General features: G+C 71.8%; 50 protein-coding genes. 29 read left to right on the top strand and 21 right to left on the bottom strand.

Annotated elements, in window-relative coordinates; genetic code table 11:
• Positions 1–22: 22 nt before the first annotated feature.
• The 3 genes from K7G60_RS25540 to K7G60_RS25530 form a co-directional block, all read right to left on the bottom strand.
• Positions 23–826 carry an enoyl-CoA hydratase/isomerase family protein gene (locus K7G60_RS25540; RefSeq protein ID WP_374115682.1) on the bottom strand — a complete coding sequence of 268 codons (804 nt, stop codon included), beginning with the start codon at positions 824–826 and terminating at the stop codon, positions 23–25.
• Entirely contained in the window at positions 817–3,039 is a 2,223-nt protein-coding gene (locus K7G60_RS25535) for an acetate--CoA ligase family protein (protein ID WP_225803283.1), read from the bottom strand. The genes K7G60_RS25540 and K7G60_RS25535 overlap by 10 nt, the downstream gene beginning before the upstream one ends.
• Before the next feature lie 105 nt (positions 3,040–3,144).
• Positions 3,145–4,335 carry an NAD(P)/FAD-dependent oxidoreductase gene (locus K7G60_RS25530; protein ID WP_225803282.1) on the bottom strand — a complete coding sequence of 397 codons (1,191 nt, stop codon included), beginning with the start codon at positions 4,333–4,335 and terminating at the stop codon, positions 3,145–3,147.
• A 154-nt stretch (positions 4,336–4,489) separates the two neighbouring features.
• Between K7G60_RS25530 and K7G60_RS25525 the strand changes: the two genes are divergently transcribed.
• Together K7G60_RS25525 and K7G60_RS25520 are read left to right on the top strand one after the other, a co-directional pair.
• Complete coding sequence (locus K7G60_RS25525) at positions 4,490–4,939, top strand: DoxX family membrane protein (RefSeq protein WP_225803281.1); 450 nt, start codon at positions 4,490–4,492, stop codon at positions 4,937–4,939.
• A complete protein-coding gene (locus K7G60_RS25520) occupies positions 4,939–5,361 on the top strand; it encodes a Zn-ribbon domain-containing OB-fold protein (protein ID WP_225803280.1) in 423 nt (140 codons plus the stop codon). Before K7G60_RS25525 ends, K7G60_RS25520 begins: the two co-directional genes overlap by 1 nt.
• Here K7G60_RS25520 and K7G60_RS25515 read toward each other — a convergent pair.
• The 3 genes from K7G60_RS25515 to K7G60_RS25505 form a co-directional block, all read right to left on the bottom strand.
• Entirely contained in the window at positions 5,350–7,347 is a 1,998-nt protein-coding gene (locus K7G60_RS25515) for a serine/threonine-protein kinase (protein ID WP_225803279.1), read from the bottom strand. The genes K7G60_RS25520 and K7G60_RS25515 overlap by 12 nt on opposite strands.
• A 228-nt stretch (positions 7,348–7,575) precedes the next feature.
• Positions 7,576–8,139 carry a hypothetical protein gene (locus tag K7G60_RS25510; RefSeq protein WP_225803278.1) on the bottom strand — a complete coding sequence of 188 codons (564 nt, stop codon included), beginning with the start codon at positions 8,137–8,139 and terminating at the stop codon, positions 7,576–7,578.
• A gap of 240 nt (positions 8,140–8,379) precedes the next feature.
• The gene (locus K7G60_RS25505) at positions 8,380–8,937 is read right to left on the bottom strand and encodes a nitroreductase family protein (protein ID WP_225803277.1); all 558 of its coding nucleotides are present in this window, start codon (positions 8,935–8,937) and stop codon (positions 8,380–8,382) included.
• A 159-nt stretch (positions 8,938–9,096) separates the two neighbouring features.
• Between K7G60_RS25505 and K7G60_RS25500 the strand changes: the two genes are divergently transcribed.
• Positions 9,097–9,510: a hypothetical protein gene (locus tag K7G60_RS25500; protein WP_225803276.1), complete on the top strand. Its 414-nt coding sequence runs from the start codon at positions 9,097–9,099 to the stop codon at positions 9,508–9,510.
• Here K7G60_RS25500 and K7G60_RS25495 read toward each other — a convergent pair.
• The 7 genes from K7G60_RS25495 to K7G60_RS25465 form a co-directional block, all read right to left on the bottom strand.
• Positions 9,492–10,121 carry an HAD family phosphatase gene (locus tag K7G60_RS25495; protein WP_225803285.1) on the bottom strand — a complete coding sequence of 210 codons (630 nt, stop codon included), beginning with the start codon at positions 10,119–10,121 and terminating at the stop codon, positions 9,492–9,494. The genes K7G60_RS25500 and K7G60_RS25495 overlap by 19 nt on opposite strands.
• A 5-nt stretch (positions 10,122–10,126) precedes the next feature.
• Positions 10,127–10,372 (bottom strand): DUF397 domain-containing protein, encoded by a 246-nt coding sequence (locus K7G60_RS25490; protein WP_225803275.1) that lies wholly within the window; start codon positions 10,370–10,372, stop codon positions 10,127–10,129.
• Positions 10,369–10,545 (bottom strand): Scr1 family TA system antitoxin-like transcriptional regulator, encoded by a 177-nt coding sequence (locus K7G60_RS25485; protein ID WP_225803284.1) that lies wholly within the window; start codon positions 10,543–10,545, stop codon positions 10,369–10,371. The genes K7G60_RS25490 and K7G60_RS25485 overlap by 4 nt, the downstream gene beginning before the upstream one ends.
• Before the next feature lie 25 nt (positions 10,546–10,570).
• Positions 10,571–12,886: an FG-GAP-like repeat-containing protein gene (locus K7G60_RS25480; RefSeq protein ID WP_225803274.1), complete on the bottom strand. Its 2,316-nt coding sequence runs from the start codon at positions 12,884–12,886 to the stop codon at positions 10,571–10,573.
• Between the two features lie 126 nt (positions 12,887–13,012).
• The gene (locus K7G60_RS25475; RefSeq protein ID WP_225803273.1) at positions 13,013–15,256 is read right to left on the bottom strand and encodes a VCBS repeat-containing protein; all 2,244 of its coding nucleotides are present in this window, start codon (positions 15,254–15,256) and stop codon (positions 13,013–13,015) included.
• A gap of 103 nt (positions 15,257–15,359) precedes the next feature.
• Positions 15,360–15,866 carry a DUF664 domain-containing protein gene (locus K7G60_RS25470; RefSeq protein ID WP_225803272.1) on the bottom strand — a complete coding sequence of 169 codons (507 nt, stop codon included), beginning with the start codon at positions 15,864–15,866 and terminating at the stop codon, positions 15,360–15,362.
• Positions 15,863–16,300, bottom strand: a complete 438-nt coding sequence (locus K7G60_RS25465; RefSeq protein ID WP_225803271.1) for a DUF1992 domain-containing protein — start codon at positions 16,298–16,300, stop codon at positions 15,863–15,865. The genes K7G60_RS25470 and K7G60_RS25465 overlap by 4 nt, the downstream gene beginning before the upstream one ends.
• A 130-nt stretch (positions 16,301–16,430) precedes the next feature.
• On the opposite strand from K7G60_RS25465, the gene K7G60_RS25460 reads away from it, so the two are divergent.
• The gene (locus K7G60_RS25460; protein WP_225803270.1) at positions 16,431–17,267 is read left to right on the top strand and encodes a M23 family metallopeptidase; all 837 of its coding nucleotides are present in this window, start codon (positions 16,431–16,433) and stop codon (positions 17,265–17,267) included.
• A gap of 90 nt (positions 17,268–17,357) precedes the next feature.
• Here the strand turns inward: K7G60_RS25460 and K7G60_RS25455 are convergent, their stop codons facing one another.
• Complete coding sequence (locus K7G60_RS25455) at positions 17,358–17,561, bottom strand: cold-shock protein (protein WP_015035453.1); 204 nt, start codon at positions 17,559–17,561, stop codon at positions 17,358–17,360.
• 261 nt (positions 17,562–17,822) lie between these two features.
• On the opposite strand from K7G60_RS25455, the gene K7G60_RS25450 reads away from it, so the two are divergent.
• From K7G60_RS25450 to K7G60_RS25440, 3 genes are all read left to right on the top strand, one after another.
• Positions 17,823–18,695, top strand: a complete 873-nt coding sequence (locus K7G60_RS25450; RefSeq protein ID WP_225803269.1) for a menaquinone biosynthetic enzyme MqnA/MqnD family protein — start codon at positions 17,823–17,825, stop codon at positions 18,693–18,695.
• A gap of 461 nt (positions 18,696–19,156) precedes the next feature.
• Positions 19,157–20,356, top strand: coding sequence for a cyclic dehypoxanthinyl futalosine synthase (mqnC, locus tag K7G60_RS25445; protein WP_225803268.1), 1,200 nt, complete (start codon positions 19,157–19,159; stop codon positions 20,354–20,356).
• 7 nt (positions 20,357–20,363) lie between these two features.
• Positions 20,364–20,963, top strand: coding sequence for a hypothetical protein (locus K7G60_RS25440; protein ID WP_225803267.1), 600 nt, complete (start codon positions 20,364–20,366; stop codon positions 20,961–20,963).
• Here K7G60_RS25440 and K7G60_RS25435 read toward each other — a convergent pair.
• From K7G60_RS25435 to K7G60_RS39480, 3 genes are all read right to left on the bottom strand, one after another.
• The gene (locus K7G60_RS25435; protein ID WP_225803266.1) at positions 20,929–21,312 is read right to left on the bottom strand and encodes a hypothetical protein; all 384 of its coding nucleotides are present in this window, start codon (positions 21,310–21,312) and stop codon (positions 20,929–20,931) included. The two genes, K7G60_RS25440 and K7G60_RS25435, sit on opposite strands and share 35 nt — an antisense overlap.
• Positions 21,313–21,413: 101 nt before the next feature.
• Positions 21,414–21,617: a sigma factor-like helix-turn-helix DNA-binding protein gene (locus tag K7G60_RS39485; protein WP_374115681.1), complete on the bottom strand. Its 204-nt coding sequence runs from the start codon at positions 21,615–21,617 to the stop codon at positions 21,414–21,416.
• Positions 21,614–21,781: a hypothetical protein gene (locus K7G60_RS39480; RefSeq protein WP_374115680.1), complete on the bottom strand. Its 168-nt coding sequence runs from the start codon at positions 21,779–21,781 to the stop codon at positions 21,614–21,616. The genes K7G60_RS39485 and K7G60_RS39480 overlap by 4 nt, the downstream gene beginning before the upstream one ends.
• 230 nt (positions 21,782–22,011) lie before the next feature.
• On the opposite strand from K7G60_RS39480, the gene K7G60_RS25425 reads away from it, so the two are divergent.
• Together K7G60_RS25425 and K7G60_RS25420 are read left to right on the top strand one after the other, a co-directional pair.
• Positions 22,012–22,707 (top strand): demethylmenaquinone methyltransferase, encoded by a 696-nt coding sequence (locus K7G60_RS25425; RefSeq protein ID WP_225803265.1) that lies wholly within the window; start codon positions 22,012–22,014, stop codon positions 22,705–22,707.
• Between the two features lie 294 nt (positions 22,708–23,001).
• Positions 23,002–24,288 carry a geranylgeranyl reductase family protein gene (locus K7G60_RS25420; protein ID WP_225803264.1) on the top strand — a complete coding sequence of 429 codons (1,287 nt, stop codon included), beginning with the start codon at positions 23,002–23,004 and terminating at the stop codon, positions 24,286–24,288.
• Here K7G60_RS25420 and K7G60_RS25415 read toward each other — a convergent pair.
• Positions 24,254–25,228, bottom strand: coding sequence for a GlxA family transcriptional regulator (locus K7G60_RS25415; RefSeq protein ID WP_225803263.1), 975 nt, complete (start codon positions 25,226–25,228; stop codon positions 24,254–24,256). The two genes, K7G60_RS25420 and K7G60_RS25415, sit on opposite strands and share 35 nt — an antisense overlap.
• A gap of 103 nt (positions 25,229–25,331) precedes the next feature.
• Here K7G60_RS25415 and K7G60_RS25410 point away from each other — a divergent pair, with 103 nt between their 5' ends.
• On the top strand, positions 25,332–26,201 hold the full coding sequence (locus K7G60_RS25410) for an NAD(P)-dependent oxidoreductase (protein WP_225803262.1): 870 nt from the start codon (positions 25,332–25,334) through the stop codon (positions 26,199–26,201).
• 74 nt (positions 26,202–26,275) lie between these two features.
• On the opposite strand, the gene K7G60_RS25405 is transcribed toward K7G60_RS25410, so the two are convergent.
• Positions 26,276–27,148, bottom strand: a complete 873-nt coding sequence (locus K7G60_RS25405; protein WP_225803261.1) for a C40 family peptidase — start codon at positions 27,146–27,148, stop codon at positions 26,276–26,278.
• Positions 27,149–27,806: 658 nt separating this feature from the next.
• On the opposite strand from K7G60_RS25405, the gene K7G60_RS25400 reads away from it, so the two are divergent.
• From K7G60_RS25400 to K7G60_RS25325, 16 genes are all read left to right on the top strand, one after another.
• Complete coding sequence (locus K7G60_RS25400) at positions 27,807–28,166, top strand: NADH-quinone oxidoreductase subunit A (protein WP_019888619.1); 360 nt, start codon at positions 27,807–27,809, stop codon at positions 28,164–28,166.
• Between the two features lie 17 nt (positions 28,167–28,183).
• Entirely contained in the window at positions 28,184–28,738 is a 555-nt protein-coding gene (locus tag K7G60_RS25395; RefSeq protein WP_030318842.1) for an NADH-quinone oxidoreductase subunit B family protein, read from the top strand.
• The gene (locus K7G60_RS25390; RefSeq protein WP_225803260.1) at positions 28,735–29,466 is read left to right on the top strand and encodes an NADH-quinone oxidoreductase subunit C; all 732 of its coding nucleotides are present in this window, start codon (positions 28,735–28,737) and stop codon (positions 29,464–29,466) included. Before K7G60_RS25395 ends, K7G60_RS25390 begins: the two co-directional genes overlap by 4 nt.
• The gene (locus tag K7G60_RS25385) at positions 29,466–30,788 is read left to right on the top strand and encodes an NADH-quinone oxidoreductase subunit D (protein WP_225803259.1); all 1,323 of its coding nucleotides are present in this window, start codon (positions 29,466–29,468) and stop codon (positions 30,786–30,788) included. The genes K7G60_RS25390 and K7G60_RS25385 overlap by 1 nt, the downstream gene beginning before the upstream one ends.
• Positions 30,785–31,528, top strand: coding sequence for an NADH-quinone oxidoreductase subunit NuoE (gene nuoE / locus K7G60_RS25380; protein ID WP_225803258.1), 744 nt, complete (start codon positions 30,785–30,787; stop codon positions 31,526–31,528). Before K7G60_RS25385 ends, nuoE begins: the two co-directional genes overlap by 4 nt.
• The gene (nuoF, locus tag K7G60_RS25375) at positions 31,525–32,874 is read left to right on the top strand and encodes an NADH-quinone oxidoreductase subunit NuoF (RefSeq protein WP_225803257.1); all 1,350 of its coding nucleotides are present in this window, start codon (positions 31,525–31,527) and stop codon (positions 32,872–32,874) included. Before nuoE ends, nuoF begins: the two co-directional genes overlap by 4 nt.
• Positions 32,871–35,351 carry an NADH-quinone oxidoreductase subunit G gene (locus K7G60_RS25370; RefSeq protein ID WP_225803256.1) on the top strand — a complete coding sequence of 827 codons (2,481 nt, stop codon included), beginning with the start codon at positions 32,871–32,873 and terminating at the stop codon, positions 35,349–35,351. The genes nuoF and K7G60_RS25370 overlap by 4 nt, the downstream gene beginning before the upstream one ends.
• On the top strand, positions 35,348–36,712 hold the full coding sequence (gene nuoH / locus K7G60_RS25365) for an NADH-quinone oxidoreductase subunit NuoH (RefSeq protein WP_225803255.1): 1,365 nt from the start codon (positions 35,348–35,350) through the stop codon (positions 36,710–36,712). Before K7G60_RS25370 ends, nuoH begins: the two co-directional genes overlap by 4 nt.
• On the top strand, positions 36,687–37,283 hold the full coding sequence (gene nuoI / locus K7G60_RS25360) for an NADH-quinone oxidoreductase subunit NuoI (protein WP_225803254.1): 597 nt from the start codon (positions 36,687–36,689) through the stop codon (positions 37,281–37,283). Before nuoH ends, nuoI begins: the two co-directional genes overlap by 26 nt.
• Positions 37,280–38,122: an NADH-quinone oxidoreductase subunit J gene (locus K7G60_RS25355; protein WP_225803253.1), complete on the top strand. Its 843-nt coding sequence runs from the start codon at positions 37,280–37,282 to the stop codon at positions 38,120–38,122. Before nuoI ends, K7G60_RS25355 begins: the two co-directional genes overlap by 4 nt.
• Entirely contained in the window at positions 38,119–38,418 is a 300-nt protein-coding gene (nuoK, locus tag K7G60_RS25350) for an NADH-quinone oxidoreductase subunit NuoK (RefSeq protein ID WP_017239464.1), read from the top strand. Before K7G60_RS25355 ends, nuoK begins: the two co-directional genes overlap by 4 nt.
• A gap of 12 nt (positions 38,419–38,430) precedes the next feature.
• On the top strand, positions 38,431–40,368 hold the full coding sequence (nuoL, locus tag K7G60_RS25345; RefSeq protein ID WP_225803252.1) for an NADH-quinone oxidoreductase subunit L: 1,938 nt from the start codon (positions 38,431–38,433) through the stop codon (positions 40,366–40,368).
• A 5-nt stretch (positions 40,369–40,373) separates the two neighbouring features.
• Complete coding sequence (locus K7G60_RS25340) at positions 40,374–41,972, top strand: NADH-quinone oxidoreductase subunit M (RefSeq protein WP_225803251.1); 1,599 nt, start codon at positions 40,374–40,376, stop codon at positions 41,970–41,972.
• Positions 41,969–43,618, top strand: coding sequence for an NADH-quinone oxidoreductase subunit NuoN (nuoN, locus tag K7G60_RS25335; RefSeq protein WP_225803250.1), 1,650 nt, complete (start codon positions 41,969–41,971; stop codon positions 43,616–43,618). The genes K7G60_RS25340 and nuoN overlap by 4 nt, the downstream gene beginning before the upstream one ends.
• Positions 43,619–43,743: 125 nt before the next feature.
• Positions 43,744–44,664 (top strand): AraC family transcriptional regulator, encoded by a 921-nt coding sequence (locus tag K7G60_RS25330; RefSeq protein WP_225803249.1) that lies wholly within the window; start codon positions 43,744–43,746, stop codon positions 44,662–44,664.
• A gap of 41 nt (positions 44,665–44,705) precedes the next feature.
• Entirely contained in the window at positions 44,706–45,533 is an 828-nt protein-coding gene (locus K7G60_RS25325; protein ID WP_225803248.1) for a carbohydrate-binding protein, read from the top strand.
• Here the strand turns inward: K7G60_RS25325 and fahA are convergent.
• Complete coding sequence (gene fahA, locus K7G60_RS25320) at positions 45,530–46,756, bottom strand: fumarylacetoacetase (RefSeq protein WP_225803247.1); 1,227 nt, start codon at positions 46,754–46,756, stop codon at positions 45,530–45,532. The two genes, K7G60_RS25325 and fahA, sit on opposite strands and share 4 nt — an antisense overlap.
• A gap of 295 nt (positions 46,757–47,051) precedes the next feature.
• On the opposite strand from fahA, the gene K7G60_RS25315 reads away from it, so the two are divergent.
• The 3 genes from K7G60_RS25315 to K7G60_RS25305 all read left to right on the top strand — a co-directional run bounded on the left by K7G60_RS25315 (position 47,052) and on the right by K7G60_RS25305 (position 51,014).
• On the top strand, positions 47,052–48,383 hold the full coding sequence (locus K7G60_RS25315; RefSeq protein ID WP_225803246.1) for a peptidase: 1,332 nt from the start codon (positions 47,052–47,054) through the stop codon (positions 48,381–48,383).
• A 294-nt stretch (positions 48,384–48,677) separates the two neighbouring features.
• Positions 48,678–49,688 carry a polyprenyl synthetase family protein gene (locus K7G60_RS25310; protein WP_225803245.1) on the top strand — a complete coding sequence of 337 codons (1,011 nt, stop codon included), beginning with the start codon at positions 48,678–48,680 and terminating at the stop codon, positions 49,686–49,688.
• A gap of 132 nt (positions 49,689–49,820) precedes the next feature.
• Positions 49,821–51,014, top strand: coding sequence for a sigma-E factor regulatory protein RseB domain-containing protein (locus tag K7G60_RS25305; protein ID WP_225803244.1), 1,194 nt, complete (start codon positions 49,821–49,823; stop codon positions 51,012–51,014).
• A gap of 73 nt (positions 51,015–51,087) precedes the next feature.
• Here K7G60_RS25305 and K7G60_RS25300 read toward each other — a convergent pair.
• Positions 51,088–51,273 (bottom strand): proprotein convertase P-domain-containing protein (locus K7G60_RS25300; RefSeq protein WP_225803243.1); only part of this gene is annotated, 186 nt, incomplete at its 5' end.

Below are 51,273 nucleotides of genomic sequence, written 5' to 3'. Positions count from 1 at the left end.
GGCCCCGGTACGACAGCCTCCGCTACCGCCCCTCGTACCGCGCCTCCCGCCGCTCCACGAAGCTCGCCACGCCTTCCTGGGCGTCCCGGGTGGTCATGTTCAGTTCCTGGGCGGTCGCCTCCGCCGCGAAGGCGGCCGAACGGTCCACGTCCAGCGACGCGTTCACCAGCTGCTTCGTGAGGGTCAGGGCCCGCGTCGGGCCCTGGGCCAGGCGTTCGGCCCATTCCCGCGCCGTCTTCTCCAGCTCGTCCGCGGGGACCACCCGGTTCACCAGGCCCATGCCGAGCGCCTCCGCCGCCGGCACCGCGTCGCCGAAGAACATCAGCTCCTTCGCCCGCCGCGGCCCGATCAGCCGGGGCAGGAGGTACGCCCCGCCCCCGTCCGGGACCAGCCCCCGCCGTACGAACACCTCGACGAACCGCGCCGAGTCCGCCGCGAGCACCAGGTCGCAGGCGAACGCGAGGTGCGCCCCGATCCCGGCCGCCGTGCCGTTCACCGCCGCGATCACCGGTTTCTCGCAGTCCATGACCGCGCCGATGAACCGCTGGGCGCCCTGCCGGATCATCCGCGCCACGTCCCCCGCGACCTTCTCGCCGACCGGCGGCGCGCCCCGCAGGTCCGCGCCCGCGCAGAAGCCGCGCCCGGTGGCCGTCACCACCACGCAGCGCACGTCCGGGGCGGCGGAGGCCTCGGCCAGCAGGGCGATGATCCGCTCCCGCTGGTCCCGGGTGACCGCGTTCATCGCCTCGGGGCGGTTGAGCGTGATCCAGGAGACGCCGTTCTCGACGGTGTGCAGCAGATCCGGCACGGGGGCTCCTATCGGCAGGCCGCCAGCGCGTCCAGGGCCACCGCCCCCTGCCCGCGCGGCAGCACCATCAGCGGGTTGATGTCCAGTTCGGCGAGGTCGCCGTCGAGTTCGAGGGCCATCCGCTGGACGCGGAGCACGACCTCGACGAGGGCGTCGACGTCGGCGGGCGGTGCGCCCCGTACGCCGTCGAGCAGGGCCCGGCCGCGCAGTTCGCCGAGCATCGAGCGGGCCTCGCGCTCCCCGAAGGGCGGGACGCGGACGGCGGTGTCGTTCAGGACCTCCACCAGCACCCCGCCGATGCCCACGGTGACCGTCGGGCCGAAGAGTTCGTCGTGGGTCACGCCCACCACCATCTCGACCCCGCGCCCGACCATCTGGCAGACGAGGATGCCGTCGAGGTCCACCGACTCGTACCGGGCGATGTCGGTGAGTTCGCGGTACGTGTCCCTGACCTGGCTGGCCGAGGTCAGGCCCACCTTCACCAGGCCCAGCTCCGTCTTGTGGGCGAGCTGCGCGCCCGAGGCCTTCATCACGACCGGGTAGCCGACGAGCCCGGCGGCCCGGACGGCCGCCGCCGCGCTGGTGACGAGCTGCTCGCGCGGCACCCGTATCCCGTAAGCCCGGAGCAGCTGCTTCGCCGCGTGCTCGCTGAGCCGCCGGCCGGGCCGCAGGAGGGCCTGGGCCTTGCGGAGGGACGGGGAGGGGGTGCGGGGGGCCTCGTCGAAGGGGGAGCGGTAGGCGGCGGTGAAGCGGTGGTGGTCGAGGTAGGCCTTCACGGCCCCGATGCAGTTGGCGAAGGTGCGGAAGGTGGCGACGCGCGAGGAGCCGAGGAGGGTCTCGCGGTAGGCCGCCTCCGTGCCGACGGGGGAGCCCCAGACCACGCACACCAGCTTGTCCGTGGCCTCGGCCGCGTCGACGAGGTCCTGGGCGAGCTTGTCGCTCATCGGGGGGAAGGGGCCGGTGATGGGACAGATGAGGACGCCGACCGAGGGGTCGGCGAGGATCGCGTCGATGATCTTCCGGCCGCGCCAGTCGCCCACGGGGTGACCGCCGTTGTCGACGGGGTTGGCGACGTTCAGGTACTCAGGGATCCACTGGTGCAGTTCGTCCTGCTTGGCCCGGCCGAGCGTGGGGAGTTCGAGCCCCGCCGCCGTGGCCAGGTCGGCGAAGTGGGCGCCCGTGCCGCCGGAGATGGAGTAGACGACGACGCCCTCGGCGAGCGGCCGGCGCGCGCGGGCGAGGAGGGCGGAGGTGTCCTGGAGCTGGTCGAGGCCGTCGACGCGGATCACCCCGTACTGCCGCATGGCCGCGTCGACGACCCGGTCGGCGCCGGTGAGCTTGCCGGTGTGGGAGGCGGCGGTGCGGGCGCCGGTCTCGGTGCGGCCGACCTTCACGGCGACGACCGGGACGCCCTGGCGGGCGGCCCGGTCGGCGGCGAGGAGGAAGGAGCGGCCGTCCTTGAGCCCCTCGACGTAGCAGGCGATGGCCCCGACCTCGGGGCGTCCGGCGAAGTACGAGAGGAAGTCGGCGGTCTCCAGGTCGGCCTCGTTGCCGGTGGGCGCCCAGTGGGAGAGGCGGACGCCGAGCTCCTGGAGGGTGAAGACGGGCCGCCCCTGGTGGCCGGACTGGGTGATGAGGGCGACGGCGGGGCCTTCGAGGTCGTCGCGGAAGCGCTCGAAGGCATTGAGGTTGGTGTTGGGGCCGAGGAGGCGGAGCCCGGAGCGGCGCACGGCGGCGGCGAGGCGTTCCTGCGCGGCGGCCCCGGCCTCCCCGGTCTCGGCGAAGCCGGAGGCGAAGGCGACCGCGAACCTCACCTTGGCCCCGGCGAGCTCCTCGATCACCGGGAGCGGGTCGGCGACGAGGAGGACGGCGAGGTCGACGGGTTCGGCGAGCGCGCCGACGGAGGGCACGCAGTCGATTCCGAACACGCTCGTACGGGTCGGGTGCACGGGCACGAGCCGGGCGCCGACCCGCTCGGCCCAGGCGAGCAGCTGCCGGGTGATGCCGGTGTTGGGCCGGCCCTCGGCGTCGGAGGCGCCGACGACCGCGACGGACTCGGGCCGGAAGAACCGGTCCAGGTCGGGGACGGGCGCGTACAGCGGCCTCCCGCTGACGTCCAGGTCGCCGGCGACGGCGGTGACGCCGTGCACGGTGTCCCTGGGCGTCTCCCCGCAGGCGACCACGCGGGCGCGGAGATCGGTGGTGAAGGTGCCGTGAGTCGATCCGAGCATCGTTCCGCTCCACCCTTCCGTCCCTGACAAGAGAGCTGACGTCCAGTCAGATTACAGAACTGACGGTCAGTCAGGAATGGGTGTACGTGGATCGGATCCTCTCCGTCAGCCCTTCGAGGGCGTTCGCCCGTCCGTCCGCCTGTCCGTCCGTGCGATCCGCCGCGCGATCCTCTCCGCGTCCCTCGCCAGCTCCCGGAACATCCCGCTGATCGGGTTCGTGAACCCCGTGAAGTACAGCCCGGGCGCCTCGCGCGGGCTGCGCGCCCCGTGCGCCACCGGCAGCCCGCGCCCGTCGAGCACGTCCAGGTGCCCGAGGAGCGGCTCCAGGGCGCGCCGGTAGCCGGTCGCCGCGATCACCGCGTCCGGGGCGATCCGGCTGCCGTCCGCGAGGAGCACCTCGCCGTCCTCGAAGCCCTCCACGGCGGCGACGATCTCGACCTTCCCGGCCCGCACGGCGTCGACCAGGCCGACGTCCTGCACCGGGATCGCGCCCTCCCGCTGCCGGGTGGCGAGGCCCTTGTCCGGCCGGGGCAGTCCGTGCGCCGTGAGGTCCGGCGCGGCGAACCGGGCGAGCAGCGCGCCCATCCGGTCGACCAGCGCCACCGGCAGCCGCCGCACCAGGATGCCGGAGCGCTGGGCGGGCCAGCCGAGGGTCGTGCGGCGCACGATGTGCGGGACGGTCCGCACCGCGAGCCGTACCCGGGCCGCCCCGCCCCCGGCGAGGTCGGCGGCTATCTCGGCACCGGTGTTGCCGGCGCCCACGACGAGGACGTCCTTCCCCTCGTACGGCCCCGGGGCGCGGTACGCACGCGCGTGCACGAGCCGGCCGCCGTACTCGTGGAGGCCGGGCCACTCCGGCAGGTGCGGGGTGTGGTTGTACCCGGTGGCCACCACGACCGCGCTTCCGGTGAGGAGGCGCCCGCCGGTGGCGTGCAGGACCCAGTCGGCGCCGGACCGCTCGACGCGGTGGACCTCGACCCCGGTCACGACCTCCAGCTCGTGCTTCTCCGCGTACGTCTCCAGATAGCGGACGACGTCGGCGCGGGCGACCCAGCGGCCGAAGGAACGGGGCATCTTCAGGCCGGGGAGGGCGGAGAGCCGCCGGGTGGTGTGCAGCCGCAGCCGGTCGTAGTGCGCGCGCCAGGAGGCGCCGACGGCGTCGGACTTCTCCAGGACGACGGCCCGGACGCCCCGCGCGCGCAGGGCGGCGGCGACGGCGAGCCCGCCGGGCCCGCCGCCGATGACGTACACGGGATGAACGGCCCGCGGAGACGGTGCTTGGGGGGTGGTGAACATGAATGCTGAGCGTAATGACGTGTACACGCAGTGGGTCTCGGTCAAGAGGGGATTTCGGTTGCGAATCGGTCACGCGCGCCGACCCCTTGCGGCGGGGTGCCGGTCTGCGCTGAACTGACGTACCGTCAGATTCAGTTCCCCGGGGAGGGCCCGCATGCAGACCGTCTGGCTCACCGGCGCCGAATGGCTCGCCGTCCTCCGCATCGGCCTCGGCCTGTGGTGGCTGGAGAGCTGGCGCCACAAGGACAAGAGGGGCTGGTTCGAGCGCGGCACCGGCATCGCCTGGGCGGCCGACGTGGCCGGCAGGCACAGGTGGGCGGCCGTGAGGAACGGCTTCGACACCGTCGTCGCCCCGCGCCCCAAGCTCATGGCGTACGTCGTCGTCTATGCCGAACTCGCCCTCGGCCTCGGCCTCGTCACCGGCCTCCTCACCCCGATCGCCCTCGCGGCCGGCCTCCTCCTCAACCTCCTCTACCTCGTCCTGATGATCCACGACTGGGCCGAGCAGGGGCAGAACGCGATGATGGCGCTGATCTCCCTCGTCGCCCTCCTCGCCGTGTCCTGGCAGACCTGGTCCCTCGACTCCGCGATCGGACTCTTCTGATGACGGCCACCCCGGCGAACCTCCCGGACATCGACGCCTCCACCCGCCCCTACTGGGACGCCGCCGCCGAAGGGCACCTGCTGCTGCGCCGCTGCGCCGCCTGCGACCGCGCCCACCACTACCCGCGCGAGTTCTGCCCGTACTGCTGGAGCGAGGACGTCCGCTGGGAGCGGGCGAGCGGCCGCGCCGGCCTCTACACCTGGTCGGTCGTCCACCGGAACGACCTCCCGCCCTTCGGCGACCGCGTCCCGTACGTCGCGGCCGTCGTCGACCTCGCCGAGGGGCCGCGCATGATGACGGAGGTCGTGGGCGTGGCGGAGGAGGACCTCCGGATCGGGATGGAGCTGGAGGTCGCGTTCCGGGCGGAGGGTCCGGACGGGGACGTCGCCGTCCCCGTCTTCGGACCGCCGTCAGACGGGTGAGATGTTCCGCCAGAGCTGGCTGGTGCCGGAGCCGCAGGCGTAGGTCGTCGCGGAGAACGAGCCGGCCGTCAGGCACATGCCGTCGCTCATGTTCTTGAGGGCCCGCCCGGAGGACGACGAGGAGACGACCTTCCAGGCCTGGAGGGAGGAGCCGTTGCACGCGGCGGTGGTGACGGCGGTGTTGCCCGCAGGCTGGAGGCAGCGACCGCTGTGCCTGTTGACCAGCCGGAACGTCCCGTTCGCGCCGGCCGAGTACGACCAGGAGAACCAGTAGGCGGCCGTCCCGTTCCCCTGGGAGCCGCACGTCGTGGTCGTGACGAGGTCGCCGAAACCCGCGTTGTACTCCGCCAGGCAGTTGCCCGTGGTCGCGTTCTCCAGGGAGTACGTTCCCGAGGGCGACGAGCCGCCGGTCGACGGCGGGGGCGCGGGCTGGGTGGTGGCCGGCGGCGGGGCGGGCTGCTGGGTCGTCGACCCGCCGGAGGACCCGGACGCGGACCCGGAACCGGACCCCGCCCCGGAGACCGAGCCGGAGCCGCCGGAGGACGTGGAGCCGCCCGACCCGCCACCCGTCACGGACCCGCCCCCGGCGCCACCGGAACCGCCGGGCAGGGCGCCGGTGCCGCCCGCGCCGCCGTCGGAGGCGGGCGGGGCCGTCGATCCGGTCGGCGGCTTCGCCGAGGGCTTGCCCGACGGCTTGGCGGAAGGCTTGGCCGACGGCTTCCCCGACCCGCTCGACGACGGTACGGCCGCGGGCTGCGAGGCCACCGTGCCCGGTGGGGAGGACGCCTCCGGCGCCGCGCCGAGACGGCCGACGTACGGGCTGAGGGCGACGGTCAGGGTCGTGCCGGTCGCCACGACGACGGGCACGGCGATCATGACGAACCGGTTGCGCCGCCACCTCGGCGTGCCGGACGCCCCCTGACCGGTGACGGCCAGGGGGTCGGGCGAGGCGGTCGAGGGCTCCTTCGGGGCCTGCGGGGTCAGCGAGGCGGTCGCCACGTCCTGGGTCGGGTCGGTCCGCTCCAGCTCCGCGAGCTGCTCGGCGGTCGGAGCCCCGGCGGCGAAGACGGCCCGCTCGGCGATCCGCTCCTCGACGGCCGCCGGCCACGTCGCGCCCGCCGCGCCCTCCTCGGCGAGCCCGACGAGCTCGTCCGCCGTCGGCCGGTCCGCCGGATCCTTGGCGAGACACTTCCGCACGAGCTCCGCCAGCTCGGGGTCGCCCTCCGTGAGCCGTCCGAAGTCGGGCTCGCCGTGCACGACCCGGTAGAGGAGGTCGGGCCCGGAACCGTCGCCGAACGGAGGCCGCCCGTTCGCCGCGTACAGCAGGAGGCTGCCGAGGCCGAACACGTCGGCGGCACCGGTCAGGTCGCGTTCGGCGACGGCCTGCTCGGGCGCCATGTAGGCGGGGGTGCCGATGACCATGCCGGTCTTGGTCAGTCGGCTCTGGTCGGCCGCGCGGGCCACGCCGAAGTCGATCAGCGAAAGACCGCCGCCGGTCAGCATCACGTTGGACGGCTTGAGGTCGCGGTGCACCATGTCCGCGCCGTGCACCACCCGCAGCCCGGCCGCCGCCTCCCGCAGGAGCCGCCACAGGGCGCCGCCGGCCAGCGGGCCGCGGTTGAGCCGGATGGCCTCGTTGAGGGTGATGCCGGGGATGAACTCGGTCGCGAACCACGGCGGCTTCGCCGTGCGGTCGCTCGCGAGGAGCCTGGTGTTGGCCCCGGCGGGCAACCGGGCCAGGTTGTCGAGCTCGTGCCCGAAGTGGTTGAGGAAGTCGGCGTCCTCGGCGAGAACGGGAAGGACCCGCTTCACGGCCGCGAACTTCCCGGGCACGGCACCGAGGTACACCCGCCCCATCCCGCCGGACCCGAGCACGCCGAGCAGCCGGAACGCCCCGATCTGCCGGGGGTCGCCCGACTCCAGGGGCATCGCCCCGCTGCCGCGCAGACCGTCGGGACTGGTCTGGTCTTCCGATTCCCCCTGCATGGGCCACACAGTAGCCGAGCGGGTTCGGGACCTGAATGGAGCTCAAGTTCTTGGTGTGGAACTGTGGTTGGCGTTTCAGGGGTGAACCGGGTCGCCGGGGTTCGCCCGTCATGGGCGGACCCCGCTCCGAGGAGAGGCGGGACGGACGAGCCGCTTGTGGTAGGCGGGGAGCGGCTCGTCCTCGATGACGTCGGATGCCGACCGGGTCACCCCGGTCCGGGCGAAGGTTCAGGCGAAGATCGCGATGACCTTCGCGGCGTATCCCACCGCCTGGACGGTCGAGTTGACCAGGGCGCCCAGGTCGGCGTTGACCTTGTTGCTGCAGCGTGCGTTCCAGGCGCCGTTCGAGTCCCGGAAAGCGTCACGGATGGACTGACGTGTACCGCTCCTGTTCCAGTTGTGGTCCCGGGAGCCCGATTCGAAGGTCCCGTGCATCCGGCCGGCCGTCTGGAACACGAAGGTCGTGCCGTTGCCGAACCGCACGACGCAGACACCGGCGAAGTTGTAGCTCGGCGCGCCCGAGTCGTGCATGTGACCGGAGTAGTTGTAGGACCCGCTGGGGAAGACGCTCAGCGAGTACCAGCCGCCGACCGGGACGCCTCCACGGAAGGTCACGTTCCTGTTGATGACGACCTGTGTCGGCAGGATGGTGGTGCTGTCGGGTGCGAGGTTCGCGGTGCCGGACGGCGCCGCGGGCGCCGCCTCCGCCGCGGTCGGGCCGGCGATGGTTCCCGCGGCCACCAGGGCGGCTGCGAAGCCCGTCGCGACGCGACGCTTGAGAATGCTGACCATGACTCCGTCTCCTTCGAACAACGGAGAGGGTGTTGGTTTTTCAACCGTTGAACAGTGGGGTTTCTCCACTGTGAGAACGACTGGCCGGCCTTTTCCCACCTGTCACCAGTCGTGTTGACCGGTGCTCACCCATAGGGGCACCACTGACCACACTAGTCAGTCGGCCGATCCTTTGCCAGGTGGAGAACCGGTCTTGCCGGGGCGGTCGTTCGGCAGCGGACGAGGACTCGACGCCGCACCTCACGAGAGGGCCCAGGGTGCGGCCAGCAGGTCCGCGACGCTGCGCCGGTCGCGGCCCTCCGGAGGCTCCCCGGCCGACTTCCCCAGCGCGATCATGGAGACGATCGACCATCCCGGGTTCGGACTCAGCTCCTTCGTGAGGCCCTCCATGTCGAAGGCCCGGAACTGGTGCGAGGCCAGGCCCAGCGCCTCGGCCTGGAGGGTCATGTGGGCGATGGCCTGGCCGAGGTCGTAGTCTGCGAACTCCGAGTAGAGCAGCTCCGTGCCGCCCACATGGCGTCGCGTCAGCGTGACGACGAGCAGCCCCGCGTCCGTCGCCCACCGGGCCGAGCTGGGCGCGAGGTGACGGACCACCCGCTCGTGGTCCGGCTCCCCGGGCCGGCTCGCGAAGAAGCCCCACGGCTGGGAGTTCCCGGCGGACGGCGCCCACCGCGCGGCTTCGAGCAACAGGCGCAGGGCGTGGTCGTCGACGACGGCCGACGCGTCGAACCGGTACGGGCTGAACCGCCCCGCGAGCAGGGGGTGGATGCCGTCGGACGGCTCCGGATCACGTCGCATGTCCCGGTCCAACCGGTGGTCGAACAGACGTATTCCAGTGCCGGGCGCGCCCCTCCCCATCCCGTACAACCGCTCGGCGTCGTTGAAGGTCGAAGACGCGAACGAATCAAGTGAATCGGAAGAGTTCCTGGGGGATTCGTGACGCGTACGCGTACGCGTATGGCTCTGGCGATCGCGACGGCTCTGGCCGTCGGCGTGGCCCCCGCGGCACTGGGAGGGGCGACGGCTGTCGCCGCACCGGCCGCGGTCGCCGGGGCGACCGCCGAGACCGGGACGGTCGTTCAGGAGGGCGGCCCGCTGGTCGTTCCCTCCGGTGAGGAAGGGGCGGTGACGACGCGGGTCACGGTCACGCTCCCGGCGGGCCACGCCGGCCCCGTCAACGGGGCGGCTGTTCGTGCCGAACCCGACGTGGGAGCTCCCCGACTTCGACACGCCGGCCTACGGGCCCGTCACCCCGGCCTCCTCTGGTTCTACGCCGGCCGCCGGTCCCCGGACGGCAGCTGCGTCGACATCCCGGGCCCGACCCGCAATCAGATCGGCCATGGCTGGAACGTCTACACCGCGATCGTCTGACCCACGGCCGCCACGATGTGCGGCGCCGCCTCCGCGAGCGTCGGGAAGTGGCGGTGGGCGTCCGGGTGCGGCGCCGGGGTGTTGACCGTCCAGACGGTCATCCCGGCGTCCAGCCCCGACCGGACCCCTGACGGCGCGTCCTCGATCACCAGGCACTCCGCCGGTTCGGCGCCCAGCTTCTCGGCGGCGGTGAGGTACGGGACGGGCGACGGCTTCCCCTCGGCGACGGAGGCCGCGTCGACGACGAGCCCGGGGAGCGACAGCCCGGTCCGCTCGAACCGCCCCCGCACCCGGTGCTCGTAGTTCGACGTCACGAGCGCCCACCGGTCGGCGGGGAGCCCGGCGAGCAGCTCGGCCGCCCCCTCGAAGGCCGCGTACGTCCCCGTACGGACGTCCTCGTCCTCCAGCGCGTGCAGGAGGGCGAGGCACTCGTCCGGGTCGACGCCGGGCACGACGGCGGCGAAGGTCTCCACGGGCCGCGTCCGCAGCGCCGTGGCGTACACCTCGCCCCCGTCGAGCCCGTACCGCGCGGCCCACTCGTGCCAGACGCGCCGCTGGTTCTCGACGGCGTCCATGAGGGTGCCGTCGACGTCGAAGAGAACGAACTTCATGGAGGTCACGCCCGGGATGCTACGTCCAGGAACGCGGCCCAGGAGGCGGGGGAGACGGCGAGCTGGGGGCCGTGGGGGTCCTTGGAGTCGCGGATGTGGATCAGGGTGGGGTGGGCGGCTACTCCGACGCAGCAGGAGTCCTCGTTCGTGCTGTGGCTGGACTTGCGCCAGTCATAGGCGACTTCGAGGCAGTTGCCGCCCGAGGCATCGCTGTAACTGCTCTTGAACCAGGCCAGATCAGCGGTCTTCATCGTTCTCCCAGCCGTTCCTCGATCCAATCCAGGGACTCCTGCTTGGTGAGCGCCTGTGAGCGCAGGATCCCATAGCGCTCGGAGTACTGGCGGACCTCCTCCGGGTCGGTGATCAGCCGGGCGTGCCCGTAGATCTCGGTGTATGCGACTTCACGCCGCCCCTCGGGGGTCAGCTGCGGTCCCGTCGGTGACGACAGGTCAGAAGACCTGGTTGTAGCCGTTGTTCTCGTCGTCGCCGAGGACCGGACTGGCCGTGCGGGCCTTGAAGGGGTACTTCCAGTCGCCCGTGCCGGCGTAGAAGTACGAGGTGTTGCCCGTGCCGCGGGCGTACAGGTCGGGCCTGCCGTCGCCGTTGCCGTCGCCGATGCCGACGAGGTCGGTGTACGGGCCCCAGCCGCCGCCGATCGGCGTCCGGGCGGCGAAGGTGCCGTCGCCCTTGCCGAGGTACAGCCACAGCTTCCCGGCCCGGTCGCGGGCGACGAGGTCGCCGGCCGGGCCGCCGCCGATGTCGCCGGTGGCGGTGATCCGGTCGTAGACGCCCCAGCCGTGGCCGGTCTTCTTGCGCGGGTTGTACAGGCTGGAGCGGGTGGCGCTCGACGGGTACAGGTAGAGGTCGCCGGCCTTGTCGACGGCGACGAGGTCGGGCTTCCCGTCGCCGTTGAGGTCGCTGCCGCCGGTCAGCTCGGTGTACGTGTTCCAGCCGCCGCCGACCCTGTCCCGGGGTTCGAACGCCACGTTGAACGAGGGACCGGCACCCTTGTGCAGCCAGAGCACGCCGCTCCTGTCGCGGCCGACGAAGTCGCCCGCGACGCCGCCCAGGTTGCCGACGGACTCGATCCGGTCGTAGACGTGCCAGCTGTACCCGGCCTGCCGGCGCGCCTCGGCGGCGATCAGGGTCTTCTTTGCCGCGTCGTAGGCGGTGTCGATCCGCCACAGGAGGCCGTCGGCGTCCCGGGCGAGCAGGTCGGGGGCGCGGTCGTCGTCGAGGTCGTGGGCGTCGCCGGTGTGATTGGGGTGGAATTCGCCGGAGGCCACCAGGTCGGGACCGATGCCGTTCTGCGGGACGGCACGGAACGACCAGTCGTAGGTGCCGTAGGAGGCGTTCCTGCCCAGCTTCGACTTCTCGGCGATCTCCGCCCAGGACAGGCCGAAGGTCTGGTCGCCGTAGGTGTAGGCGCCGGCGGACTCGCGGTAGAGGTGCATCTTGATCGAGAAGGTCTCGCCGGACCTGCGGTGGGTCAGCTTGAGGTACACGTCGGCGTTGACCCGGGACATCCGCCACTTCAGGTGCGTCTTGGCCGGGTCGCCGTCGAGGTTGAGCGGGTAAGCAACGATCCCGAGGTACGTCAGCTCGGTCGGCCGTCCGTCGGAGGCGACGAGCTCGGCGGTCGGCCTGCCGTCCTCGCCGGCGGCGATCCGGTAGAGGCCCTCGCCCTTCCCGACGAGGCCGCCGCGCACCAGCAGCGTCCCGTCGGGAGCGGGGACGGCCGTGACCATGTGGTCGAGGAGCTCGACCGTCTCGCCGGAGGTCGCGGACCGGGCGGTGAACGCCTGGATCACCCCGGTCGGCGGCGCGTCCATGTCCTGGTCGAGCGCGGTCGGGGTGCCGTACGTGACCCAGGTGCCCACCACGCCGACGTGGGTTCCGCCGTCGAACTCGCGGCCCACGGGGACGCGCCGCACCGTCTCGGAGCCCCGGTCGGCGATCACGAGGGTCACGTTCCCCTCGTAGGTCTCCGGCCAGGCGGCGTGCGTGGCGGAGAGACCGGAGGTGCTGCCCTCGGAACGGCCGTCGAGGACCTGGTACGCGGGCCCCGCCTCGGCGGTGGCCACGTCGACCGTGGCCCGGTGCCGGTCGACGACGGTCTCGGAGGTCGTGACGAAGCTGACGAGCGCGGTCCCGGAGTGGGAGGCCTCGACGGAGTGGATGATCGCGCCCTCGGGCAGGCCGGTCACCTTCCGGGCGGACTGCGTGTCACCCGTCGCGTCGAGGAGCAGCAGCTCCCTGGCGCCGTTCGCGTCGGTCCCCGTGGCGAGGAGCGTGGAGCCGACGAGACCCGCGAAGCGGTGGTCGGCGCCCAGCTTGGTGAAGTCGACGTCGACGGGGGCGGCGCCCGTCGTCAGGTTCCGCAGCGTGATGTGCTGGGAACGGCCGTTGTACCGGCCCTCCTCGGACGTCATCAGGATGTCCGAGGTCTCCGTGGAGAAGACCTCGGCGCGCGTCGACTCCGTAGCGGGCAGCGTGGTCGTGGTGCCGTCCGCGTACGCCGTCCAGCGCAGCTCGTGCCGCTCGCCGACGACGACCCGGTTCAGGAAGCCGCCCCGGCCGGCGCCGAGGAGCACGCCCCCCGGGTCGGCGATCGGCGTCGCGGCCTGGGCGGCCGCCGCCTTCGCGACGGCGACGGCGGGCGCCGCCGTCGCCGGGGCGGCGAGGAGCCCCGCGCCGAGGGTGACGGCGAGGACGGTGGTGACGGCGGCGGTGAGACGGTGCCGGCCGGTGCGCGCTGAGCTCAAGAGATCCCCCCATGCGATCCAACGGCGCACGCGAACGCGTGTGCGCCGCTGGATCAGACTCGTGATCGGTGGGGGTGGTTGTACGGAAGGAGCCGACTTCCTTACGGGGGCGTGGTGTCAGGAGACTCAGGCGAAGTGGTTGTACGTCACGGGGGTGGTCCAGAAGTGGACCGGCGACGTCTCCTCGCGCGGGCGGAGCGGCGCCGTCCATGCGCCCGTCGACCGGTAGAGGGAGCCCTCGGCGTACAGGTCGGGGCGGCCGTCCCGGTCGGCGTCGCCGATCCCGACCAGCCGGCCGAGGCCGCCCCAGCCGCCGCCGATCCGGGTCCGGGGAGCGAAGGTGCCGTCGCCCTTGCCGAGGTACAGCCACAGGACGCCGGAGCGGTCCCGGGCGAGGAGGTCGCCCGCCGGGCCGCCGGCGAGGTTCCCGACGGCGGTGAGCTGGTCGTACACGCCCCAGCCGCCCCCGATCCGCTTCCGGGCGGCGAAGGGCGCGGTGTCCCGGCCGGTGCCCCGGTACAGCCACAGCACCCCGGCCGTGTCGGCGGCGACGAGGTCGGCGCGGCCGTCCCCGGTCAGGTCGCCGCCCCCGGTGAGCCGGGCGTACGTGCCCCAGCCGCCGCCGATCCGGATGCGCGCGCTGAAGGTGTGGTCGCCGCGCCCCTTGTGGAGCCAGAGCACTCCGGCCTTGTCGCGGGCGACGAAGTCGCCGACGCCCGAGCCGCCGAGGTCCCCGGTGGCCTCGATCTTGTCGTAGATCCCGAAGCCCTGCCCGACGACCCTGAAGTGGTGCTCCTGGAAGACCTCGTAGCCGCTGCCCGAGTCCCTGCTGCGGAAGGTGTCCGCGAGCAGCAGCCGGCCCGCCGTGTCCCGCATGAGCAGGTCGGGGGAGCCGTCGCCGTCGAAGTCGTGCGGCTGCGGCCTGCTCCGGACCACCGTGAAGGACCCGGTCTTCGTCAGCGTCGGTCCGATGCCGTTGAGCGGCTTGGCGTCGATCCGCCAGGTGTACGGGCCGGCCGGAGCGCCCGTCGACCGGCTCGGGTCGCCCGGCCAGCCGACGTCGCCCTGCCAGAGGTAGTGGGCGTACGTGAAGTCCGCCGCCTGCTCCGCGAGGGGGTGGATCTGCTCGACCTTGGTGTCGCCGGTGCGGGTGTTGCGCAGGGTGAGGGTCATCTCGACGTTGATGCGCGAGAGCCGCCACTTCAGGTCGAAGCTCCGGTTGCGGCTCAGGTCGATCGTCGACGGAATGCTGTGCCCGAGCAGGTCGACCTTCGTCGGCTCGCCGCTGGCCGCGAGGAGCGTGGCGACCGGAGTACCGCCGGTCCCCGGGGCGATCCGGTACAGGCCCTGGCCCAGGGCGGCCGTACCGCCGTGGACGCCGTTCGTGCCGCCGGGCCCGTCGACGTCCGAGACGACGTGGTCGAGGAGCTTGCGGGTCGCGCCGGTGCCCAGGTCGCGGGCGGTGAGCGCGAGGAGCGGGCTGGGCTCGTAGGCCCGCAGCCCGTCCCTCTGGCCGTACGTGACCCAGTTCCCCACCAGACCGAGGGACACCCGGTCCTGCGCGGCGAGGGGGATCCGCTGGACCGCGCCGGTGGCGCGGTTCAGGGCCACCACGGTGGCGCCGCCGCCGACGGGCTGCTCCGTCCAGGCGACGTACGTGGCGGACACGGCGGCGTCCCCGAGGTCGGGGGCCGCGCGGTGGGCGGTCACGGCACCGGTCGTGAGGTCGACGAGCGCCCAGCGGCTGCCCGAGCCGGTCCGGTAGGTGACCAGGGCGCTGTCACCGGCGACGCTCGCGGCCCACAGCCCGGTGGCGTCCGCGGGCAGCCCGGTCACCGACCGGGACGACGGCAGGCCGCCGCCGGCGGCCGGGGTGTACAGGCGCAAGCTCCTGCCGCCGGCGCCGTTGGCGGCGGAGACGAAGAGGGTCGAGCGCACGGCGCCCGCCACCTGGCTGTCCGTGCCGTACTGCCCGAGGTCGACCTGGAACAGCTCCGTGCCCGCCGCCATGTCCCTGAGCGTGACCGTGCTGCCCGCCTCGTCGACCACGACGTCGGAGTCACGGGAGCCGAAGACGAGGTGACCGGCGGGGAAGGCCGTCACGGCGCCGTCCGAGAGCCGGGTCCAGCGCGCCGGTTCGGATCCCTCCGCCGGCCAGGTCAGGAAGCCGGTACGCCCCAGGCTCCACAGCCCCGCCTGACGCGGGTACGCGGCGGTGGTGGTGGCGGCCGTACCCGCGGTGACGCCCGTGGGCGGCGCGGCGACGGCGGGCGTGCCGAGCCCACCGGCCGTGACGGCGAGTGCGACGAGGGCCGCCGCGCCGAGACGGCGGCGACGGCGGGAAACGGGTATGCGGACGCGGCGGTCCATGGAAGGCCTCCCCCTGGAGCTGAGGCGGCCGGTGGTTCCCCCCACCCGGAGCGTCGCCTCTCGTCAAGATCGGCCGGAGGCTATCAGCCGCCGTCGTCCGACGTCACCGCCGCTCCACCACACCCCGCACGTACGCCGCCTGCCCCGCGTGCTGGAGGTCGTCCGCGATGACCGACACCAGGCGGACGCCGAGGGTGACCGGCGGGTCCCAGGAGGTGTCGACGATCCGGTCCAGGTCCGCGTTGGTGACCGTGCGGATCAGATCCTCCGTACGGGCGTGCACGGCGTCGTGGTAGCCGATCAGCAGCTCCGCCGGGGCGCGGACCTCGCCGACCTGAGCCCTCGTCATCCCGTAGCCGGTGGCGCGCTCGGGGAAGGGCAGCCCGAAGCGGTCCGCCCAGCCGTCCGAGGTCCACAGCTGGTCCGTGTCGAAGGCGTCCGCGAGGTGGTCGTCCTGGACGCGGGTGAGGTGCCAGACGAGCCAGGCGATCGAATTGGCGTCGGGATCGATCCGCACGGCGAGCTCCTCGTCCGTCAGCCCCTCCACGGCCTCGTGGACGACCTCACGGATCCGGCCGAACGCGTCGACCAGCAGACCGGCACTGTTCATGGGGGCTCCTCGGGGTCGGGGACCTGCACATCGAGCTGAGGACGCTCCGCCTTCCACCGCTCCACCGCGGCCTCCACGTCGAAGGGCCTCAGGTTCAGCGGGGGACCGGCCGGCGGGCGGGCGAGGGCTTCGGCGATCCTGGTGTTGATCTCCCCGAGGATGCGGCGCACCTGGCGCTCTGAGACGGCCGCGGCGACCGCCGCCTCCGCGTCCTCGGCAGCCTTGCGCAGGGCCAGGGAGGGCGGCAGGACCGACGCGCCCTCGCGGTGCATCTTCCCCTTGATCCACCACAGCTCGTCGTACGGGGCCGAGTCGTCGGGGAGGGGCTTGCCGAAGCCGGCCAGGCCCCGGAACTCGCCGCGCTCCGCCGCCTCCCGGATCTGCTTGTCGACGAAGGACTCGAAGCTGACACCCGGCGGCTTGCGTTCGGTCATGTGTCCAGACTACGTAACCACCGCGGTACGGGTGTGGTTCTCGCGGACTACTGCGAACCGCGATCCTCCGGCACTCTGTGGTCCGTTCAACGCGCGTCGACCCATGTCCCATCCCCTCACCGGAGGACGCATGCGTGCACGGATCACCCCCCTCGGCACCCTCCTCGCGCTCGTCGCGGGCCTGCTCACCGCGCTCGTCACCGCCGGCCCCGCCCAGGCCGCGCCGCTCTTCAAGGCGCCCTTCCCCTGCGGACAGACCTGGACCTACAGCCACCACTCGGCCGAGGTCCGCCAGGCGCTCGACTTCGTCCGCTCGGACGGCGGCACCACCGCCGGCACCCCGGTCCTCGCCTCGGCGTCCGGCACCGCCCGCCGCTACTCCCAGCCGACCGGCGCCGGGAACTACATCGTGATCGACCACGGCGGCGGCTGGAAGACGTACTACTTCCACCTCAGCGCCTACTCCGTCGCCGACGGCGCCCAGGTCTCCCAGGGCCGGCAGATCGGCACCACCGGCAGCACGGGCAACAGCTCCGGCGCCCACATCCACTACGAGCAGCTCTACAACGGCGTCGGCCAGACCATCGTGATCAACGGCGTCTCCCTCGCCCCCTACCCCTCCTCCTACGGATCCAAGTCCCTGACCAGCGACAACGGCTGCTCGGGCGGGGGAGGCGGCACGTACTGGGTCGACACCTTCGCCAACGCCACCGGCTACGCCCAGGCGAACACGAACGACCCGCAGGGCGTCCTGAACGCGGGCACGAACTACGTGTACTGCAAGGTCTGGGGCGCCGAGGTCCGTGACGGCTCAGGGAACTACAACCACTGGTGGCTGCGGACCGACCTCGACACCGTCTACGCCGGGAAGAACGGCTACGGGGCGTACGTGTCCGCCTACTACCTGTCCCGCTGGGGCAACGACGAGGCCCGGGACAACAACGGGACCGTGATCCCCAGCTGCTGAAAAGGGCAGGAGCCCCGCTCGTGCCGTGAGGCACGGAGCGGGGCTCCTTGGGTACTGCTCTAGTCGTGCGCGTTCGCCGACCCGGGCAACTTAGGCCGGGGAGACGTTCTCCGCCTGCGGGCCCTTCGGGCCCTGCGTGACGTCGAAGGTCACGAGCTGGTTCTCCTCGAGCGAGCGGAAGCCGTTCGCGTTGATCGCGGAGTAGTGGACGAAGACATCCGGGCCGCCGCCGTCCTGGGCGATGAAGCCGAAGCCCTTTTCAGCGTTGAACCACTTCACGGTTCCGGTAGCCATGAGCCCTCCTATGGGCCAAAGGGTCGCCCTGCTCCAGAACCTGCAAACAAGTCTGAAAACTACAAAAGCCTGCGGGTCACATGCTCCGCAGGCTCTGTACTGCAAGGGAAACCAAACTGCAACTTGCGTCGAGCGTAGCACGCAGGACGCTCTCGGCGGTAGAGGGAAAGATCACGTCACCCGCATGTTTGATTCCGTTCCGTGTGCTGACGCGCGTGCCCCGCCGATGCCCACACCGCGAGACGGGTCTAGCCTCGCGATGTGGACAAAGCAACCGACGACCAGCAGCGCAGCCGGCCCCGCGTCGGGCACATCCAGTTCCTGAACTGCCTTCCTCTCTACTGGGGCCTCGCCAGGACCGGAACGCTCCTCGATCTCGAGCTCACCAAGGACACGCCGGAGAAGCTCAGCGAGCGGCTCGTCCGGGGCGATCTCGACATCGGGCCCATCACCCTCGTCGAGTACCTCCGCAACGCGGGCGACCTGGTGGCGCTCCCGGACATCGCCGTCGGCTGCGACGGGCCCGTCATGTCCTGCGTGATCGTCTCCCAGCGGCCCCTGGAGGAGCTCGACCGCGCGCGCGTGGCCCTCGGCTCCACCTCCCGCACCTCCGTGCGCCTCGCCCAGCTGCTCCTGGCCGAGCAGTACGGGGTCGAGCCCGACTACTACACCTGCCCGCCGGACCTCGGCCTGATGATGCAGGAGGCGGAGGCGGCCGTCCTCATCGGCGACGCCGCGCTCCGGGCCTCCCTGCACGACGCGCCCCGGCTCGGCCTCCAGGTCCACGACCTGGGGCTCATGTGGAAGGAGTGGACGGGCCTGCCGTTCGTCTTCGCCGTGTGGGCGGCGCGCAAGGACTTCCTGGCGCGCGAGCCGGAGACCGTCCGCGAGGTGCACCAGGCGTTCCTGGCCTCGCGCGACCTCTCCCTCGAAGAGGTCGCCAAGGTCGCCGAGCAGGCCGCCCGCTGGGAGACCTTCGACGCCGAACTCCTGGAGCGGTACTTCCGCACGCTCGACTTCCGTTTCGGCCCCGAGCAGCTCGCGGGCGTACGGGAGTTCGCCCGCCGCACCGGCCCCACGACCGGCTTCCCGGCGGACGTCGCGGTGGAACTCCTGCCGCCCCCGGCGCGATAAGCGGCGGAGCCGCACGGATAAGGGGCGGGAGAGAAATACCGGTGCACCGCCCGGCGCGCCGGCCGCGCCTTTCCGGGCGGAACCGGGAATACGGCCGCTCTCTCCGGACCGCCGTCACCGGACCGCCGGTAATGCGGCACGCCCGCGACACACCCGGATCCCCGGACGGCTTCTCCGGACCGCCGGTAATGAGACGCGCCCGCGAGGCACCCGGAATTCACCGGATATTCGCCGGACCCCCGCTCTCCACTCGCCGTTCTCTCACCCGCGGATCGTCCGAGGATCACCCGCGGATCGTCTGCGGACCACCCGTCGACCGCCCGCAGGTCTCCCCGTCGACCGCCCGCGGATCACCCTCCCCGTACGCCCGCTGCGCCGACCCCGCACCCTGCGGAAGTCGCGAGGAGCGCTGGCGTAGGCTGGTTCGGTCTTTCACAACCCCTCCGAAAGGGACGCACCCGGTGACCGAGAAGGCCGAACTCCAGTCCGTTCTCGACCGCGCCGCCGCGGGTGGCCGGATCACCCCCGAGGAGGCGCTCGACCTCTACCGCTCGGCGCCGCTGCACGCGCTGGGCGCCGCCGCCGACGCGGTGCGCCGCCGCCGGTACGCGGGGACCGAGCACATCGCGACGTACATCATCGAGCGGAACATCAACTACACGAACGTCTGCGTGACGGCGTGCAAGTTCTGCGCGTTCTACGCCGCCCCGAAGGACACAGCGAAGGGCTGGACCCGGGACCTCGACGACATCCTGCGCCGCTGCGCGGAGACCGTGGAGCTCGGCGGCACGCAGATCATGTTCCAGGGCGGCCACCACCCGGACTACGGCGTCGAGTACTACGAGAAGCACTTCGCCGCCATCAAGAAGGACTTCCCGCAGCTGGTCATCCACTCCCTCGGCGCCTCCGAGGTCGAGCACATGGCCCGCATCTCCGGGGTCTCCGTCGAGGAGGCGATCACCCGCATCCACGCCGCCGGTCTCGACTCCTTCGCGGGCGCCGGCGCCGAGCTGCTCCCCGAGCGGCCGCGCAAGGCCATCGCCCCGCTCAAGGAGAGCGGCGAGCGCTGGCTGGAGATCATGGAGATCGCCCACAAGCTGGGCGTCGAGTCCACCTCCACCATGCTGATGGGCACCGGCGAGACCAACGCCGAGCGGATCGAGCACCTGCGCATGATCCGTGACGTGCAGGACCGGACGGGCGGCTTCCGGGCCTTCATCCCGTACACGTACCAGCCCGAGAACAACCACCTCAAGGGCCGCACGCAGGCCACGCTCTTCGAGTACCTGCGCATGATCGCCATCGCGCGGCTCTTCCTCGACAACGTCGCCCACATCCAGGGCTCCTGGCTGACCACCGGCAAGGAGGTCGGCCAGCTGTCCCTGCACTACGGCGCCGACGACCTCGGCTCGATCATGCTGGAGGAGAACGTCGTCTCCTCGGCCGGTGCCAAGCACCGCTCGAACCGCCTGGAGATCATCGACCTGATCCGCAAGGCGGGCCGCGTCCCGGCGCAGCGCGCCACGACGTACGAGCACCTCGTCGTCCACGACGACCCGGCGAACGACCCGGTCGACGACCGCGTCGCCTCGCACATCTCGTCCGTGGCCATCGAGGGCGGCACGGCGCACCCGGAGCTGAAGCTCCTCGACGCCAACTGATCCGCCGGTGCCGACCCTCCACGCCGCCGAAGCCTCCCCGGAGCTGGCCGTCCTCGTCGACGGTCCCCGGATCGCCGCCGTCGGCCCGTACGAGGAACTGGCGGAGGCGCACCAGGACGCGCGCCTCCGCCGCTGGCCGGGCATCCTGCTGCCCGGCCTGCTCAACCCGTACGCCCCCGAGCTCCTGGAGCGGACCTACCACCCGGATCCGCGCGAGGCCGACGAGTTCGGCACCGAGCCGATCACGGGGGAGCGGGCGGCGGAGCTCTTCCGCGCCGACCCGGCCCGCCTCGGCGCCAGCGCCCGCCGGGGCGTCCAGCGGATGCTGGCCCACGGCACGGTCGCGGTGGCGGGCGAACTCCGCACCCGTGCCGCCGCCGACGCGGTCCGCCGCGCCGGCCTCGCGACCGGCCGCCGTCCCGACACCCTCCCGGGCCCCCCGTCCCTCTCCCCGGTGCCGTTGATCCTGCTGCCGCGCCCCGCCCCCGGCGGACCGGCCCGCTTCGCCGTCTTCGACGTCCCCGACCCGGCCACCCTGGTCCGCCGGGGCGCGTCGACCTGCGTGGCGACGGTCATCGACGGCCGGCTGGTCTACCGGGCCCGCTGAAGGCCGCGACGGCGGTAGGTCCGTCAGGGCCCGCCGGGGGCGGGTCGCCCGCCTCGATCAGGTACTCGCTCACCCGGTCGCCGCCGTCGCCCACCGGCCGGACGCGGGTGACCTTCGGCGGCAGCTGCTGCTTCAGCACCTGGGCCACGTCCTTCTGGTAGCTCTCGCGGCGGATCCAGTCGGCCCCCGTCAGCCGCGTCTCGCGGACGGTCCAGGCGGCGGGCATCGGGACACCGGAATCGGTCCCCGGCAGCAACGTGAGGCCGAGGGCACCCGCCGTGACCACGGCGAGGGCGGCCGTACCGACCGCGAGCCGGGAGCGGGCCCGGCGCCTGCGCCCCTCGCGCACCGCGAGCGGTACGAGGTCGGGGCAGCGGCGGCAGACCGTCCGTCGTCCGGCCCATGGCGTCGCGCAGCAGGGCGGTGTCGTCGTTGTTCCCCACCGTGGCCTCAGCTTTCCGTGATCGAGAGCCCGGCATCGGCCAGGCGTACGCGGAGTCGGGCGAGCGAACGGGAGCACTGGCTCTTGACGGTGGCCTCGCTGCACCGCAGCAGGGCCGCCACGGAGGCCACGCTCTGGTCCTCCCAGTAGCGCAGCACGACCATCGCCCGTGCCCGGGGCGGGAGTTCGGCGAGCGCGCCGAGCAGGGTCACCCGCAGGTCGGCGTGGTCGGGGGCCGGTGCCGGGCGGGCTCGGCGTCGCCGCAGAGCAGGTACGCCGTCCGGTACAGCCGCGTCTGGGCGGCCCGGGCGAACTCCTCGAACCCGAGGCCCGCCCCGACGTCCGTCTCCGTCTCCGTCCGCAACTCCATCGCCATCGCACCCCTTCTCGCCGCGCAGTCGTGCTCGACCGTCCTTGAGCACGCCCGGCCCGGAAAGATTGAAAGGAGTTCCGGGAAATCGTGCCGCCCGTGCCGCCCGTGCCGCCCGTGCCGCCCGTGCCGCATCAGCCGCACGGGCCGCCCGGCGGGCCCGCTCCGGGCGGCCGGGACCCGCCTGCCAGAATGGGTGGATCCGTCCGCACCCGATCTTGCGAGGCCGAACGCCAGTGACCCGAGCATCCCTGGACAAGCAGCCGCACGAAGTCGCCTCGATGTTCGACGACGTGGCGGCCAACTACGACCTGACCAACGACGTGCTCTCGCTCGGCCAGGACCGGCGCTGGCGCAAGGAGGTCGCCAAGGCGGTGGACGCGCGCCCCGCGCAGAGGATCCTCGACCTCGCGGCCGGCACGGCCACCTCCTCGCAGCCGTTCGCCCGCGCGGGGGCGTACGTCGTGCCGTGCGACTTCTCCCTCGGGATGCTCCGGGTCGGCAAGAAGAACCACCCGTGGATGCCGTTCACGGCCGGCGACGGCACGAAGCTGCCCTTCCGCGACGACGTCTTCGACGCGGTCACCATCTCCTTCGGGCTGCGGAACATCCAGGACACCGAGCAGGCGCTCCGCGAGCTGTACCGGGTGACGAAGCCCGGCGGCCGGGTCGTCATCTGCGAGTTCTCGCACCCCACCTGGGCGCCGTTCCGCACGGTGTACGAGGAGTACCTGATGCGGGCGCTGCCGCCGGTGGCCCGCGCGGTCTCGTCCAACCCCGACGCGTACGTGTACCTCGCCGAGTCCATCCAGTCCTGGCCGGACCAGCCCACCCTCGCGGGCCTCCTCCAGAAGGCCGGCTGGTCGAAGGTCGCCTGGCGGAACCTGTCCGGCGGCATCGTCGCCCTGCACCGCGGCTTCAAGGCGCAGTAGCCGCCCCGAGCCCGGGGCGAGCTGACCGAGTACGGGGCCGGGCGCGGAGACCGAGTACGGGGCCGAGCAGGCAGGCCGAGCACCCGTGCCGGCGCGGCGCGGTCCCGGCCGCCGGACGATCGGGACCACGGGCTCCCGGAGCCGCCGTCCGCGGCCCCCCGGCGGCCTCGGCGCGGACCACCGGCCCTCGGCGGCGCGGACCCCGAAGAGCCGGGACCGCCCCTCCGGTCCGGCCCGCGCCGCCCGCCCTAGACTTCCCTACGACCTCTTCGCCGACCTTTCGGGAGTTCCGCCGTGACCGAGCAGCCCCTCTCCGAGCACACCGCAGACGTGATCGTCGTCGGGGCGGGCCCGGCCGGCTCCACCACCGCGTACTACCTGGCCAAGGCCGGACTCGACGTCCTGCTCCTGGAGAAGACCGCGTTCCCCCGCGAGAAGGTCTGCGGCGACGGCCTCACTCCGCGCGCCACCAAGCAGCTCGTCGCCATGGGCATCGACATCTCCGAAGAGGCCGGCTGGCTGCGGAACAGGGGCCTGCGGATCATCGGCGGCGGCGTCCGCCTGGAGCTCGACTGGCCGGAGCTCGCCTCGTACCCGGACTACGGACTCGTCCGCAAGCGCGACGACTTCGACGAGCAGCTCGCCCGCCAGGCGCAGAAGGCCGGCGCCCGGCTGTACGAGCGCTGCAACGTCGGCGCGCCGATCATCGACGACCGTACGGGCCGGATCACCGGTGTCCACGCGAAGCTGGGCGAGGAGAAGCGCGAGGTCACCTTCCACGCCCCGCTCGTCGTCGCCGCCGACGGCAACTCCACCCGGCTCTCGCTCGCCATGGGCCTGCACCGGCGCGAGGACCGGCCGATGGGCGTGGCGGTCCGGACGTACTTCACCAGCCCCCGCCACGACGACGACTACCTGGAGTCCTGGCTGGAGCTGTGGGACCGGCGCGGCCCGCAGGACCGCCTCCTGCCGGGCTACGGCTGGATCTTCCCGATGGGCGACGGCACGTCCAACGTCGGCCTCGGCATCCTCAACTCCTCGAAGGCGTTCCGGGAGCTGGACTGGCGCGAGGTCCTCAAGGCCTGGTGCGCCTCCATGCCGGAGGAGTGGGGCTACACCCCGGAGAACATGACGCAGCCGATCCGCGGCGCGGCCCTGCCGATGGCCTTCAACCGCCAGCCGCACTACACCAAGGGCCTGCTGCTGGTCGGCGACGCGGGCGGCCTGGTCAACCCGTTCAACGGCGAGGGCATCGCGTACGCCATGGAGTCGGGCCAGATCGCGGCCGACGTCATCGTCCAGGCGCACGCGCGCGCGACGCCCGCGCAGCGCGAGCTGGCCCTGCGGAACTACCCCCAGGTCCTCAAGGACACCTACGGCGGCTACTACACGCTGGGCCGCGCGTTCGTGAAGCTCATCGGCAACCCGAAGATCATGAAGCTCGCGACCCAGCGCGGTCTGACCCACCCGCTGCTGATGAAGTTCACCCTCAAGATGCTGGCGAACCTCACCGACCCGACGGGCGGCGACGCCATGGACCGCATCATCAACGGCCTCTCGAAGGTGGCCCCGAAGGCCTGAACCCCTCCCGGTACGCGGTCGGGGAGAGCCCGACCGCGCGGGTGAAGTGGCGGCGGAGGTTGGCGGCCGAGCCGAGCCCGCTCTCCTCGCCGATCCGCTCCACGGGCAGGTCCGTCGACTCGAGGAGCGTCTGTGCCCGCGCCACCCGCTGCTCGAGCAGCCACTGCAGCGGGGTGGTGCCGTGGGCCTCGCGCACCCTGCGGTGGAAGGTGCGCGGGCTCATCCGGGCCCGACGGGCCAGGTCGTCCACCGACAGGGGCTCGCGCAGGTGCTCGAGGGCCCAGTGGAGCACCGGTCCCAGGCTGTCCTCGTCGCTCGGCGGCACCGGCGCCTCGACGAACTGCGGCTGCCCGCCCGGGCGGTGCGCCGGGACGACCAGCCGCCGGGCCAGCTCGCCCGCCACCCCGGCGCCCAGGTCCCTGCGCACGAGATGCAGGCACAGGTCCAGTCCGGCGGCGGCGCCCGCCCCGGTGAGCACGTGTCCCTCGTCGGTGTAGAGCACCGAGGCGTCGACGGTGACCCGCGGGTGCAGGGCGGCCAGTGCGGGCGCGTAGTTCCGGTGGACGACGGCCCGGTGGCCGTCCAGCACGCCGGCCGCCGCGAGCGCGAAGGCGCCGGTGCACATCGAGACCATGCGGGCCCCCGAGGCGGCGGCCTCCCGCAGCGCCGCGACGAGGTCGGAGGGGAGCTCCAGGCGGCCCTCGGCCACCGCGTCCGGCACCGACGGCACGATGACCGTGCCCGCGCCGACGAGCCCGTCGAGGCCGTGCGTGGCGTGCGGGGCGGGACCGCAGACCCGCAGGTCGTACCAGGGGTCGGTCAGGTCGGTGTACGGCACCCCGAAGACCATGGAGACCGTGGACAGCTCGTACAGGTCCCACGGCGAGAGTCCGCCCCGTTCGTCGGGGACGAGGACGACGGCGACCGCTCCAGCGCTCATGACCACGACCGTACGGCAGGCGGCCGACACCGTGGCAGGAACCGTGCGCAGCACGTCGGTTCCGCCGCTGTCGGCGCGGTCCCGGCGCTGCGAGCGTGGAGCCATGAGCACGAAGCGCACTCCAGTGACCGTCATCGGCCTCGGGCAGATGGGCGCCGCCCTCGCGGGCGCCTTCCTCGACGCCGGCCACCCCACCACCGTCTTCAACCGGACCCCCGACAAGGCCGCCCCGCTCGTCGCGCGGGGAGCCGTCCACGCCACCACCGTCGCCGAGGCGGTCGGGGCGAGCGGGCTCGTCGTGGTCTGCGTCCTCGACTACCCGGCGGCCCGCGCCCTCCTCGCCCCCGTGGCCGGGGCGCTGCGCGGCCGCGTCCTGGTCAACCTCACCTCCGGCTCGCCCGAGCAGGCCCGCGCGGAGGCCGAGTGGGCCGCCGGGCACGGCGCCGGCTACCTCGACGGCGGCATCATGACCACCCCGCCCGGGGTCGGCGACAGCTCCAGCATGATCCTCTACTCAGGCGGTCCGGGCCTGCTCGCCGAGCACCGGGCGACCCTGGAGGTCCTCGGGGACCCGGTCGACCTGGGTGCGGACGCGGGCCTCGCCTCGCTCTACGACGCCGGGCTGCTCGGCCTGATGTGGTCGGTCTTCGGCGGCTGGCTGCACGCCACCGCGCTGGCAGGGGCGGACGGGGTGCCGGCCAAGGAGTTCACGGCGGTGTCGGTGCGCTGGCTACGCACGGTCTCCTGGTTCCTCACCACGTACGCGGACCAGATCGACGCGGGGGAGTACCCGGGCGACGACGCCACCATCGACGTCCAGGTCGCGAGCATCGGGCATCTGCTGCACGCGGGGGAGGAGCGCGGGGTCGACGGAAGGCTGCCGCGGCTGCACCTGGAGCTGATGCGGGAGGCGGTGGCGGCGGGCCACGGCGGGGACAGCTACGCCCGGATCATCGAGTCGTTCCGGAAGTGACCCCCGCGTCCGGCACGCCGAAGGGCCGTCGCTCCCCCGAGGAGTGACGGCCCTTCGGCGTGAACGGGGCGGGATCAGAGGATCCGGACGGCGCCCGAGGGGGTGTCCCAGTCCAGGGAGTGCTGGACCACGCCGCTGGACGGGTTCTGCGCGCCCACGTACTGGCCGCCGCCGACGTAGATGGCGACGTGGTACGAGCCGCTGCGGCTGCCCCAGTACAGGATGTCGCCCGGCTGCAGGTTGCTCAGGGAGACGGAGGTGCCCATGCTCGACTGCTGGTACGAGATGCGGGGCAGGTCGATGCCGGCCGCGCGGTAGGCGGCCTGGACGAGGCCGGAGCAGTCCCAGGAGTTGGGGCCGGTGCCGCCGGAGACGTACGCGTCGCCGACCTGGGCCTTGGCGAAGGCCACGATCGCGGCGGCGGAGCCGGAGGGGGCCTGCGTCTGGCTGTCGCTCTCGGAAGTGGTGGAGCCGCTGTCCGACGAGCCGCCGTCGTTCGACGAGCTCTGGGTGGAGAGCCGGCTGCGCGCGGCGTCGCGGGACGCGCGCTCGGCGGCCTCCTCGCGCTCCTGCTCGGCCTTGAGGCGGGCCTCCTCGGCGCGCTCGGCCGCGGCCTTGCGCTCGGCCTCGGCCTTGGCCTTCTTGGCCTCCTTGGAGGCCTTCTGCAGCGCCGCGTTCTCCTGGGACTGGAGGCTCTGGTCGAGGGCCTCCTGCTGGGAGGCCTCGGCGGAGGCGGCGACGGCGCTGGCGAGACCGGCGCCTTCGCCGAGCGAGCCCAGGGTGGGCATTTCGATGGTCTCGGTCACCGGCTCGGCATTCGCCGGCCCGGCAGCACCGGCCACCGCGATGGTGCCGAGGACGCCACCGGCAACTCCGGCGCGGAGCGCGAGCTTCGAGGCGCTGCGGCGGGGCTTCCGGTGGCTGGGTATGTGAGCGGTGTGGGACATGGGAACAACCGCTATCAGGGCTTCACGGTTCCCTTCAAGAAACGTGGGTTGCGCCACAGTTACGTTTGGAACCCGTGAATCCGCTTCCGTCGCAACCTTATTGACGCCGTAACGGGCAAATCGGGCACGGCTCATCCGGCCCTTGATCACGGGTTTTCATTGAAAAGCCCGAATTGCCCGACGCTTACCACCTCTTGACGCCGATGGCCAAGCCCTCTTCTTTTGGAGCTCCTGTGACGTGACGCAGGTCACATCCCGCTCGTGAAAACGCGCACGCGTCCACCTCCGTACGCCGGACCCCCCGACCGGGCGACGGCCGGTTCCTTTATCACCCGGATGCGTCCATCGCCAATTTGCCTGCACTGGCCATCACTTGATAGTGCGACACCCCTTCCGAGCAGCGATTTCCGGTCCGGATGTCACATCTGGTGATCACCTGGGCGCTTCGCGCAACAAGATCACCGCTCATCCGACTTCATGATCCTTCGCCTGGTGGTGGAGATCACAAAGTCCTTGCCGCACCCCGTGTCGCAGATCACAGAGGGGCGGGCATAAGATGCGGGGCAGCCGGGCTTGTGAACTGCCTCACATGGGGGCGATCTTCCAGGGCCCGGTGGTGCGGTCCAACGGTCAAGGACGACTGGAAGGAGCGAGGAGCGTGAATGCGTACGCGCCCGTCCTCGTGCTCGGTGCCCTGGGTGCGGGGTTTGCGATCTTCTCCGTGGTCATGGCCACGCTTATCGGGCCAAAGCGGTACAACAGGGCAAAGCTTGAGGCGTACGAGTGCGGCATCGAACCGACGCCCACTCCCGCCGGGGGCGGTCGCTTCCCGATCAAGTACTACCTGACGGCGATGCTCTTCATCGTCTTCGACATCGAGATCGTCTTCCTCTACCCCTGGGCCGTCACCTTCGACGCCCTGGGGCTTTTCGGGCTCGTGGAGATGCTGCTCTTCGTGCTCACCGTCTTCGTCGCCTACGCGTACGTGTGGCGGCGCGGCGGCCTGGAATGGGACTGAGGGGCTGAGGGGCACCTATGGGACTCGAAGAGAAACTCCCGAGCGGCTTTCTGCTGACGACGGTCGAACAGGCCGCGGGCTGGGTGCGCAAGGCGTCCGTGTTCCCCGCGACCTTCGGCCTCGCCTGCTGCGCCATCGAGATGATGACCACCGGAGCCGGCCGGTACGACCTGGCCCGCTTCGGCATGGAGGTCTTCCGCGGCTCGCCGCGCCAGGCCGACCTGATGATCGTGGCCGGCCGGGTCAGCCAGAAGATGGCGCCCGTCCTGAGGCAGGTCTACGACCAGATGCCCAACCCCAAGTGGGTCATCTCCATGGGCGTCTGCGCCTCCTCGGGCGGCATGTTCAACAACTACGCGATCGTGCAGGGCGTCGACCACATCGTGCCGGTCGACATCTACCTGCCCGGTTGCCCGCCGCGTCCGGAGATGCTCCTGGACGCGATCCTCAAGCTCCACCAGAAGATCCAGTCCTCCAAGCTCGGCGTGAACGCCGAGGAGGCGGCCCGCGAGGCGGAGGAGGCGGCGCTCAAGGCGCTGCCGACGATCGAGTTGAAGGGTCTGCTCCGTTGAGTGACGAGACACCCAACCCCGACAAGGACCTCAGCGCGCAGAACCTGCCGGGCCAGCGCGGTGACCACGGCGAGGAGGTCCGCGTCCAGCGCGGCATGTTCGGCGCCCAGAGCGGGGCCGACACCTCCGGCTACGGCGGCCTGGTCCGCTCGATCAGGCTCCCCGGACCGGCCGCCCGCCCGTACGGCGGCTGGTTCGACGAGGTCGCCGACGAGCTCGAGGGCGCCCTGGAGGAGCAGGGCCTCCTGCCCGGGAACGCCATCGAGAAGACGGTCGTCGACCGCGGCGAGCTCACCTTCCACATCGAGCGCGAGCACCTCGTCCGTGTGGCCCGCACCCTGCGCGACGACCCGGCGCTCCGCTTCGAGCTCTGCACCGGCGTCTCCGGCGTCCACTACCCGGGCGACAAGGGCCGCGAGCTGCACGCCGTCTACCACCTGCGCTCGCTGACCCACGGCCGGCTGATCCGCCTGGAGGTCTCGGCCCCCGACGCCGAGCCGCGCATCCCGTCCCTCGTCGCCGTCTACCCGACGAACGACTGGCACGAGCGCGAGGCGTACGACTTCTTCGGCATCGTCTTCGACGGACACCCCGCCCTCACCCGGATCATGATGCCGGACGACTGGCAGGGCCACCCGCAGCGCAAGGACTACCCCCTCGGCGGCATCCCCGTCGAGTACAAGGGCGCCCAGATCCCGGCTCCGGACCAGCGGAGGTCGTACAGCTGATGTCCACTCCCCACGCGTCTCCCCGCGAGACCACGGAAGGCGCCGTCTACACGGTGACCGGCGGCGACTGGGAAGAGGTCGTCCAGTCCGCCGCGAAGGCCGACGACGAGCGCATCATCGTCAACATGGGCCCCCAGCACCCGTCCACCCACGGCGTGCTCCGCCTCATCCTGGAGATCGACGGCGAGACCGTCACCGAGGCGCGCTGCGGCATCGGCTACCTCCACACCGGCATCGAGAAGAACCTCGAGTACCGGACCTGGACGCAGGGCACCACCTTCGTCACGCGCATGGACTACCTCACCTCGTTCTACAACGAGACGGCGTACTGCCTGGGCGTGGAGAAGCTCCTCGGCATCACCGAGCAGATCCCGGACCGCGCCAGCGTCATCCGCGTCCTGCTGATGGAGCTCAACCGGCTCTCCTCGCACCTGGTGTGCATCGCCACCGGCGGCATGGAGCTCGGCGCCACCACGATCATGATCTACGGCTTCCGGGACCGCGAGATGATCCTGGACCTGTACGAGCTGATCACCGGCCTGCGCATGAACCACGCGTTCATCCGCCCCGGCGGCCTCGCCCAGGACCTCCCGCCGGGTGCCGTCGACGCCGTGCGCGAGTTCGTGAAGACCATGAAGAAGAACCTGCCGGAGTACGACAAGCTCGCCACAGGCAACCCCATCTTCAAGGCCCGCATGCAGGACGTCGGCTACCTCGACCTCACCGGCTGCATGGCCCTCGGCGCCACCGGGCCGATCCTCCGGTCGGCGGGCCTCCCGCACGACCTGCGGAAGACCGACCCGTACTGCGGCTACGAGAACTACGACTTCGACGTCCCGACCGCCGACACCTGCGACTCCTACGGACGCTTCCTCGTCCGCCTGGAGGAGATGCGGCAGTCCCTGCGGATCATCGAGCAGTGCCTCGACCGCCTGGCTCCCGGCCCGGTCATGGTCGGCGACAAGAAGATCGCCTGGCCCGCGCAGCTCGCCCTCGGCACGGACGGCCTCGGCAACTCCACCGACCACATCGCGAAGATCATGGGCACCTCCATGGAGGCCCTGATCCACCACTTCAAGCTGGTCACCGAGGGATTCCGGGTCCCCGCCGGGCAGGCCTACGCGGCCGTCGAGTCGCCCAAGGGCGAGCTCGGCGTCCACGTCGTCTCCGACGGCGGCACCCGCCCCTACCGGGTCCACTTCCGCGACCCGTCCTTCACCAACCTCCAGGCCATGGCCGCGATGTGCGAGGGCGGCCAGGTCGCCGACGTCATCGTCGCCGTCGCCTCCATCGACCCCGTGATGGGAGGCGTCGACCGATGACCGACCAGATCAGTCTGGGCATGCCCCAGCTCCCCGCCCCCGAATACCCGGCGGACGTCCGCGCCCGCCTGGAGGAGGACGCCCGGGCGATCATCGACCGCTACCCGGGCTCCCGCTCCGCGCTCCTGCCGATGCTGCACCTCGTGCAGTCGGAGGAGGGTTATGTGACCCGCACCGGCATGCAGTTCTGCGCCGACATGCTCGGCCTGACCACCGCCGAGGTCACCGCCGTCGCCACCTTCTACACGATGTACCGGCGCAAGCCCTCCGGCGACTACCAGGTCGGCGTCTGCACCAACACGCTCTGCGCGGTCATGGGCGGCGACGCCATCTTCGAGGAGCTCAAGGCCCACCTCGGCGTCGGGAACGACCAGACCACCGAGGACGGCAAGATCACCCTCGAGCACATCGAGTGCAACGCGGCCTGCGACTTCGCACCGGTCGTGATGGTCAACTGGGAGTTCTTCGACAACCAGACGCCCGAGTCCGCCAAGAAGATGGTCGACGACCTCCGGGCCGGACGCACCGTCGAACCCACCCGCGGCGCCCCGCTCTGCACCTTCAAGGAGACCGCCCGCATCCTCGCCGGCTTCCCCGACGAGCGCCCCGGCGCCGTCGAGGCCACCGGCGGCGCCGGCCCGGCCTCCCTCGTGGGACTGCGCCTGGCCAAGGGCGAGAAGCCGCACCACCGAATCGTCCACCCGCGTGGTGAGACCTCCGGACAGGAGGGGGAGGAATGACCTTGGCCGCCGAGATCAACAACAGCAGCCCCGAGAAGCTCCTGGCGCCCGTCCTGTCGGCCTTCTGGGACCAGCCCAATTCCTGGACCCTGGAGACCTACGAGCGCCACGAGGGCTACCAGGGACTCAAGCGGGCCCTCGCGATGAGCCCCGACGACCTCATCGCGTACGTCAAGGAATCCGGCCTCCGCGGACGCGGCGGCGCCGGCTTCCCCACCGGCATGAAGTGGCAGTTCATCCCGCAGGGCGACGGCAAGCCGCACTACCTCGTCGTCAACGCCGACGAGTCCGAGCCCGGCACCTGCAAGGACATCCCCCTCCTCTTCGCCAACCCGCACTCGCTCATCGAGGGCATCGTGATCGCCTGCTACGCGATCCGCTCGAACCACGCCTTCATCTACCTGCGCGGCGAGGTCGTCCCCGTCCTGCGCCGCCTCCACGAGGCGGTCCGCGAGGCCTACGCCGCCGGCTACCTCGGCACGAACATCCTCGGCAGCGGACTCGACCTCGAACTCACCGTCCACGCCGGTGCCGGCGCGTACATCTGCGGCGAGGAGACCGCGCTGCTCGACTCGCTCGAAGGGCGCCGCGGCCAGCCCCGGCTGAGGCCCCCCTTCCCCGCGGTCGCCGGTCTGTACGCCTGCCCCACTGTGGTGAACAACGTCGAATCCATCGCCTCGGTTCCCGCGATCCTGAACAAGGGCAAGGACTGGTTCACGTCGATGGGGACCGAGAAGTCCCCGGGCTTCACGCTGTACTCGCTCAGCGGGCACGTCGCCTCGCCCGGCCAGTACGAGGCCCCCCTCGGCATCACCCTGCGCCAGCTCCTCGACATGAGCGGCGGCATGCGCCCCGGCCACCGGCTCAAGTTCTGGACCCCCGGCGGCTCCTCCACCCCCATGTTCACCGACGAGCACCTCGACGTGCCCCTCGACTACGAGGGCGTCGGCGCCGCCGGCTCCATGCTCGGCACCAAGGCGCTCCAGTGCTTCGACGAGACCACCTGCGTCGTCCGGGCCGTCACCCGCTGGACCGAGTTCTACGCCCACGAGTCCTGCGGCAAGTGCACGCCGTGCCGCGAGGGCACGTACTGGCTCGTCCAGCTGCTCCGCGACATCGAGGCGGGCCGTGGCGTCATGTCCGACCTCGACAAGCTGAACGACATCGCCGACAACATCAACGGCAAGTCGTTCTGCGCCCTCGGCGACGGCGCCGCCTCGCCGATCTTCTCCTCGCTGAAGTACTTCCGCGAGGAGTACGAGCAGCACATCACGGGCCGGGGCTGCCCCTTCGACCCGGCCAAGTCGACCGCCTGGGCGGACAACCACAAGGAGGTGACCGCATGACCGTCATCGCGTCCACCCCCAGCGGCGGCAGCGCGCCGGTACCGCCCGAGGACCTCGTGACGCTGACCATCGACGGCGCCGAGATCTCCGTCCCCAAGGGGACGCTGGTCATCCGCGCCGCCGAACAGCTCGGCATCGAGATCCCGCGCTTCTGCGACCACCCGCTCCTCGACCCCGCCGGCGCCTGCCGCCAGTGCATCGTCGAGGTCGAGGGCCAGCGCAAGCCCATGGCCTCCTGCACCATCACCTGCACCGACGGCATGGTGGTGAAGTCCCAGCTCACCTCGCCCGTCGCCGAGAAGGCCCAGCACGGCGTGATGGAGCTGCTGCTCATCAACCACCCGCTGGACTGCCCGGTCTGCGACAAGGGCGGCGAGTGTCCCCTGCAGAACCAGGCCATGTCCCACGGACAGGCCGAGTCCCGCTTCGAGGGCGTCAAGCGGACCTACGAGAAGCCGGTCGCGATCTCGACCCAGGTGCTCCTCGACCGCGAGCGGTGCGTCCTGTGCGCCCGCTGCACCCGCTTCTCCAACCAGGTCGCCGGCGACCCGATGATCGAGCTCGTCGAGCGCGGCGCGCTCCAGCAGGTCGGCACCGGCGAGGGCGACCCCTTCGAGTCGTACTTCTCCGGCAACACCATCCAGATCTGCCCGGTCGGCGCCCTCACCTCGGCCGCCTACCGCTTCCGCTCCCGCCCCTTCGACCTGGTCTCCTCGCCGTCCGTCTGCGAGCAGTGCGCCGGCGGCTGCGCCACCCGCACCGACCACCGGCGCGGCAAGGTCATGCGGCGGCTCGCCGCCGAGGACCCGGAGGTCAACGAGGAGTGGATCTGCGACAAGGGCCGCTTCGCCTTCCGGTACGCCCAGCAGCGCGACCGGCTGACCACGCCGCTCGTCCGGAACCCCGAGACCGGTGAGCTGGAGGCCGCCTCCTGGCCCGAGGCCCTGGAGGCCGCCGCCCGCGGGCTCGTCCGCGGCCGGACCGGCGTCCTGACCGGCGGCCGGCTGACCGTCGAGGACTCCTACGCGTACGCCAAGTTCGCCCGGGTCGCCCTCGACACCAACGACATCGACTTCCGGGCCCGGATCCACTCCGGCGAGGAGGCCGACTTCCTGGCCTCCGCCGTCGCCGGACGCGGCCGCGACCTGGACGGCTCGGGTGTCACGTACACCTCGCTCGAAGCCGCCCCGGCCGTGCTCCTCGTCGGCCTGGAGTCCGAGGAGGAGGCCCCCGCCGTCTTCCTGAGGCTCCGCAAGGCCTGGCGCAAGCACGGCCAGAAGACCTACGCGGTCGCCCCGTTCGCCACCCGGGGCCTGACGAAGGCGGGCGGCACCCTGCTGCCGGCCGCCCCCGGCACCGAGACCGAATGGCTCGACGCCCTCACCTCCCGGGTCGGCCTCTCCGAGGAAGGCGCCGCCGCGGCCGAGGCCCTCCGCCAGGAGGGCGCCGTCCTCGCCGTCGGCGAGCGGCTCGCGGGCGTGCCCGGCGCGCTCACCGCCGCCCTGCGCGCCTCGGCCGCCACCGGCGCCCGCCTCGTGTGGATCCCGCGCCGCTCCGGCGAGCGCGGCGCCGTCGAGGCGGGGGCGCTCCCGGCGCTGCTGCCCGGCGGCCGGCCCGCGACCGATCCCCGCGCGCGTGAGGAGGTCGCCGCCGCCTGGGGCGTCCGCGAACTCCCGCACCGCTACGGCCGCGACACCGGCCAGATCGTGGAGGCCGCGGCCGGTGGAGAGCTCGCCGCGCTGCTCGTCGCCGGCGTCGAGGTCGCCGACCTGCCGGACCCGGCACGCGCGCGCGAGGCCCTCGACACGGCGTTCGTGGTCTCCCTGGAACTGCGGCCCGGCGAGGTCACCGAGCGCGCCGACGTGATCCTGCCGGTCGCGGCCGTCGCCGAGAAGGCCGGCACCTTCCTCAACTGGGAGGGCAGGGCCCGGCTCTTCGAGGCCGCGCTCAAGCCCGAGCAGATGACCCGGCCCCTCGCGCCGACCGACGCCCGCGTGCTCCACATGCTGGCCGACGCCCTCGACGTCCACCTCGGCCTGCCCGACCTGCGGTCCGCGCGGCGGGAGATGGACCGGCTCGGCGGCTGGACCGAGGAGCGGGCGACCGAGCCCGGCTCGCCCGGCCAGCCGGCGCCCCGGCCCGGCGACGGCGAGGCCGTCCTCGCCGGACACCGCCTCCTCCTCGATCTCGGCAGGCTCCAGGAGGGCGACGCCGCCCTGGCCGGCACCCGGCACGCCGCGGTCGCCCGGCTCTCCGCCGCCACCGCCGCCGACACCGGCGTCAAGGACGGCGACGTCCTGGAGGTGACCGGCCCCACCGGCTCGGTCGCCTTCCCGCTCCAGGTCACCGAGATGCCCGACCGGGTCGTCTGGCTGCCGCTGAACTCGGCGGGCCGGGGCGTCCTCTCCGACACCGGCGCCCGCCCCGGCACCCTGGTCCGCATCGGCCCGGCGACCTCGCAGGAGGTGCAGGCATGACCCCGAACGTCCTCGCGGCCGAAGACCTGTCCATGTTCGGCACGGACCCCTGGTGGCTCGTTCTGATCAAGGCCGTCTTCTGCTTCGCCTTCCTGATGGTCACCGTGCTCTTCTCCATCGTGTGGGAGCGCAAGGTCGTCGCCTGGATGCAGCTGCGCATCGGCCCCAACCGGCACGGCCCCTGGGGTCTGCTCCAGTCCCTCGCGGACGGCGTCAAGCTGATGCTCAAGGAGGACGTGATCGTCCGGCGGGCCGACAAGGTCGTCTACGTCCTCGCCCCGATCGTCGCCGCCATCCCCGCCTTCATGGCGATCGCCGTGATCCCCTTCGGCCCGGCGGGCAACGAGGTCTCGATCTTCGGCCACCGGACCGCGATGCAGCTCACCGACCTGCCGATCGCGATGCTGTACGTCCTGGCGGTCGCCTCCGTCGGCATCTACGGCATCGTCCTCGCCGGCTGGTCCTCCGGCTCCACGTACCCGCTGCTCGGCGGCCTGCGGTCCTGCGCGCAGATGATCTCGTACGAGATCGCCATGGGCGCGGCCTTCGCCTCCGTCTTCCTCTACTCCGGGTCGATGTCGACCTCGAAGATCGTCGAGGCGCAGGCGGACCGCTGGTTCGTGATCCTGCTGCCGGTGTCGTTCATCATCTACATCGTCACGATGGTCGGCGAGACGAACCGCGCCCCGTTCGACATGCCGGAGTCCGAGGGCGACCTCGTCGGCGGCTTCAACACCGAGTACTCGTCCATCAAGTTCGCGATGTTCATGCTCGCCGAGTACGTGAACATGGTGACGGTCTCGGCCGTGTCGGTGACCCTCTTCCTGGGCGGCTGGCGGGCCCCGTACCCGATCTCCACCTTCTGGGAGGGCGCCAACCACGGCTGGTGGCCGATGCTCTGGTTCGTCGTGAAGGTGCAGCTGCTGCTGTTCTTCTTCATCTGGCTCCGCGGCACCCTGCCCCGCGTCCGCTACGACCAGCTGATGAAGCTCGGCTGGAAGGTCCTCATCCCGGTCGCCGTGGTCTGGCTGATGCTGGTCGCCACCGTCCGCGCGCTGCGCAACGAGAACATCGCCTTCTCCAACATCGTGCTGTACGTGGCCGGTGCCGTCCTCGCCCTGCTCCTCCTCTCCTTCCTGGTGGACGCGCTCCGCGACCGGAAGGCGAAGGGGGCCGCGGCCGCTCCCGCCGAGGAGCGGGCCTTCGACCCGATGGCCGGCGGCTTCCCCGTACCGCCCAAGCCCGGACAGTCCCTGCCGCCCGTGCCGCGGCGCAGGTCCCGGTACGACAGGGACCTCGTTGTCAGTGGCGCCCCCGATACTGCTACTGCGAGTGATGGAAAGGAGACGGACGGTGTCTGATTTCCAGAATCCGGTGGCCGGCTTCGGCGTGACCTTCAAGGCCATGTTCAAGAAGCGGCTGACCGAGCAGTACCCGGAGCAGCAGAAGACGACGGCGCCCCGCTTCCACGGCCGGCACCAGCTCAACCGTCACCCCGACGGGCTGGAGAAGTGCGTCGGCTGCGAGCTGTGCGCCTGGGCCTGTCCCGCCGACGCCATCTACGTGGAGGGCGCGGACAACACCGACGAGGAGCGCTACTCGCCGGGCGAGCGGTACGGCCGCGTCTACCAGATCAACTACGCCCGCTGCATCCTCTGCGGACTGTGCATCGAGGCGTGCCCCACGCGCGCGCTGACGATGACCAACGAGTTCGAACTGGCCGACTCCTCCCGCCAGAACCTGATCTACACCAAGGAGCAGCTCCTCGCGGGCCTGGAGGAGGACATGGTCGACACCCCGCACGCGATCTTCCCGGGCATGACCGAGCAGGACTACTACCGGGGGCTCGTCACCGAGGCGGCGCCCGGCACGGTCCGACAGGTCGCCGTGTCCAAGGGGGAGAAGGGCGAGCCGGAGGGGGCGGACGCATGAGCGCGAACCTCGCGGCCGCAGTGACGCTCTCCGCCGAGACGTCCACCGGTGAGGCCTTCCAGTTCTGGGTCCTCGGCACCGTCGCCGTCGTCGGCGCGCTGGCCACGATCCTGATGAAGAAGGCCGTGCACTCCGCGCTCTCCCTCGCCGGCACGATGATCGTCCTCGCGGTCTTCTACCTGGCGAACGGCGCGTACTTCCTCGGCATCGTCCAGATCGTCGTCTACACCGGCGCGATCATGATGCTCTTCCTCTTCGTCGTCATGCTGGTCGGCGTCACCGCCGCGGACTCGCTGAAGGAGACCATCAAGGGCCAGCGCTGGCTGGCCGTCGCCTGCGGTCTCGGCTTCGGCATCCTGCTGGCGGCCGGCATCGGGAACGCCTCGCTGACGGAGTTCGCCGGCCTCGGCGCGGCCAACAGCGCCCACGGCGGGAACGTGGAGGGCCTCGCCGCCCTCATCTTCACCAAGTACGTCTTCGCCTTCGAGATCACCGGCGCGCTGCTGATCACGGCGGCCGTCGGCGCGATGGTGCTCACCCACCGGGAGCGGACCGAGCGGGCCCGCACCCAGCGCGAGCTGTCCGAGCAGCGGGTGCGCGAGGGCAAGCACGTGCCGCCGCTGCCCGCGCCCGGCGTGTACGCCCGGCACAACGCCGTGGACATCGCCGGTCTGCTGCCCGACGGCACCGCGTCGGAGCTCACCGTCATGCGGACCCTGCGCAAGCGGGGCCAGATCCGTGACGTGTCCAACGAGGCGATGGCCGACCTCAAGGCCCTGGAGCAGCGCTCCGAGGAGCGGCTCGGCCGGGACCGGGACGAAGAGGAGGCCACCCGGTGAATCCCGTCAACTACCTGTACCTCGCGGCCCTGCTGTTCACCATCGGCGCGGCCGGGGTGCTGATCCGGCGCAACGCGATCGTCGTCTTCATGTGCGTCGAGCTCATGCTCAACGCCTGCAACCTCGCGTTCGTCACGTTCTCCCGCATGCACGGCAACCTCGACGGCCAGATCATCGCCTTCTTCACGATGGTCGTCGCCGCCGCGGAGGTCGTCGTCGGGCTCGCGATCATCGTGTCCGTCTTCCGTGCCCGCCACTCGGCCTCGGTCGACGACGCCAGCCTGATGAAGCTGTAAGGGGCGTAACCAGTGGACAACCTGATCGCGCTGCTCATCGCGGCGCCTCTGCTCGGAGCGATCGTCCTGCTCCTCGGCGGGCGGCGGCTCGACAAGACCGGGCACTGGCTCGGCACGCTGCTCGCGGCCGTCTCCTTCGTGATCGGCCTGGCGCTCTTCGCCGACATGCTCGGCAAGAGCGCCGAGGACCGGGCCCTGCACCAGCGGCTCTTCACCTGGATCCCGGTCGAGGGCTTCCAGGCGGACATGGCGTTCCAGCTCGACCAGCTGTCGATGACCTTCGTCCTGCTCATCACCGGGGTCGGCACGCTCATCCACGTCTACTCCATCGGATACATGGAGCACGACGAGCGCCGCCGCCGGTTCTTCGGCTACCTCAACCTGTTCGTCGCGGCGATGCTCCTGCTCGTCCTCGCCGACAACTACCTGCTGCTGTACTTCGGCTGGGAGGGCGTCGGTCTCGCCTCCTACCTCCTGATCGGCTTCTGGCAGCACAAGCCCACCGCGGCCACCGCCGCGAAGAAGGCCTTCCTGGTCAACCGGGTCGGCGACATGGGCCTCTCGATCGCCATCATGATCATGTTCACCACCTTCGGCACCTTCGCCTTCGGGCCGGTCCTGGAGGCGAGCGGGCAGGCGTCCGAGGGCAAGCTGACCGCGATCGGCCTGATGCTGCTCCTCGCCGCCTGCGGCAAGTCGGCCCAGGTGCCGCTGCAGTCCTGGCTCGGGGACGCGATGGAGGGCCCGACCCCGGTCTCGGCCCTCATCCACGCGGCCACGATGGTGACCGCCGGTGTCTATCTGATCGTCCGCTCCGCCGACATCTTCAACGCGGCGCCGGACGCGCAACTCGTCGTCACCGTGGTCGGCGCGGTCACGCTCCTCTTCGGTGCGATCGTCGGTTGCGCCAAGGACGACATCAAGAAGGCCCTCGCGGGTTCCACGATGTCGCAGATCGGATACATGATCCTGGCGGCCGGCCTCGGCCCCATCGGCTACGTCTTCGCGATCATGCACCTGGTGACGCACGGCTTCTTCAAGGCCGGGCTGTTCCTCGGCGCCGGCTCGGTCATGCACGGCATGAACGACGAGGTCGACATGCGGAAGTACGGCGGCCTGCGGAAGTACATGCCGGTCACGTTCGTCACCTTCGGCCTCGGCTACCTCGCGATCATCGGCTTCCCGGGCCTGTCCGGCTTCTTCTCCAAGGACAAGATCATCGAGGCGGCCTTCGCCAAGGGCGGCACCGAGGGCTGGATCCTCGGCGCGGTCACCCTGCTCGGCGCCGCCATCACCGCGTACTACATGACCCGCGTGATGCTGATGACCTTCTTCGGCGAGAAGCGCTGGCAGCCGGCACCGGACGCCGACGAGGCGCCCAGCGCAGAGCCGGCCGCCGAGCACGCGGCGGGCGCCATGCCCCACCCGCACGAGTCGCCCAAGTCCATGATCATCCCCATGATCCTGCTGGCCGTCGGCTCGGTCGCCGGAGGCGCCGTCTTCGAGTTCGCCGGATTCGTCGAGTGGCTGGAGCCGGTCACCGGCTTCGAGCACGGCCACGCGCCGATCAGCGCCGCCGCCGTCACCGCCGCCACCGTCGCCGTCATGGTGATCGGCGTCGGCCTCGCGTACCTCCAGTACGGCCGCCGGCCCGTCCCGGTGGTCGCCCCCCGCGGCTCGCTGCTCACCCGGGCCGCCCGCCGCGACCTGCTCCAGGACGACTTCAACCACGCCGTCTTCGTCACCGGCGGCACGCACCTGACCCGCTCGCTGGTCTACGTCGACCACAGCCTGGTCGACGGCGTCGTCAACGGCACCGCCGCCGCCTTCGGAGGCCTCTCCGGCCGGCTGCGCAAGCTCCAGAACGGCTACGCCCGCACGTACGCGGTCTCCATGTTCGGAGGTACGGCGGTGCTGATCGCCGCGACCCTGCTGATGAGGGCGGTGTGACTCCCATGTCCCAAGTGGTCAACGCGGGCTTCCCGCTCCTCACGGCGACGGCGCTGCTGCCGGCGGCCGGCGCGGTCCTCACCGCCGCCGTCCCCGCCGCCCGGCGCACCGCCGCCAAGTGGCTGGCGCTGCTCGTCTCGCTCGCCACGCTCGTGCTCGCCGCCGTCGTCTTCGCGGGCTTCGAGCCGGGCGGCGACCGCTACCAGTTCGTCGAGTCGTACTCCTGGATCAAGGACTTCGGCGTCCGGTACGAACTCGGCGTCGACGGCATCGGGGTGGCGCTCATCGCGCTCACCGCCCTGCTGATCCCCTTCGTCATCCTGGCCGGCTGGCACGACGCCGACCCGCTGGAAACCTCCTCGAAGAGGTGGCGGCCGACGCAGGGCTTCTTCGCCCTGATCCTCATGGTCGAGGCGATGGTGATCCTCTCCTTCGAGGCCACCGACGTCTTCCTCTTCTACATCCTGTTCGAAGCCATGCTCATCCCGATGTACTTCCTCATCGGCGGCTTCGGCGACCGCGCCCACAGCGGCTCCGACGAGAACGCGGCGGCCCAGCGCTCGTACGCGGCGGTCAAGTTCCTCCTCTACAACCTCGTCGGCGGCCTGATCATGCTGGCCGCCGTCATCGGGCTCTACGTGGTCGCGGGGAACTTCTCGCTCACCGAGATCGCCGCGGCCCGGGCCGACGGCTCGCTCGACATGGCGACCAACACCGAGCGGCTGCTCTTCCTCGGCTTCTTCTTCGCCTTCGCGGTGAAGGCGCCGCTCTGGCCGCTGCACACCTGGCTGCCGAACGCGATGGGAGAGGCCACCGCCCCGGTCGCCGTCCTCATCACCGCCGTCGTCGACAAGGTCGGCACCTTCGCGATGCTCCGCTTCTGCCTCGGCCTCTTCCCCGAGGCGTCGAAGTGGGCCACGCCCGCGATCGTCGTCCTCGCCCTGATCAGCATCGTCTACGGCGCGCTGGTCGCCGTCGGCCAGCGGGACATCAAGCGCCTGGTCGCCTACGCCTCGATCTCGCACTTCGGCTTCATCATCCTGGGCATCTTCGCGATGACCAGCCAGGGCCAGTCCGGCGCCACGCTGTACATGGTCAACCACGGCATCTCCACGGCCGCGCTCATGCTCGTCGCCGGCTTCCTGATCTCCCGGCGCGGCTCGCGGCTCATCGCCGACTACGGCGGCGTGCAGAAGGTCGCCCCGGTGCTCGCCGGCACCTTCCTGATCGGCGGCCTGGCGACCCTGTCGCTTCCCGGACTCGCCCCGTTCGTCAGCGAGTTCCTCGTCCTGGTCGGCGCCTTCGAGCGCTACCCGGTGGCCGGCATCGTCGCCACCACCGGCATCGTCCTCGCCGCGCTCTACACCCTCGTCCTGTACCAGCGGACGATGACCGGGCCGGTGAAGGAGGAGGTCCGGGCGCTGCCCGACCTGCGGGCGCGCGAGCTGGCCGTGGTCGCCCCGCTGATCGCCGTCCTGATCTTCCTCGGCGTCTTCCCGAAGCCGCTGACGGACGTCGTCAACCCGGCCGTGCGGCACACCATGTCGGACGTCCAGCAGAAGGACCCCCAGCCCCAGATTCAGAACGTGGAGGCGGCCAAGTGAGTTCCATGGCTGTCCACAGCTTGTGGACGACAGCTGCCGAGCCGCTGGACAAGATTCCGGCGCCCCACATCGAGTACACGCAGCTCTCGCCCGTGCTCATCGTGCTCGGCGCCGCGATCGTCAGCGTCCTCGTCGAGGCCTTCGTGCCCCGCAAGGCCCGCTACCACAGTCAGGTCTTCCTGTCCGTCCTCGCGCTCGCCGCCGCCTTCGCCGCCGTCGTCGGCCTGGCGGCGGGCGGCTACGGCTCCACCAAGGCCCACATCGCGGCCATGGGGGCCATCGCCGTCGACGGACCCGCCCTCTTCCTCCAGGGCACCATCCTCCTCGCCTCCGTCGTGGCGGTCTTCACCTTCGCCGAGCGCAGGCTCGACCCGGCCGACCACGGCCACAGGGTCGACTCCTTCGCCGCCGAGGCGGCCGCCGTCCCCGGCAGCGACCAGGAGAAGGCCGCCGTCAAGGCGGGCTTCACCACCACCGAGGTCTTCCCGCTCGCGCTCTTCGCGATCTCCGGCATGCTGGTCTTCCCGGCCGCCAACGACCTCCTGACGCTCTTCGTCGCCCTGGAGGTCTTCTCCCTCCCGCTGTACCTGCTCTGCGCCGTCGCCCGCCGCAAGCGGCTGATGTCGCAGGAGGCGGCCGTCAAGTACTTCCTCCTCGGCGCCTTCTCCTCGGCCTTCCTGCTCTTCGGGATCGCCCTGCTCTACGGCTACGCGGGCTCCGTCTCGTACGCGACCGTCGCCCGCGTCGTCGACGGCTCCATCGGCTCCGTCGACCCGGCGCTCGCCGACACCATGGGCAATGACGCGCTGCTGCTCATCGGCTTCGCCATGGTCCTCATGGGACTCCTCTTCAAGGTCGGCGCCGTCCCGTTCCACATGTGGACCCCGGACGTCTACCAGGGCGCCCCGACGCCGGTCACCGGCTTCATGGCCGCCGCGACCAAGGTCGCCGCGTTCGGCGCGCTGCTCCGCCTGCTGTACGTGGTCTTCCCGGGCCTCACCTGGGACTGGCGTCCGGTCATGTGGGGCGTCGCCATCGTCACCATGCTCGGCGGTGCGGTCGTCGCCATCACCCAGACCGACATCAAGCGGCTCCTGGCGTACTCGTCGATCGCGCACGCGGGCTTCCTGCTCGCGGGCGTCATCGCGGCGACCCCGAGCGGGATCTCGTCCGTCCTCTTCTACCTGGGGGCGTACTCCTTCGTGACGATCGGCGCGTTCGCCGTCGTCACCCTCGTCCGGGACGCGGGCGGCGAGGCCACCCACCTGTCCAAGTGGGCCGGGCTCGGGCGCCGTTCGCCGCTCGTGGCGGCGGTCTTCGCGGTCTTCCTGCTCGCCTTCGCCGGCATCCCGCTGACCTCCGGCTTCTCCGGCAAGTTCGCGGTCTTCAAGGCGGCGGCGGACGGCGGGGCGGGCGCCCTCGTGGTGGTCGGCGTGATCGCCTCGGCGATCGCCGCGTTCTTCTACATCCGGGTCATCGTGCTCATGTTCTTCAGCGAGCCGAAGGCGGACGGCCCCACGGTCGCCGTGCCCTCGGTCCTGACGAGCGTCACGATCATGGCGGGCGTCGTGGTCACCCTCGCCCTCGGCCTCGCCCCGCAGTACTTCCTGGACCTGGCGAACCAGGCGAGCACGTTCGTCCGGTAGCCCGGACGGTACGCGCGAAGGGCCCGGCTCGGGGGCGAGCCGGGCCCTTCGCGTTCCTGACACCGCCCGCGGCGCATGGCATCGTGGACGACCGAATGGTCTGTACCAGTTGGGGAGGCGAGGCTATGCGCGGTACCACGGTCTTACCAGGAGCCCCCTGTGCCGCCACCCGGGACGGGGAACCGCCCGTGCACCGGCTCGAGGTGCGGGCGCCGGGCGGGCTGCCCTTCGCCGCGGGCGGGTTCGACGCGATGGGGCCGATGTCTCGGGCCGCGTTCCCGCACCGGCACACCTTCTACGAGATCGTCCACGTCGTGGAGGGCAGCGGCGTGCACGTGCTCGATCTGGAGCGGTACGAGGTGCGGCCTCCGCAGCTGGGCGTGATCCTGCCCGGGCAGGTGCACCACTGGGAGGGCGTGCGCGGGCTCGAGGGCTCGCTCGTGCTGTTCACGCCCGAGTTCCTGCTCGGCGGCGCCGGTGACGAGAACCTGCTGCGGCGGCTCGGCGAGCGGCCCTGGGTGGGCCTCGACGGCGCCTCCCACGAGCGGACCTCGCTGTTGATGGAGGAGCTCGCCGAGGAGTACCGGTGCGGGGCCGACGGGTTCGCCGGGGTACTCCGGTCCCTGCTCCACGTGCTCCTCGTACGGGCCGCCCGGCTGCCCGGCGCCGCCGCCCGGCCCGCCCCGGCTCGGGGCATCGCCGAGGAGTTCGTCCGGCTCGCCGCGCGGGCCGGGGCCGAGGGGCTGTCCGTACGGGAGTGCGCCGAGCGGCTCGGGGTCAGCTCCGGCCACCTCGCCGAGGCCGTCCGGGCCGCCACCGGCCGTACCCCGGCCGCGCTCCTGCGCGAGGCCCGCACGCTGGAGGCACAACGGCTCATCGCCGGAACCGAGTTGTCCATACGCCAGGTCGCGGCCCGGGTCGGCTTCGCGGATCCCGCGTACTTCTGCCGCTTCTTCCGCCGGGAGACCGGGCGGACTCCGGGGGACTTCCGAAAACACCACGACCGCCGAGATCCGTCCATCGAAGCCGGCGGCCCGCACGCCTAGGTTCGTTGCCATCCCCCCAGGCCCCCCACAGAGGAGCAGGCATGGACAACGAGACCGCCGCCGGACACGTCACCCGCAAGACCGTGCTGCGCGCCGCGCTCGCAGCCGGGATGGCGGCGCCCGCCGTCCTCATGGGCGTACCGGCGCTCGCCCGTACCGTGACCGCGGGAGAGACGGCGCCCGCGCTCACCCCGGAGTGCGACGACGGCGACGACCCCACCCCGGAGCAGATGGAAGGGCCGTACTTCAAGCCGAACTCCCCGCTGAGGACCAGCCTCCTGGAGGCCGGCACCACCGGTGTCCGGCTCACCGTCAGCGGCTACGTCTTCGGGCTCGCCTGCCGGCCGATACCGGGTGTCCTGCTCGACTTCTGGCAGGCGGACGTCAACGGCGCCTACGACAACACCGGATTCCGCTTCCGCGGCCACCAGTTCACCGACGCCACCGGCGCGTTCAGGCTGACCACGATCGTGCCCGGCCTCTACCCGGGCCGCACCCGGCACATCCACGTCAAGGTGCAGGCCCCCGGCCGGCCGGTGCTGACCACGCAGCTGTACTTCCCGAACGAGCCCCGGAACAACACCGACACGATTTTCGACCCCCGGCTCCTCATGACCGTCCGGGACGCGGGCACCGCGAAGGAGGCCGCCTTCGACTTCGTCCTGAACGTCCCGCAGGACCCCGGCCCGACGCCGACCCCGACCCCGACGTCCACCGGGGTCCCCGGCGGCACCTGGGCCGCCGGGACCGCCTACCGGGCGGGGGACGCCGTCACGTACGGCGGCCTGGGCTATGCGTGCCTCCAGGCGCACACGGCCCAGGCCGGCTGGGAGCCGCCGAACGTCCCCGCCCTCTGGCGCGTGTCCTAGGCGGACGGAACGACCCGGCCGCGGACCTCGCCGAGCGCCACCCGCGTGCCGTCCGGGCCCGGCGCCCAGGCGGTGAGGACGACCTCGTCGCCGTCCTCCAGGAACGTCCGCTTGCCGCCCGGCAGGTCGAGGGCGTCACGGCCGTTCCAGGTGAGCTCCAGGAGCGAGCCGCGCTGGTTCACCTCAGGCCCGGAGACCGTGCCGGAGCCGTACAGGTCGCCGGTGCGGAGCGAGGCGCCGTTCACCGTCATGTGGGCGAGCTGCTGGGCCGCCGTCCAGTACATGGAGGAGAACGGCGGCTCGGCCACCACCTCGCCGTTGATCTCCACCGAGATCCGCAGGTCGAAGCCGCCCGGCTCCTCCTCGGCCGCGTCGTCCAGGTACGGCAGGAGCGGGAGGTCCCGCGCGGGCGGGGCGGTCCGGGCGGAGTCCAGGGCCTCCAGGGGCGTCACCCATGCCGACACCGAGGTCTGGAACGACTTGCCGAGGAACGGGCCCAGCGGCACGTACTCCCAGGCCTGCACGTCCCGCGCCGACCAGTCGTTGAGCAGCGTCAGCCCGAAGACGTGCTCACGGAAGTCGGAGAGCGGGACGGGCCGGCCGAGCTCGGACGGGGTGCCGACCAGGAAGCCGACCTCCGCCTCGATGTCCAGCTTCACGGACGGGCCGAAGACCGGCGCCGGGTCCGACGGGGCCTTGCGCTGCCCGGAGGGGCGCACGACATCGGTGCCGGAGACCACGACCGTGCCCGCGCGGCCGTGGTAACCGATGGGCAGGTGCTTCCAGTTGGGGGTGAGCGCGTCGCCGTCCGGGCGGAAGATGCGGCCCACGTTCGTGGCGTGGTGCTCGCTCGCGTAGAAGTCGACGTAGTCCGCCACCTCGTACGGCAGGTGCAGCGTCACCGCGTCCAGCGGGTGCAGCAGCGGCTCGATGTCCGACCGGTGCGCGGGCACCGTCACCCAGGCCGTCAGCGCCCGGCGCACGTCGCGCCAGGCGGTCCGCCCGGCCGCGAGGAGCGGGTTGAGGCTGGGCTGCGCGAGCAGAGCCGCGTACGGGGAGCCGAGCGCGTGCGCCGCGGCACCCGCGTCCAGGACGTGCCCGCCGATGCGGACGCCGAGCCGGCGCCGCCCGGGCTCGTCGGCGGTGGAGAAGACGCCGTACGGGAGGTTGTGCGGGCCGAAGGGGTCGCCCTCGGCCAGATCGAGCGGGCTGTGCTCGGACATCGGTGCGTGCCTCGCTTTCCACGTGTGTGGGGGACACGTTACGGGGCGGGCCGCCGGGCGCGGATGACATGGATCACACAGAAAGCGCGGCCTCCGTGGGCAACTGCCCGCATTCGCGCGGTTTGTGTGCCGGGCGGTCCTGGAACGCCCCTGAGAGCTGCGGAAACAGGGCTCCCGGCGGACCCCTCCCGGCCATACGATCAAGCCGGGTGCCGCGCCGCGTGAAGTAGCCGCAGGCGCGCACCCGCCCACTTTCTTCGCAGTCTTTCTCTCTGACCAGGAAAAGGTCCGCAACGTGAAGATCCGCCGCATCCTGGCGACCGCCGTGGCCGCCGCCGTGACCACTCCGGTCGTGTTCCTCTCGGCCGCGCCGGCGTTCGCCGACACCAAGCCGTCGTCCGCGCCCTTCCAGAAGCCCGCGACCCACGAGGACGACCTCGACGACATGCCGTCGCTCGAGGAGCTCCAGGCCGCCGTGGCCGCGGCGCAGAAGGCGTACGACGAGGCCGTCGCCGACCTCGACAAGGCCACGGAGGACCTGAAGGCCCTCGACAAGCCCGACAACGCGCTCGTGGTCGCCGTCGCCGGCGCCAAGACGGCCGCCGACGAGGCCGCCGCCAAGAAGACGGCCGCCGACGAGGCGCTCGCCAAGGCGAAGCAGGACGAGCAGACCGTGAAGGACCGGCCCGGCGCCACCGACGAGGAGAAGGCGGCGGCCGCCGCCGCCGTCACCGCCGCGCAGACGGCCGCCACCGAGGCCGCGACCGCGAAGACCGCCGCCGACGCGAAGCTGACGGAGGCCGAGACCGCCCTGGACGACGCCCGGGTCGCCGCCGCCCGCGTGGTCGGCCTCGCCCAGAAGGTGAAGAAGGCCGCCGAGGAGAAGCTCGACGAGGCCAAGGAGGAGCTGGCCTTCTACGAGGAGATCGGGGAGGAGTGCGAGGAGGACCGCTCCGTCAAGGTCGCGCTGAGCGGTCCGAAGAAGGTCACCGCCGGTGAGCCCACCGTCTTCTCGCTGCGCGTCACCAACACCTCCGACCGCACCCTGGACCTCGTCAACGCCTTCGCGAACGCCATGCGGCTCCCCGAGCCCGGCACGGAGATCGACGAGGAGACGGACTTCGCCAAGTACGTCATCCCCGTCGAGTGGTCCTCCGCCGACGTCCTGGAGTGGACGTCGTTCGAGAAGGAGTTCGCGCCCATCGAGGTCGGCGAGCTCGCCAGTGGCGCCAGCTACGACGTGAAGCTGCGGCTCACGGTCGACGCCAAGGCCCCCGCCGGCAAGGGCATGGTCTTCGCCTACGGCGAGTACGAGAACAACGACGGCAGCTGCGGCATCGGCAAGGAGTACGCCGACCTGGACTTCCAGATCCTCGCCGCCGACAAGGGCGACAAGCCGAAGCCGAAGCCGACGGACACGCCGACCCCGGCGCCGACCGCCACCACCGGCGGCAACACGAACACCACCCAGCAGGGCGGCACGTCCGTCACCCCCGTGAACGGCACCCTCGCCGCCACCGGTGCGAACGACACCCTGCCGCTCGGCCTCGCCGCCGCCGGGGCCGTCGCCCTGGGCACCGGCGCGCTGATCGTCGCCCGCCGCCGCAAGGCCGGCGCCGACGCGTAGGACCGCCCGGATCCCCCGTACGGCCGTGCCGAAGCCGCCGTGCGGGGGATCCGCCGTACCAGGGGGCGCCACTCGCCGTTCGTATCGGTGTCGATCGCCGTTCGGGACAAAACGCACACTTCTGGTCGTATGAGCTGATCGCGAACATACCGGAGTGACGGGAAGGCGCCCACGGTGATCGAAACGTGACCGGATACGCTGGCTTGAGTGAATGGACCGACACATCGACAATCCGAATGGTCGGTGTGCGGTCCGGACAGCGTCAGCAGGCGTCAGCAGACAGGAGACCCCCTCGTGACCGTCGTCGGGCCGTTCGGCCTCAGCGTGCGGGACCAGGCTCTTGAGGCCGATGTCCAGACCGGCCTGGCGGCTGTGGAGGCGGGCCTCCTGGACGCCACCAAGAGCGACGTCCCCTTCATCACGGAGGCCGCGCAGCACCTCGTCCTGGCCGGGGGGAAGCGGTTCCGTCCCCTGCTGGTGATGCTCGCCGCCCAGTTCGGCGACCCCTACGCGCCGGGCGTCGTGCCCTCCGCCGTGGTCGTCGAGCTCACCCACCTGGCCACGCTCTACCACGACGACGTCATGGACGAGGCCGACGTCCGGCGCGGCGTCGACAGCGCCAACGCCCGCTGGGGCAACTCGATCGCCGTCCTCACGGGTGACTTCCTCTTCGCCCGCGCCTCGCACACGCTCGCGGACCTCGGCCCCGAGGCCGTACGCATCCAGTCCGAGGCGTTCGAACGGCTCGTGACCGGCCAGATCCTGGAGACGGCCGGCCCGATGGACGGCCGCGACCCCGTCGAGCACTACCTCGACGTCCTCGGCGGCAAGACCGGCTCCCTCGTCGCCGTCTCCTGTCGCTTCGGCGCCATGATGTCCGGCGCCGACGAGAGCGTCGTCGACACCCTCACCCAGTACGGCGAGCGGCTCGGCGTCGCCTTCCAGCTCGCCGACGACGTCCTCGACATCGCCTCCGACTCCCACGAGTCCGGCAAGACCCCCGGCACCGACCTCCGCGAGGGCATCCCGACCCTCCCCGTCCTCCACCTGCGGGCCGCCGCGGCCGCCCACGGGCGCCCGGAGGACCTGGAGCTCGTCGCCCTGATCGACGGCGACCTCAGCGACGACGAGCGGCACGCCGAGGTCCTGCGCCGGCTGCGCGCCCACCCCGCCCTGGAGCAGGCCCGCCGGGACACCGTGCGGTACGCCGAGGAGGCGCGCGCGATGCTCGCGCCGCTGCCCGACGGGTACGCGAAGGCGGCCCTGGCGGAGATGTGCGACGCCGTGGTCCACCGCGCGGGGTAGGCCGTCTCGGGGTCGGGTCATCCCGAAGCAGTACGTGAGTTTGATCCCGGGGTCTGACGATTCCGCGCCCCCGCCTTGGTGAGATGGAGACATCATCCACAGGGGCAGCACGGCACGGAGGTAGCGGAGACCATGGCAGAGACCCGTAAGGCGAGCCGGTTCGTCGTCCCGGTCGCGGTGGCAGGAGTGGCCGCGGCGACCATCGGGCTCGTCCCGGCGCTGGCGGCGTCCGGCGACCCGGACCTGCCGGAGATCACGGCCCGGCAGCTCATCGAGAAGATCGCCGCCTCGGACACCCAGACCCTGTCCGGCACCTTCAGGATCACCACCGACCTGGGGCTGCCGTCCCTCGGCGGCCTGGCGTCCGGCCTCGGGGGCCTGGACGGCGGGTCCTCGACGGCGGACCCGTCCGCGAAGCTCACCGAGCTCGTCACGGGCAGCCACACCCTGCGCGTGGCGGCGGACGGCCCCGAGCGCCAGCGGCTCACCCTGCTCGACGGCTCCGACGAGTACAGCCTGATCCACAACGGCGACGACGTCTGGGCCTACGACAGCAAGTCGAACGAGGCCTTCCACGAGAAGGGCGCGTCCGGCGCGGGCGAGAAGGACGAGCCCCTGCCGGGCACGCCCAAGCAGCTCGCCGACGAGGTCCTGAAGGCCGCGGGCGACACCACGTCGATCACGGTCGACGGGACGGCGAAGGTGGCCGGCCGGGACGCGTACCAGCTGGTGATCAAGCCGAAGCAGAGCGGTTCGACGGTCGAGTCGGTGAAGATCGCGGTGGACGCGGCGAACGGCACCCCGCTGAAGTTCACCCTCTCCTCGGTCGAGGGCGGCAAGCCGGTCGTCGACGCGGGCTTCACGAAGGTCGACTTCGGCAAGCCGGCCGCCTCCGAGTTCACCTTCGAGGCGCCGAAGGGCGCGAAGGTGACGGAGGGCGGGGCGGAGAAGGGCGACGGGGCGGCGAAGGACCTGCCCGAGGGCTTCGAGGGCGGCATTCCCGGCCTCGGCGAGATCCTCGGCGACTCCGGCCCCGGGAAGGCCTTCGGCGACTCCGGATCCGGCGAGGGCCCGGACGTCATCGGCGAGGGCTGGACGACGATCGCGAAGCTCGACACGGGCGCGCCGGCGGCCGGGACCGACGGGGCGCCGAAGGAGATCCAGGGCTTCCTGGACTCCTTCGGCGACAAGGTCACCGGGAAGTTCGGCTCGGGCACCGTCTTCAAGACGAAGCTGGTGAACGCGCTCCTCACCGAGGACGGCAGGGTCTACGTCGGCGCGGTGACGAAGGACGCGCTCGTGGACGCGGCGAACGCCGGCGAGTAACGGCGCGGGCGCGGGGTGGGACCCCGGGCGGGTCGGGGGCGATGTTCACCGACCCGCCCGGGAGTTCTGCGTCCTACGGGAAGGTCAGCTTGAAGCCGTTGATGTAACCCGTGTCGATCGACGCCTTGTCCTGGACGCGGAGCTTCCAGGCACCGTTGGCGACCTCGGAGGAGGCGTTCACGGTGTAGGTCTGGTTGATGTTGTCGGCGCTGCCGCCGGACCGGTTGTGCAGGTTGTAGACCGAGCCGTCGGGGGCGAC

It is taken from the genome of Streptomyces sp. NK15101, assembly GCF_020400725.1.
GTDB lineage: Bacteria > Actinomycetota > Actinomycetes > Streptomycetales > Streptomycetaceae > Streptomyces.
The sequence above is the reverse complement of the archived record's forward strand: the minus strand, read 5'-3'. Positions and strand labels throughout refer to the sequence as shown.

What these genes read in the sequence shown, in the direction of transcription:
- K7G60_RS25490 (WP_225803275.1), bottom strand. Translation starts at nt 10,372, where the DNA reads ATGAAGACCGCTGATCTGGCCTGGTTCAAGAGCAGTTACAGCGATGCC.
- K7G60_RS25330 (WP_225803249.1), top strand. Translation starts at nt 43,744, where the DNA reads ATGCGCGGTACCACGGTCTTACCAGGAGCCCCCTGTGCCGCCACCCGG.
- K7G60_RS25305 (WP_225803244.1), top strand. Translation starts at nt 49,821, where the DNA reads ATGGCAGAGACCCGTAAGGCGAGCCGGTTCGTCGTCCCGGTCGCGGTG.
- K7G60_RS25395 (WP_030318842.1), top strand. Translation starts at nt 28,184, where the DNA reads ATGGGACTCGAAGAGAAACTCCCGAGCGGCTTTCTGCTGACGACGGTC.
- K7G60_RS25370 (WP_225803256.1), top strand. Translation starts at nt 32,871, where the DNA reads ATGACCGTCATCGCGTCCACCCCCAGCGGCGGCAGCGCGCCGGTACCG.
- K7G60_RS25340 (WP_225803251.1), top strand. Translation starts at nt 40,374, where the DNA reads ATGTCCCAAGTGGTCAACGCGGGCTTCCCGCTCCTCACGGCGACGGCG.
- K7G60_RS25505 (WP_225803277.1), bottom strand. Translation starts at nt 8,937, where the DNA reads ATGCGACGTGATCCGGAGCCGTCCGACGGCATCCACCCCCTGCTCGCG.
- K7G60_RS25525 (WP_225803281.1), top strand. Translation starts at nt 4,490, where the DNA reads ATGCAGACCGTCTGGCTCACCGGCGCCGAATGGCTCGCCGTCCTCCGC.
- K7G60_RS25530 (WP_225803282.1), bottom strand. Translation starts at nt 4,335, where the DNA reads ATGTTCACCACCCCCCAAGCACCGTCTCCGCGGGCCGTTCATCCCGTG.
- K7G60_RS25410 (WP_225803262.1), top strand. Translation starts at nt 25,332, where the DNA reads ATGAGCACGAAGCGCACTCCAGTGACCGTCATCGGCCTCGGGCAGATG.
- K7G60_RS25460 (WP_225803270.1), top strand. Translation starts at nt 16,431, where the DNA reads ATGCGTGCACGGATCACCCCCCTCGGCACCCTCCTCGCGCTCGTCGCG.
- K7G60_RS25355 (WP_225803253.1), top strand. Translation starts at nt 37,280, where the DNA reads ATGAGCGCGAACCTCGCGGCCGCAGTGACGCTCTCCGCCGAGACGTCC.
- K7G60_RS25325 (WP_225803248.1), top strand. Translation starts at nt 44,706, where the DNA reads ATGGACAACGAGACCGCCGCCGGACACGTCACCCGCAAGACCGTGCTG.
- nuoI (WP_225803254.1), top strand. Translation starts at nt 36,687, where the DNA reads ATGGAAAGGAGACGGACGGTGTCTGATTTCCAGAATCCGGTGGCCGGC.
- K7G60_RS25535 (WP_225803283.1), bottom strand. Translation starts at nt 3,039, where the DNA reads ATGCTCGGATCGACTCACGGCACCTTCACCACCGATCTCCGCGCCCGC.
- nuoF (WP_225803257.1), top strand. Translation starts at nt 31,525, where the DNA reads ATGACCTTGGCCGCCGAGATCAACAACAGCAGCCCCGAGAAGCTCCTG.
- K7G60_RS39480 (WP_374115680.1), bottom strand. Translation starts at nt 21,781, where the DNA reads ATGGCGATGGAGTTGCGGACGGAGACGGAGACGGACGTCGGGGCGGGC.
- nuoH (WP_225803255.1), top strand. Translation starts at nt 35,348, where the DNA reads ATGACCCCGAACGTCCTCGCGGCCGAAGACCTGTCCATGTTCGGCACG.
- K7G60_RS25470 (WP_225803272.1), bottom strand. Translation starts at nt 15,866, where the DNA reads ATGAACAGTGCCGGTCTGCTGGTCGACGCGTTCGGCCGGATCCGTGAG.
- fahA (WP_225803247.1), bottom strand. Translation starts at nt 46,756, where the DNA reads ATGTCCGAGCACAGCCCGCTCGATCTGGCCGAGGGCGACCCCTTCGGC.
- nuoE (WP_225803258.1), top strand. Translation starts at nt 30,785, where the DNA reads ATGACCGACCAGATCAGTCTGGGCATGCCCCAGCTCCCCGCCCCCGAA.
- K7G60_RS25515 (WP_225803279.1), bottom strand. Translation starts at nt 7,347, where the DNA reads ATGCAGGGGGAATCGGAAGACCAGACCAGTCCCGACGGTCTGCGCGGC.
- K7G60_RS25455 (WP_015035453.1), bottom strand. Translation starts at nt 17,561, where the DNA reads ATGGCTACCGGAACCGTGAAGTGGTTCAACGCTGAAAAGGGCTTCGGC.
- K7G60_RS25415 (WP_225803263.1), bottom strand. Translation starts at nt 25,228, where the DNA reads ATGAGCGCTGGAGCGGTCGCCGTCGTCCTCGTCCCCGACGAACGGGGC.
- K7G60_RS25405 (WP_225803261.1), bottom strand. Translation starts at nt 27,148, where the DNA reads ATGTCCCACACCGCTCACATACCCAGCCACCGGAAGCCCCGCCGCAGC.
- K7G60_RS25465 (WP_225803271.1), bottom strand. Translation starts at nt 16,300, where the DNA reads ATGACCGAACGCAAGCCGCCGGGTGTCAGCTTCGAGTCCTTCGTCGAC.
- K7G60_RS25385 (WP_225803259.1), top strand. Translation starts at nt 29,466, where the DNA reads ATGTCCACTCCCCACGCGTCTCCCCGCGAGACCACGGAAGGCGCCGTC.
- K7G60_RS25520 (WP_225803280.1), top strand. Translation starts at nt 4,939, where the DNA reads ATGACGGCCACCCCGGCGAACCTCCCGGACATCGACGCCTCCACCCGC.
- K7G60_RS25495 (WP_225803285.1), bottom strand. Translation starts at nt 10,121, where the DNA reads ATGAAGTTCGTTCTCTTCGACGTCGACGGCACCCTCATGGACGCCGTC.
- K7G60_RS25475 (WP_225803273.1), bottom strand. Translation starts at nt 15,256, where the DNA reads ATGGACCGCCGCGTCCGCATACCCGTTTCCCGCCGTCGCCGCCGTCTC.
- K7G60_RS25510 (WP_225803278.1), bottom strand. Translation starts at nt 8,139, where the DNA reads ATGGTCAGCATTCTCAAGCGTCGCGTCGCGACGGGCTTCGCAGCCGCC.
- K7G60_RS25500 (WP_225803276.1), top strand. Translation starts at nt 9,097, where the DNA reads ATGGCTCTGGCGATCGCGACGGCTCTGGCCGTCGGCGTGGCCCCCGCG.